Here is a 57671-nt window from a genome sequence, read left to right as displayed (position 1 = left end):
CTGGGCCCTGCCCCAACAATTAGAATGCGTCCTCTTTGCATTACCATCCTACCGTACACAGGGCTTGTTGTTGCGAGCTTATGCAAAAGACGCTGTTGGAGCGTTGAACCAGTAAGGCGAACTTTAATCACTCTTGGAGGAGCTTGTTTGCCCTTCTTGACCTGGCTTCAAAATTGTCGTTTAGCTGCCTTCCAAGCTCTAAAGGATGGTATTTGATGACAACACCTTGCCCTTGCAAATCAGGAAAAGACTTTGAAATCTGCTGCCAGCCTTTTCTGGAAGGCAAGGCCCTGCCCGAAACAGCAGAGCAGCTTATGCGCTCACGTTACAGCGCTTATGCCACAAAAAGCATTGACTACCTGAAAGACACATTGTGGCCCCGCTACCAAAAAACCTTCAGTTCAATTGAGGTCGCAGAATATGCTGCCCAAACTCAATGGATAGGGCTTGAGATTCTGGGCACCGATAAGGGGCAACTAGGTGATGCAAAGGGTAGCGTCCTCTTCTGCGCCAAATACCTTGCCCATGGCCAAGTCGGCGAACAAAGAGAACTGAGCCTCTTCAAAAAACGTAAGGGCCGCTGGTATTACGTTGAACCGATGGAAGAAGGCACCCGCCTCTAAACCTCACAGCCTGATCCAAAATCAACTGAGCATAAAATAGTCTCGCTGCGAAAGCAGCAGTCAGCTTCTCTGCGCGTCCATCGATAATGACCATATCACGATGCAGATAAGGCTTTACCTCCCCCTACAAGCAAGTTCCGATCGTCACCCAGGTCAGCAAACTTCTCCGTGAAAGTCTAAAAGCAGAGATCTCAGACTTATCATTCACCGACTGCACACAAGCCCTTTTCAGCTCATCATACCAATGACTGAACCTAAACTGAGGCTTACCAAGATATTTTGCATCAGCTAGCAGCATAAGATGCCAACACAAGAAAACATCGTTTCCATATATTCCTGCGATACTCCCGGTATGTCAGCACGAGTTTCCCACATCTTTAAGTTGCTTCATTAACAATCACATTCCGTAGGGAAAAGGCGCCTTCGCGTAACGGGTTAGCGGAACGCCGACAAGGTTCAGACAAGCCTCGTTACATCCAAACTTATTAAAATTAGAAAAAAAACTATTTCAAACTATTGGTACATATGTGTATGTCACACAAATATGAGTATCGACCAGGAAACATCTAAATGAACGTAGTTCACGCTAACAGAGCGGAGTTTATGAAGTGGAGATCACTAATACAAAACACACCTAATACTGTTGGATCCGGCTGTGAAATTTATGAATCTACTAAGGAGCTACACTTAAACGATGGATCTTTAGTCCTAATTAGCAAGCCCAATCAAGATTGCACAACACTATTACAAAGTTTTTCTAAAAAAAACCTATCAGAAATCCAGTACTTACAGTTCCGCGCCTACAAACTCGTTGAACCTGGCTTTGCAGGACGGCAATATTGGGCTGTTAAAGTCATCGCAGGAAAGCACCCTAAGAACCCAGGGTTACGGTTGTTGGTCGTTGGCTGGGTCAAGGGCACAACCATGAAACGAGCCTTCAACGAAATCAAAAAAGTACTAAAGGGCGACGCCCAAATTTGCGAAGATCCACGTCTATAAGAACAGCAACCGACAAAGCTGTGACGCTCATATGAAGGCGCTGACATTGAAGGCGATCAGATTATGATCAACCTGCGTCAGCCTTTTCCTTTCAACTGTTTGGCTGGCAGTCCAGCGACAAAACTCATACTGAGCGAAATCCACTCTCTAAGCGCCGCCTGATCACACACCTCAGCAGCCACAAACACCAATCCTCCCATTCGGCGACCACCAAGCTCAACAATCTCAGCCCCCTCTCGACCGAGCGCTTCCACTTCATTGTCTTTTCCAACACGAAACATAAAGCGAGCCTCTTCACTCTTAATACGGTGCGCCCCAGCCAGCATATTCCCATCCAGAAAAAAGCACAGCCCACCCATCATCCGCTTCTCCGAAATCCCCATAATGCCTTCCAACTCCTCACGAAGCTGATCACTAAGTTCCTCATCATAAGCCACTTGAATACCCTTCCAGCGTGATTGTCTTAGCCATTTTACAGACTAAGACAGTCAGCACCTCACCAAGAGGAGCCGGTCCCTGCTCAGTTTGGGCGGATGCAGGGACCGGCGCAAGCTGCACGGCTGAAGGGAGGCGTCCCTCTAGCACTGCGAGGCGGTCGCGCAGCTCTGCAATTCGCGATGTTTTCGCGTTCATTCACTCTCGGTAAATTTCATTTTGTTCTCTATATGTTCTTATATTGATTCCGTCAAATCGCACATGAGTCAAGCATCAAAAACTGCGAGAGTATCAAAACAAGAATTTTAAAAACTTCAAGATCCAACTAAGCCTTTGTTTTAACTCAGGGACCAATCAACACGACAACACCACAGAACAGCATTCCGAAAATATTAATTTTCATACTAGTAATAATTGACCAGAAATAATTAAGGCGTATCGCGTGCAAGAACTCCTCCTCAAATGGTCAGCAGTGCTTTTGCCCTACAGCACCCATGCAAAACTGCTGCCGATTTTGGAAAAACTATTCAGCATTCTCTTCAGCAAAGGTGAGGCTGGAGGAGCGCGACGCTCTGCGCTAATTGTTTTTGCAGTACGCATCGGGAGCGCAGCACTCGCCTACATCATACAGGTCTTTCTGGCTCGTTGGATGGGCGCCTCAGAATATGGCATTTTCATTGTTGTCTGGACGGTCATCATCATACTGAGCGTTTTTTCGGGGCTTGGGTTTTCTGTTTCCCTTCTGCGTTTCATTCCAGAGTATCTGGAGAAGAAGCAATATGAGCTCCTCAATGGCCTGCTCTTCAGCGCCCGTTTCCTTGTATTGCTTAGCTCAACAACCATTGCAGTAATTGGCGTAGCCATTGCCTGGACTTTCTCTGATTTCATTGGCAATGCATACATCCTGCCGCTTTATCTCATAGCAATCTGCCTGCCCATGCACACTTACACCGGTATGTTGGAAGGCATTGCCCGTGCGCAAGACTGGCAGCTCAAGGCAATGCTGCCAGATTTTATAGGCCGCCCTCTTCTAGTGCTCGCATTCATGTTGATTGCGCTGATGCTGGGCTATCCGCCAACAGCCGTCACAGCTTGCATCGTCACCATTGCAGCCGTCTGGACGATCACCTTCTTTCAGACAATTATGATGGAAGTCTCGCTGAACAAAGTCCGCCACCCTGCTCCACGTAAACTGCAAATAAAGTCATGGCTGCTTGTATCGGTTCCCATGCTGGCAGTTGATGGCTTCTTCCAGCTCATCACCAGCTCTGATGTCATCTTAATCGGCCTTTGGCTCCCGCCAGATCAAGTCGGAATTTATTTCGCAGCATCACGCACCCTCGCTCTGATGCATTTTGTTTATTACGCGGTACGCGCCGCAAGCGCACCGCGCATGGCCCGTCTTTACCACTCAGGCGACCGAGATGGCCTCAAGGATTTTGTAGCCAGCGCTGCTAAAATGACCTTCTGGCCAACACTGCTCATGGCCGGCTTTGTCATGGCCGTTGGACCATTCCTCCTCTCGCTGTTTGGAGAGGACTTTGCTCAAGGCACACCAATCCTTTACATCCTTGTCGTTGGTGTGTTGGCACGCGCATCCGTTGGCCCGGTTGACGCATTACTGACCCTATCAGGGCACCAAAACACTTGCGCAAAGATCTATGCCAGTGTCTTTGTGGTGAACCTTATTCTCAACACAGCACTTATTCCAACACTGGGCCTGTATGGAGCCGCTCTGGCGACCACATTGGTCATATTTTTTGAAGCATGCATTCTTTATCGCGTTGCCTACAAACGCCTTGGGTTGCACACATTCATTTTGCCATTGAAGAGACGGGAAACTCCAGTCAATGAAGCAGGATAGCACCACGATAAAACTGCTGACACCCGGCAAAGATAAGGCAGCTGAGCACCTGTGGCAGCAACTCTCTCAGCATGCACTGGAGCTCAACCCATTCTTCTCCAGCAGTTTCGTAAGTGCATTCAACGCACACAAAGCAAATGGTTCAATCAAACTGTTACTGGCACTTGATCCTTCCGGTACAAAAGCGCTCGCGGTTATGCCCGTCGTATTGGTAAGACGTGGCCTCCTCTTCAAACTACCAAGCACATTAGCTGGTGATTATGGGCCACTCGGCACCCTGCTGATTTCTGAGGAAGCGACGCCAGCGGCACTCAGCAAACTGTTGGAAACTGCCTGCAACTTGAGCTGGACCAAAACACTAATCCTCCCTTTCCATGGAACCGGCGGCCCCGTCTATAAGTGTCTGGAAAACGTACTTTCAGCACACGGATGGAAGTATCAGGTTTCCTCGAAAGAAGATCGCGCCTTCCAGCTATCTGGCAGAGAAGGTCGCGCCGACTTTGACGCCCTCAAAAAACGGTCCTCATGGAAAGGCGCCTTTAAAAACCAGCGCAGGTTAGAGAAGGAAGGATCGCTTTCCTTCACCATGTTAGAAACCTCAGATGACATTCAAGCAGGACTCGAAGATTTCCTAAAGCTCGAGGCGGCTGGCTGGAAAGGCAAGCAAGGCACCGCGCTCCTTTCCAGAGCACCTGATGCTGCTTTCACACGTGAGCTGGTATCAAAGTCAGGCGAAGCAGATAACATTCGTGTTGGTCAGTTGCGATTCGACGATAAGCTGATTGCGACCAACATCCTACTGCGTGAGCAAGGCCGCATATTTGGCTGGAAAACAACCTTCGATGAGAGCTTCGCAAAGTTCTCACCGGGACAACTGCTCATCTATTTCAGCACTCAAAAACTTCTCGAAGATCCCGCGTTCTCAGGTGCCGACTCCCTCTCCACACCGGATAATCAGATGGCAAACAAAGCCTGGACCTCAAGGTTCCCATATGCCACGCTTTTTATTGGCACAGGCCCAATTGCACGCTTTGCAATGTGGGAGGCGCAAGCAGGAGCTCGTGCAAAATTGGCGTTAAAGGGCAAAATTAAGAAACTGCTTGGTCGAAAATAGTAGCCTAGCCTTCAACCAGCTCAGCCTCTTCCTGCGCTCTATTTCGTAAAATCCGGCGAATAACCTTTCCGCTGGTCGTCAAAGGCATTTCAGAAACAAACTCAATCTCCCGCGGATATTCATGAGCAGAAAGCCCCACCCGCACATATTGGCGAATGTCATCAACCAAGCCTTCACTTGGCTCGAAGCCATCTTTCAGAACAACATAAGCCTTCACAATCTCCGTCCGTATCGGATCTGGCTTACCGACCACAGCAGCCAGTCCAACCGCCTCATGTTTGATCAAGCAATCCTCAATCTCAGTCGGCCCAATGCGATAACCAGCTGAAGTAATGACATCATCATTGCGACCGACGAAGTTGACATATCCATCCATGTCAACAACACCTTGGTCACCTGTCAGCATCCAACCACCAAGGAACTTGCTCTGATCGGCCTCAGGTTTCCGCCAATACCCCAGAAACATAACAGGCGTACCACGCCGAACTGCAATCTCGCCTTGCTCTTCTGGTTCGCAAACAGATCCATCTGGTCGGATAACGGCAACATCATGTCCCGGCACAGCTTTACCAATTGCGCCCGCACGTGAAACTCCTATCCCCGCCCCAGAGCCCAGCACGAGATTGCACTCAGTCTGACCGTACATCTCGTTTGGCGCAACACCGAGCGCTTCATGACACCAAGCAAATGCTTCACGTCCCAATGCTTCTCCCGCTGAGCAAACAGAACGTAGCTGGAGTTTTTCAGAATACTTACGATGGTCAACACTTCGCATCATCTTGAGTGCAGTAGGTGGAATGAACGCGTTACGAACGCCATGTCGAGCCATCAAGTCAAATGCACCTTCCGGATCAAACTTGTCGATCCGGGCAGCTACCACTGGCACCCCGAACTTCAGCGAAGGCAGCAATGCATTCAGTAAACCTCCCGCCCAAGCCCAGTCAGCAGGTGTCCAAAATGCATCTCCAGCCTGCGGCAGCATCTCATGTGCCATTTGTATACCCGGCAAATGCCCAAGTAACACGCGGTGCGCCAGCAGCGCGCCTTTAGGCTGTCCTGTTGTGCCTGAGGTGTAAATCATCAAAGCTGGATCATCAGGGCTAGTCGCATAGCTCTCAAAGCTGTCAGAGCCTTGTTCAAGCAAGTTCCAGAAACCAACAGCTCTATCCCCAGCACCGTCGACACAAATGACATGCTCAAGAAGCGGGAGCTGCTCACGAAGTGCAGAAAGTTTCTCAAGTCCTGCCTGATTGGTAATCACCACTTTCGCACCAGCGTTCTCCAGCCGGTATCTTAGCGCATCTGGACCAAACAAAGCAGCCAATGGAACTGCGATAGCTCCGAGCCGATAAATCGCAAGATGAGAGATGGCAGTTTCAGGCGCTTGCGGCAGCAACAATGCCACACGGTCGCGCGGGGCTACACCCAAAGACTGCAGCGAGTTTGCAAGCTGGCAGGAATTTCCTTTGAGCTGACCATAGCTCCACGCTTCAACACCACCAGAAGACAGCACATGCAGCAAAGCCGTGCGCTTAGGCTCAACATCCGCCCAACGATCACAAGCATCATGCGCAATGTTATAGCGCGCAGGAATAGTCCAGCGAAACTCAGCTCGCAATTCCTCGTATGAAGTCAGTGGTGGCAGCACACCAGAAATCCCCTAAACCCAAATTCATTAGTGAAGAGAGTTTATCGCTGCAGCGCACAACGAGATACTGGCCTTTGGTCGCTCTTTTAGCCTCCAAAGGAAAGTGGGTTAACGCGGTCCGACTACGACAAGGCTCCAGAAAACCTTGTATTTTGACCGAGGCGCATAAGCCGTTGCAATACCAATGCGCGTTCCGTTTGCATCCAGCATCACTGCATTATGTTTTGGCGAGTCACGCCAGCCGGAAAAGGCTTCGGCCCATCGGCGATAACCAGCGCTGAGATTACCCACCGCATGAGCATCACCCTGCCCGGCCCTCTTCATCAAGACGGCGAGCTTAAGATCGCCCTTGCGCGCAGCGTTAACATCCTCCGCACGAGCCATTCCATCTGCCTGTGCCTGAGCAACACGCATCAAAGCTGGATCAACCGTAACCGGCGATAAATCTGATTGAGAACGATAGCTGGAGATCATTGAGGCCACAACACTCGCATCAATCTGCGCAGAGTGGCTCTCTAAGTTCTGATAGTAGCTTGGCGTTTCATCAGGGCTGACACAACCAGTGAGCATCAGTCCAACAGCAAGAACCAGAGCAATACTCCCACTACGAAACGTCTTCATACAAAATCACTTTTCGGCAAATTTCGAATCTCTCGGACACACTACCGACTAAATGAGGCAAACCAAGCTCAAACTAAAAGCACACGTATAAGTGAATTAAAAAAGGCCGGACAAAGCCGGCCTTTCAAACTTCTTGGTAAAAACGTTAGGACGCTTCTTTCAAAGCATGAGGCTTGGCTGTTTCAGCCGTCTCATTCTTCTCTTCAGCACCTTCAGTCTCAGCATCGGTTTGCTCTTCTGGAGGTGTCAGCACGCTACCCATCTCTTCTGGGCTCAACACGCCCATGAGATGTCCATCCTCACAAACAACTGGAACTGGATAATCTGCTTCCAATGTTGTTGGAAGAGCTTCTTCCAAAGTGCTTTCCAGCTCTACTGCGTTGCTGTCATCAGCAAAAGCATAAAGGGATGGACTATCACCTGGCTTAGCAACTTCCTCTGCAAGACCTTCTTGCGTAACGATGCCGCGGAATTCTTTGTCCTCAACCACATAACCAAAGTCTTCGTCATGACGACGCATATCGGCCAGCGCCTTTTCCATGTTGTCATGGGTAATACGCACAGCAGGTGGCTGCATAACGGTATCAACGGTCAACACGCGAGCACGGTTCACGTCACGCACAAACGCCCGCACATAATCATCAGCTGGTTCAAGTAGGATTTCTGGCGGCGTACCAACTTGTGACAGCACACCGTCCTTAAGAATCGCGATCTTGTCACCAATACGCAAAGCTTCATCCAGATCATGCGTGATAAACACAATGGTCTTATGCAGCTTCTCCTGCAGCTCCACCAACTGATCCTGCATCTGAGAGCGGATCAACGGATCAAGTGCAGAAAACGCTTCATCCATCAGCAGAATATCAGCATCTGTTGCAAGCGCACGGGCAAGACCAACACGCTGCTGCATGCCACCGGAAAGTTGGCTCGGGTACTGGTGTTCAAAACCACCAAGCCCAACCGTTTCAATCCACTCACGAGCAGTAGTCTCGCGGTCTGCTTTTGTAATGCCCTGCACTTCAAGACCGTAAGCAACGTTCTGAAGTACTGTCCGATGCGGCATCAGGCCAAAGCGTTGAAACACCATCGACATACGATGACGGCGGAAGTCTTCCAGCTCTTTATCAGAAAGAGCCATAACATCCTCGCCATCAACCAGAATGTGCCCGTCTGTTGGGTCAATCAAGCGGTTAAAGTGACGAATAAGCGTAGACTTACCAGAACCGGAAAGGCCCATGATCACAAAAATCTCGCCCTTCTCGATGCTAAGGGAGACATCATGCAGGCCAAGAGTATGGTCAGTTTCAGCAAGCAGCTGATCTTTGCCCACACCGTTTTTGACCTTGGCAAGCTCCTTGCCAGGCGCCTTGCCAAAAATCTTGGTAATGTTTTGTACTTCGATCAATGCCATGTGTTAGCGCCTCACCCTGTTATCTTGCGATGCGCCTGCATCCGTTGTCCGGCTGATTGTGTGATACGGTCAAACACAACGGCAAGAACAACAATCGCTAAGCCGCCGAGCAAACCTTGTCCTGCATCATTACGTTGCAACCCAAGCAGAACGGTTTCGCCCACGCCGCGTGCACCAATCATGGACGCAATCACCACCATAGCCAACGCCATCATCATAGTCTGGTTAATACCCTGCATGATGGAAGGCAGCGCAAGTGGGATTTGAACGCCCTTAAGGATCTGCCAGCGCGTCGCACCAAAGGCCCGGCTCGCCTCAACAACCTCTTCATCCACATAACGGATGCCAAGATCCGTCAGTCGAATAAGCGGAGGAGCAGCATAAATCACAGTCGCCAGAATAGCTGGCACCTTACCCAGACCAAACAGCATGGCCGCAGGAATAAGATAAACAAAGCTTGGAATAGTCTGCATCAAATCCAATACCGGATTGAGCAAAGCTCTGAAACGGTTTGAACGAGCAGAAATAACGCCAAGCGGCACGCCGATCACCACGGAGATCAGCACGGCAACGAGCAAGATCGCCACTGTTTGCATAGACTTTTCCCAAAGCCCCAATGTGCCGATGAACCACATGGCCCCCATCATAACCAGGCTAAGCCCCCACCGGCGGCTCGCAGCAAAGGTAATCAGGCCGATGCAGATCAAAATAACGATAGGGTCGGCACCTCGGAGAAGTCGCTCTAACCGCACCAGCAAAAATAGGATGGAGTTGGAAAAGGCCTCAAATCCATCGCCGTAATTCACGACGAGAAAATCAACCAGATCGTTTGTGGAAGTCCGGATAGGTTTCCCAAAGTTGGGAAACACGTCGAAAGCCATGTGATCCTCTTATTCTTCATAGCAAGGATCACGGAAACAAGTTCCGTGATCACTTTTCATTCGCTAATTTTCAAAAACAGTCAGCTGTCTTTGATATTACAGAGCAGATTTCACACGCTCAGCGACATCAGCTGGAACCCAACCGGTCCAGAGTTCTTCGTTGTTTTTCAGGAACTCAGCAGCAGCATCATCTGTGGTTCCGCCAGTGTCCTGCATGTAAGCAAGAGCTTTGGAAACGTCATTACTGGTGGTTTCATAAGCAGTCAGGAACTCAACCAGTTTAGGCGCAGAAGTATGGAACTCTGTGTTGACGAAGACGTGCGTCGCAGACAGAGGATACGCAACCGCCTCGGTCACTTTGGATGGATCTGTCTCTGCAGACAGCTTATCCCAAGCTTCTTTGCTGTAGGCAGGCTCTTCCAGCTGAATCAGATCATCAGCAACCTTACCCATGACCCAGGTTGGACCCCAGTAATAAAACACGATTGGCTTCTTACGACGAACGTTTGATTCAATCGCAGCTGCAAGCGCTGCACCTGTACCAGGACGGAAGTTCACAAAGCTATCAAGCAAGCCATAAGCGTTGAGCTTTTTGGAGTTGATGACCTCACAGCCCCAACCAGCGATACAGTTGTAGAAGCGACCTTTTTCTGGCTCTTCTGGGTCAGAAAACACGTCTTTGTACTTTGGCAGGTCAGATACAGACTTCAGACCTTTTGCGGGCGCGTCATCGCCTTCAACCAGATATTTTGGAATAAACCAAGCCTGTGTCGCATCAGGGAAGTTCACGCCAAGATCAACAAACTGGTTCTTCGCTTTGCCTTCAGCAAGAGCTTCAGTCACGTTGTCTGGCCAGATTTCCATGGTCACATCGATATCGCCACGCGCCATACCGTTCAGAAGCGGAATAGTGGAGCCTGGGATGACATCCGTTTCACAGCCGTACCCTTTTTCAGCAATGAACTGAGCTACAGAGTTGTGAAAAGCATTGGAGTCCCAATCCAAACCAGCAAACACGATAGGACGGTCAACTTCACAAACAGGATCTGCAGCTTCTGCTGTAGACACAGCAAAAGGGAATGCAACTACGCATGCAGCGAGAGCAGATTTAAAATTCAACACGGATGCCTCCAAACAACCAAAACATACTTTTTGTTCGGTCAGAGAGAAAAGCCGCCAAGGACAGCTTGTCGTTCTGGCCGTAATGCTAAGTCAAAAACTCAGCAATTGCAGGACACACTAGGTTGAGCACATCAACTGCACCGTTAAAAATAGATAAATTCAATTTTCTGTCAACTTAGACATCTGCTCAAGATATTTTCCGAAAATAAATATAAAAAGATATACTATGTGAATACACTGAATATGAAGTTATAAAGCTTTCACAACTCCCTAGTACCACCATTTAAAACGCAAAATAAGAGAAAAAAAATTTACTGAAGCAAAACTACTATTTTAAACTTTCTTTTACAGGTAATCCCCACGGAAAATTCAGGTAATTTCACAGTAAATTGAAATAAAAAATAACGTCAAATGATGTCGAATAATCACGTAGATTACAAAAAGAAAAGCGCAGAGAAAATCTGCGCTCATTTAATAATATTGAATCATCGTTCAATAAAAAAATATAAGTGAGAAACTTAAGGAAACCGGGAAGTTGACAGCATAAAAGCGCCAACTTCCTTTCGTGATCCTACTTAGCTTTCAGTGGCTTCAATAACATCCTCAAGTGAGCGTAAACCAGTCTTTGGTGCACACACCAAAACCGCCATGTTTCCTGGGGCATGCTGGTTCTTCCACATCTTCATATGAGCCTGCGGAATCTGGTCCCATGAGAACACTTCACTCATACAAGGGTCGATACGGCGATCAATCACGAACTTGTTCGCCTCACTCGCCTGCTTCAAATGCGCGAAATGCGAACCCTGAATACGCTTCTGGCGCATCCATACGTAGCGAGCATCCATGGTCAGATTGAAGCCGGAGGTACCCGCACAAAACACAACCATACCACCGCGTTTGGCAACCAGTGTTGATACCGGAAACGTTGCTTCACCTGGGTGCTCAAACACCATATCAACGTCATTACCCTTACCGGTAATGTTCCAGATCGCCTTACCAAACTTACGCGCTTCCTTGGTCCACGTATCATACTCAGGCGAGTTCACCTTCGGCAGCTGACCCCAACAATCAAAGTCTTTTCGATTGATAACGGCCTTTGCTCCAAGCGACATCACGTATTCGCGTTTGCTCTCATCTGAAATAACGCCAATCGCATTCGCTCCGGCAGCAGCAATCAGCTGAACCCCAAACACACCGAGACCGCCAGAAGCCCCCCAAACCAGAACATTCTGACCTGGCTTCAAATCATGCGGTGCATGACCAAACAGCATACGGAATGCAGTCGCCAGAGTAAGAGTGTAGCAAGCGCTCTCTTCCCAAGTCAGGTGTTTAGGACGCGCCATCAGCTGCTGAGATTGAACACGAGCGAACTGCGCAAATGACCCATCAGGTGTCTCATAACCCCAAATCCGTTGGGAGTTAGAGAACATCGGATCACCGCCGTTACACTCCTCATCATCCCCGTCATCCTGGTTACAGTGAACGACAACTTCGTCGCCTACCTTCCAGCGAGTAACTTTGGAACCAACCGCCCAAACGATACCGGAGGCATCAGAACCAGCGATATGATAGGGCTGCTTATGAACCTTAAAAACGGAAATCGGCTCGCCAAGGGCAGCCCAAACGCCGTTGTAGTTCACGCCTGCTGCCATAACCAGAATGAGCACTTCATGGCTGTCCAACTCCCACGTTGGCACCACTTCCTTGACCATCGCTGTATCAGGGGAACCATGGCGCTCTTGGCGAATGGTCCACGCCCACATGTTCTTTGGAACATGTCCCAGCGGTGGAATTTCACCAATCTCATAGAGGTCCTTGAACTCAGAGCCTCCCTCTGACCCAGCTTCGACAACCCGTGCAACGGAACTCATGATATTCTCCTCCAAGTTTGCGTTGCGCCCTTCCCTCATGAGAGTGAAAGCAAGTTCTCTGCTAACGCTTCCAATCCACTATTTGCTGCAACGCAAAACAATACAACCTGTCAATATCGGCTATCTGAGAATTATCATTACAAATAACTCATGAAATATATACAACTATTGCTTAACTTGCGAAGAATACTTCTTCTAATGTTGCATTGCACCAACCATTAAAACCTATGCAAAGGTGTAGGCAGAATTGAGATCTTGTCCCTTATAAAATGCTGGGAGGATCAGGGAGGCAATAGACTATGAGTACCGGTTCACCTAAAGGCGCAACTAAAGACCGTCCGTGGATGTTCCGCACATATGCAGGACACTCCAACGCTGCAGACAGCAACCGGCTCTACCGCACGAACCTCGCAAAGGGTCAGACGGGCCTTTCTGTTGCGTTCGATCTCCCAACTCAGACAGGATACGACCCGGACCATCCGCTCTCGCGCGGTGAGGTTGGCAAGGTTGGAGTACCCATCTCTCATCTGGGAGACATGCACACCCTCTTCAACGAGATCCCACTGGAGCGCATGAACACCTCCATGACGATCAACGCAACAGCCCCATGGCTGCTCGCGCTCTATGCGGCGGCGGCTGATGAGCAAGGCGCGGACCGCTCTCTGTTGGCTGGCACCACCCAGAATGATCTGATCAAGGAATACCTATCCCGCGGCACCTATGTCTTCCCGCCCACCCCGTCCATGCGTCTCACAACCGATGTGATTTCATGGACTTACACGAACATGCCCAAATGGAACCCGATGAACGTGTGTTCCTACCATCTGCAAGAAGCAGGAGCGACACCAGTACAGGAACTCTCCTTCGCGCTCGCCACTGCTATCGCAATTCTGGACAATGTTCGCGCTTCTGGTGTCATCTCTGAAAGCGATTTCCCTAAACTCGTGGGCCGGATTTCCTTCTTCGTAAATGCAGGCATGCGCTTCATCACCGAGATGTGTAAAATGCGAGCATTTACAGAGCTTTGGGATGAGATTTGCCGCGATCGTTATGGCGTTGAAGAAGAGCGTTACCGTCGCTTCCGGTACGGCGTTCAGGTCAACTCACTCGGCTTGACAGAACCGCAACCAGAAAACAACGTGTACCGGATTCTCGTTGAGATGCTGGCTGTTGTCCTCTCTAAAAACGCGCGCGCTCGTGCCGTTCAGCTACCAGCATGGAACGAAGCTCTTGGCCTCCCGCGACCATTCGACCAACAGTGGTCCCTGCGCATGCAGCAAATCATGGCCTATGAGACGGACCTGTTGGAATATGCAGATATCTTCGATGGCTCCAAAGAGATTGAAACCAAGGTCGAAGCGCTCAAAGAACAAGCAAGAGAAGAACTTGCCCGCATCGCAGAAATGGGCGGTGCGGTTGCAGCCGTTGAGTCCAGCTATATGAAGCAGAAGCTCGTGGAGTCCAACTCCAAGCGTCTGGCAGGCATTGAATCTGGCGATCAGATCGTCGTCGGCGTCAACAAATGGACTGAGACTGAACCATCTCCATTGGCATCAGATGAAGACGGCGGCATCCTCACGGTTCCAGAGCATGTTGAAGAAGAAGCCATCCAGCGCATTCAGACCTGGCGAGCTGAACGTGACGAGAACGCTGTTAAATCCGCTCTACTGGAGCTCCGCGCAGCAGCTTCTTCTGACAACAACATTATGGAAGCATCTATCAAAGCAGCTCAGGCAGGTGCGACGACTGGAGAATGGGGCGCTACCCTGCGTGAAGTCTTCGGCGAATATCGTGCCCCAACTGGCGTCGGCAAAGCGGCGCCGGATGACAACAAGAGCCTTGCAGAGGTGCAGAAAAAAGTCTCCGAGCTTTCAGAGAAGCTGGGCCGACGGCTTAAATTCCTCGTTGGCAAACCGGGGCTGGATGGCCACTCCAATGGCGCAGAGCAGATCGCAGTACGTGCCCGTGATTGCGGCATGGAAGTTGTTTACGAGGGCATTCGCCTAACGCCTGCCCAAATCGTCAACGCCGCTCTTGAAGAAGGCGTCCACGTCGTAGGCCTATCGATCCTGTCTGGCTCACATTTGGCACTGGTCCATGATGTGCTCGACAAAATGAAAGAAAACAGCTTGGAGGATATTCCGATCATCATTGGCGGCATTATACCGTCAGAGGATGCCGAAGAACTGAAAAACGCAGGTGTTGCAGCCGTTTACACACCAAAGGACTTCCACCTGACAGAAATCATGTCAGACATTGTCCGCATCGTAGATGAGCAGGTCAACGAGACTGTCTAACGCCTATAAAATTAGGCAGGTTGGGCAAGTTGAACAGGCTTCTGCCCAACCAATCGTATGCCCGGAGCATCCCGGAATCGTTCAATCATCGCATCGATGAAGATCTCGGTTTTACGTGTCACCGCATCGCGCGAAGGGTAGACAAGGTAGACCGGCTTCTCTTCGCACTGATAGTCAGGAAGTAGCCGTTGTAATTGCCCGTTTGCCTCAAAATCTCGCATCATAAACAACGGCATGCGCGTAAATCCAACTGAGTTCAACAAGGCTTGCACCATCACCTGGGGGTGCCCAGCGACAAACTCAGACTTCAAAGCAACTACATGCTTTTGCCCATGTCGGAACATATCCAGCGAACTGACCAACTTCTCGTATCTGTATTGAATGTAGTTGAGGTCAGACAGCGCCTCGGGACTTTGCGGCATACCATGCTTTGCAAGATAGTCTGGGCTGGCTGCCAAACAGGTTTCAACAATCGCAATTTTTCTGGAAATCCCAGAGGTATCTCCGGTGATGCCTGTACGGATCGCTAAATCGATACCGGTTTGCACAACATCAATCAGATCATCATCCATTTTAATTGAGACTGAAAGGTCTGGGTATTGCTTTCGAAGGTCGAAGATAAGCGGTGTGATTATATCAGCGCCCATAGCCTGAGAAACAGAAACAACCAATGAACCACTCTCTGCTGCTGCTTGGTCCTGTACTTCCTCAAACATCAGAGCGCTCTGACGCAGCATCTTTTGAGCATGCTCATAAACGATCTTTCCGGCAACTGTCGGCTTAACGCCTTTGTTAGTTCGGAAAACAAGCTCTTGCCCGACCTGCGCTTCAAGCAGGTTCAGCTGCTGGCTCATAGCGGGCTGACTGATATGGCGTTGACGCGCACCACCACTCAACGACCCGTTGTCAATGACACGAACAAAACTCTCCAGTAAATTCAGAAGATCCATAACTGCTCCATAAGCACTGCTTATATCCAAGATAAGGCTTGGACCTCTGCACTTCCAGTATCAACCCCACAATATTGCTCTCATGCTTGTAAATGAGGAGCCTTTCATGACACTTTCACGCCGATCTTTTATATCCGCAGCCGCGTCCATTGCGGGCGCAGGTGCAGTTGCCCCGGCAATATCATCTCTTGCGCTCGCAGCAGCGCCCAAAATCGGAACACAGGTTCCCGGCATCTATCGCTTCTCGGTAGGAGACATTGAAGTTACAGCAATTCTGGACGGACACTTGGGTTTAGATCCGTCATTGGTCATTGGGTTTGACCAGAAGGTAGCTGAGGAAACTCTAAAGCAAAATTTCCTCAGCCCCAACACGGCGGACATGTCTATCTCTGTAAACGGATATCTCATTAATACGGGCGACAAGTTGGTAGTGGTCGATACTGGCACCGCCGATCTAATGGGCCCGACACTTGGTCGTTTCCATCAAAACCTGAAAGCAGCTGGCTATAACGCCTCTGATGTAGATGCCGTAGTGCTCACGCATCTACACATCGATCACGTAGGGGGGCTGATCTCTAAATCGGGAGAAAAGCTCTTCCCGAACGCTGAGTTCATCGTTCATGAGGTCGAATACAACTTCTGGCATGATGAAGGCACACGCTCAAAGTTCCCCAAAGACCTCCAGCATTTCATTGATCTCGCTCAGAACGTTTCAAAGCCTTATGAAAACCAAAAAACGCTCATCAGCAAAGATGGCGAGTTCATCAAGGGACTGGACGCTGTCTTCCTTCCCGGTCACACACCCGGACATATGGGCATCCGCATTCACTCCAATAATGAAGAAGTGCTGATCTGGGGTGACACAGTCCACTCCATTGGGCTCCAGTTTGCAAACCCGGATTGGACAATCGCATTCGATACCGATCAGGAAGTAGCTCGACAAACACGGCGCAGAATACTGGATCAGGTTTCAGCAGATAGAACACCAGTCGTCGGCATCCACCATGACTTCCCCGGCCTAGGGCATGTTCGTAAGGATGGAAGCGCCTTCGAATACCATGAAGTCAGCTGGCAGCATAAGATATAGAGAAACAAGAGCTCACGAGGCACCTCGTGAGCTCTCTTCTATCGAGCAGGCGACAACGGTGTGGCTGGTATTGATGGCGGCGCTATCGGTTGAGCTGGTGTTAACGGGATAGCTGGCCGTATCGGTGGAGCAATTGGCCGTGACGGTTGCAACGGATAAGCAGGAATTTCATGCCGTGGGCGTGGATATGGACGCCAACGCGGATAACGCGGGTAAACTGGATAGCGTCGATAGACAAAGGGCAGACCCACATACGGTGCTACATAAGGAAGTGTACGAGAGTAGTGCGGCCCTGCAACTCCATATCGAATATATCTGGCAGAAACCCACCCCGGAGCGCCTCGGAATGTCAGGTCACACCATGAACCGTTCTTGGTGCAGTAATTGATGAAAACCACACCGCCCGCCGGTATTGTCGTGATGACAGGATATCTGGTGCCAGGCCCTGTCCTCATGTTTACACCGTTGGTGGTGTATCCGGCATGCCCGCGCTGTGCAAAAGCAGCATTGGAATAAATAAGAACAGCCAGAAGAACGAGACCGGCAATCACCCAAGCCAAAATCTTCATAACGCTCCCTTCCAGCCTCTTTAAGGTACTATCGGCCATAAGAAGGGCCTCCATAGGATGGCCCACTAAATCCCGGCGAACCAGGTGATCCTGGACTTGGAGGCAAGCCTGTAATCGGTGGAGCTGCGGGCAGAGGTCCTGAAGGACCCGGAAGTGGTGGAGGCAAAGAGCCTGGACGCGCAGATCCTGCAGGATAAGCTCCCGGAGGCGGATTGAACTGCGAATGATCCGCATCCCGATCCGTTGGTAAGTAGGGCTGTGCTTGCCCCGGCCTCAAACTGTCTCCCGGCTCAACTGGTCGATCTAAAGGCTTGATGGGTGGGATAATATTGCTGCGCTCATTGAACTGAACCTGCTGAAATCCGGGATAATCAACGGACCCTGAACGCGTAGACAAGCTGTTTGCACTCACAGATTGAACCACGACACCTGCTGCGAGACAACAGCCTACAAGCATTGCGTATTTCATTTGACCCTAGTCCTAATTGCAGGCTGGCCAAAACCAACAGCCAGCATAATTAGGAGAAGAGTGCCACCAAGGGGCTAACAACGTGCGCTGACAAAACATCGGGTTTTAGAAGCAATTTATGTCTCGCTTTGAAGAATATAACGTGAACAAATTCGCAGTTCACATCAGTTTTTCTAGCCAGAACCCCGCCTAAGCCTTAGGTTTGAGGTATGATTCTCCAAAGCAGGTAAACACGCCCCCATGACGAACCGCCTCAAGATTGTAACGTGGAACATTAACTCAGTCCGCCTCCGCCTTCCTATTGTCGAGAAAATGTTACTGGATCACGCCCCTGACGTTTTGTGCCTGCAGGAAACAAAGTGCCCGGATGGAAGCTTCCCAACGGCAGCAATCAATAAGCTGGGCTATCGTCATGTAGAGGTACACGGTCAAAAGGGCTACCACGGTGTTGCTCTTCTCTCACGCGTGCCGCTGGAAAATGTTGAGCGCAAAGAATTCTGCGAGATGGGCGATACCCGCCATATCGCAGCAGATGTTGCCTTTAATGGCGGTAAAGTCCGCATCCATAACTTCTACGTCCCAGCAGGCGGCGATGTGCCGGACCCTGAGGTCAACGACAAGTTCGCTCACAAGCTCAAGTTCCTCGATGAAATGGAAAGCTGGTTCAAGGGTTTCGACGGCCAGTCAGTCGTTGTTGGAGACCTGAATATCGCACCTTACGAAAACGATGTCTGGTCTCACAAGCAACTCATCAAAGTCGTCTCTCACACACCGCTGGAATGCCAGCGCCTCGAAGATGTTCGCGAAGCTGGTAACTACGTAGATACCATGCGCAAACACATGCCGATGGATGAGAAGATTTACACCTGGTGGAGCTACCGCGCCAAAGACTGGTCCGCATCCAACAAAGGTCGCCGTCTCGACCATGTCTGGATGACCCCGGAAACAGCGCAGCACACCAAAGACGTCCAGATTATACGGGACGCACGCGGTTGGGGAAAACCATCTGACCATGCACCGGTCATGGCTGTGCTGGAAGCCTGATCCCACGGAATCAGACTTGCCATTTAACGATGAAAAGCGGGAGCATCTCCCGCTTTTTCCATATCAACCTATTAAGGAATGAGCAGCACTTTCCCTTTGGCTCTGCGGCTCGAGATTTCCTCTAAGCCCAATGCAATGTCTTCCAACGGATACTCTGCATGGATATGCGGTTTCAACTTCCCATCAGCAACCCATTGGAACAGCTGCTCACAATCTTTGTGATGCTCTTCAGGCTCACGAACCACTGCCTCTCCCCAAAACACGCCGAGAACATCACAGCCTTTCAGCAAGGTAAGGTTCGCGGGGATCTTTTGGATCGTTCCAGAGGCAAATCCAACAACCAGATAACGTCCACGCCATCCCGTTGCACGCAAGGCATCATCAGCATGATCCCCGCCTATGACGTCGTAGACCACCTCAAGCCCTTTACCATCCGTCAGATCCTTCAGCTTCTGTTTCAGACCACCTTCAGAATAGTTGACCAGAACATCAGCGCCGCAAGCTTTTGCGTGAGCAAGCTTATCTTCCGAAGACGCGCAAGCAATCACCCGGGCTCCCATCAGCTTTGCAACCTCAACAGCAGCCTGCCCTGCTCCACCAGAGGCACCCAACACAGCAACCGTCTCCCCCGCCTGTAACCGCGCCCGGCTACGAAGGCCGTGAATAGCCGTCCCGTAAGCAATCAAAAGTCCGGCTGCATGCTTGAGCGAAACTTCATCCGGCACCTGCACCAGTTCATGTTCAGGGGCAACATATAGCTCTCTTGCAGCTCCCCATTTCGCGTAGGAGGCTACCCGATCCCCAACCTTGAACCGCGAAACACCATCACCGACGGCTTCAACAATGCCCGCCATTTCACCCGAGGGCGAAAACGGGAGTTCCGGCTTAAACTGATACTTCCCTTGAATGATCAATGTATCGAAGTAATTGAGTGCTGCCGCTTTCACACGAACCAACACCTCTCCAGCTCCAACATTCGGGTCGTCCAGTTCTCGAACGACCAGATCATCCGGCCCCCCAAGTTTTTCGCAGATAACAGCTTTCATAAAATGTGACCCTCTCTCTGACCTCCAAAATTACACGGGCATTCACAAAATCTCAAAGCCGTCTTTGGTGCCATTTTGCGATTAAAACACCCAAACATGCCGCTACACTTGCGGGAACACCACAGTTGGAGGTATGAAGCGCACAACATCAACAACGAGAAAAACTGGGCATGCGCGGTTATTTTGCTATTGGCTCTGAAGGGCTTTCCAAATCCATGAATGTTGGCACGCTGATGCGTACTGGTCATGCATTCGGAGCAAGTTACTTTTTTACAGTCGACGCGCACATCAAAGGCCTTGGCAAAGCGATGAAGGCTGATACCTCCAAGAGCCCGGATCACTTGCCCTACTTCGCCTGGAACTCGGTTGATGAGATGCAATTCCCGCGTGGCTGTAAAATAGTGGGTGTTGAGCTCACCGACGATGCGATCGAGCTTCCAAGCTTCGGGCATCCGTTGCAAGCAGCTTATATACTCGGACCAGAACGTGGCTCTCTGTCACAAGAGATGCAGGATCGCTGCGATTACATCGTCAAAATCCCAACCAAGTTTTGCTTGAATGTTGGTGTGGCTGCCGCTCTGGTCTTGTATGACCGCTATATGGCACACGGAAAGTACGCTGAGCGCTCTCTCACTGCAGGCGCCCCGAAAGATCCATTACTGGAACATATTCACGGCGCTCCAATTTTCCGAAGTGGCCGAAAGGTTCCCGGCTTCGACAGCAACTCATGAGTGATTCGAAATACGGTTGCCATTTCTGATACATACTCTGAAACGGCAACCTTTATTTCTCACCATAGCAAATGCCTTGTATAAATTTTTAAGGTGTTTCCCTTTCCCACACCCAGTCTCTTTCACATTACAAATTCGTAATTCTTTGAGGCTCCACACTTCGCATTTTCTCTCAATCTGTGCACACTATGTGGAAAGGTGCCCATATTTTTTACTGGGTAAAATGCCGCCAATTAGTTTGAAAACATGCCGGAAAATCTGAGCTTTTAAAGGCGATTAGCCCTTATTTACTAGCGCGTTAAATACAACCGAAAATCAACTTGCATATCTACTGTCTTCGATCACTTAAAACAGAAATTCATTAGTGGCTTTACGCTTGATATTATGGCTGTGCGTGCCACACTCCCGCCAGATTTCTGATGGCAGCATTCATAGAGCGGTTCAAAGGCAAATAATTTTTTGCCTCTGTAAAAACAGGGTATCAACCCTTTTGTAACCATCTTTAAAGTAACCCTAACATTAAGTTTTATGGGTTTTCGCACAGAATCTCAGATTTTGTCGTACGCAACGCGGTTTGGAGAAGATGCAAGCACGTATCCTGATAACTGCCTTTATGGCTCTTGGTATCTCGGGCGCGACTGCAAATGCGCAGTCTCCTGCCCTCTTGAAAGAAAACAAGGATTGGGCAACTTACACCTTTAACACCCAGAGCGGTGGTAAGGTGTGTTATGCCATTTCCGCACCAACACAGTCACTGCCGACTGATAGAAACCATGGAGAGGTCTTCTTCTTCGTTTCTACCCGTCCAAGTGAAGGCGTTGCTAATGAACCAAGCTTTATAGTGGGTTATCCATTTAAAGAAGGCTCCTTGGTCACGACCAATGTTGATGGTCAGCAGTTCACCATGTTCACCAAAGGTGACGGCGCATGGGTTCAGAACGCTGCGGAAGAAAAGCGTTTGGTTGACGCAATGAAAGCAGGCAGTTCCATGTCTATTTCTGGTCAGTCCGCACGTGGCACCCAAACTTCCTACAAATTCTCTTTGAGCGGCATCACTGCTGCTGTCAGAGACGCATCCAGCGCCTGCCAATAAGGTTCTGATGCCCGAAATTGTTTGAATTTACAGAGTTCTCTTGCCTGCACCAGCTTGCCGCCACGCAATTTGAGATCTGGGATGTTCAAACTAAGCGATTTCGGCTATAAGCGTGCCGAATACGTAGGCGGTTGCTGCTAGCGACCGCCTCTCGCATTTTTAGCAGCGAGCAACGGGTATACATAACCTGTTATTTTTCCTGCTGAATCGTATTGCCGAAAAGTGAGGCACATTTTTCGGGTTTGAATACGCAAAGAACATAAGCTTAAAGCCAAGCATCTAAGAAAAACTGGTGAATGACCATGGCGGTATCGTTAGACATCGCGCACAAATCCGCTGATCCAGCGGCAACCAGCGCAGCAAACCCTTCTCCTGCAACCATTCCTGTGCAGGAAGAAAAGCCATCTCTGATCGGCTTAAACCGTGAAGAGCTAGGCAATGCCCTTGCTGCAGTTGGAGTCCCTGAGCGCCAGATCCGCATGCGCGTCAACCAGCTGTGGCACTGGCTCTATGTCCGGGGCATTTCCGATTTCGGCAAAATGAGCAATGTCTCAAAAGACCTGCGCACTAAGCTGGAGTTTGCCTTTACCATTGCCCGTCCAGAGATCGTCACTGAACAGGTCTCCGTTGATGGCACCCGTAAATGGCTGTTCCGCTTTCCATCACGTGGCGCTGGCAAGCCGGTTGAAGTAGAAACTGTCTACATTCCAGAAGAAGATCGCGGCACGCTCTGCATCTCTTCCCAGGTCGGCTGTACCCTCACCTGCACGTTCTGCCACACCGGCACACAGAAGATGGTTCGCAACCTGACAGCTGAAGAGGTCCTTGCGCAGCTCATGCTCGCGAAAGATCGCCTCAACGACTTCCCGGATGCAGATGCACCGGAAGGTGGCTTGGATGCATCCACATCCAACCGTCGCCGTATCACCAACATCGTGATGATGGGCATGGGCGAGCCGCTTTATAATTTTGAGAACGTCAAGAAAGCACTTCTGATCGCCTCTGATGGAGACGGCCTATCCCTCTCCAAGCGCCGCATCACACTGTCCACGTCTGGCGTAACACCAGAGATCGCACGAACAGGTGATGAAATCGGCTGCATGCTGGCAATCTCACTGCATGCTGTGAATGACGAGTTGCGCAACACGCTGGTTCCGATCAACAAGAAGTACAATCTGGAAACACTGCTGCAAGCATGTCGTGATTATCCGGGCCTGTCCAACGCAAAGCGCATCACTTTCGAATACGTGATGCTGAAGGGCGTCAACGACAGCTTGGAAGATGCAAAGAAACTGGTTCAGTTGCTCAAAGGCATCCCGGCAAAAATCAACCTGTTGCCATTCAACCCATGGCCGGGCTCTCCATATGAGTGCTCCGATTGGGAGCAGATCGAAGAGTTCGCAGATGTTGTGAACCGCGCAGGTTATGCTTCTCCAATCCGCACACCACGCGGACGAGATATCTTTGCAGCCTGTGGTCAGCTGAAGTCAGCATCCGAGCGTCTCCGCAAATCTGAGCGTGAAGCGCTGGAGAAAGCACAGGCTCAAGGCGAAGCCTGAGCAAAATAAAGCATGAATGCAAAAAGAAGGCCGGCGTTTGTCTGAAACGCCGGCCTTCTTTGTCTCATTCACGTCATATGCACGGAGTCCGGCTATCGTCCCATTCAGGACAGATGAAGCAACTGGACATCAATGCAATGACCGAGAAAGCACATCCCTCTCAACAGCACGCCACAACAACTGGCATGAAAGGCAAGGGGTTTTACAACAAAAACTCCACACCACAACAAGCCACAATTGCCTATGTGTATCCATGGCTGCATGAAGCCATGGCCAGCCTACCAATGCCAAACGATAGTTCTCTCCTACGTTTTGTAGACTACGGATGTTCTGAGGGTGCAAACTCAATGCAGATCATGGCGCAGCTCACTGCAGCTGCCAGACAACGTGGGAGCAACTCGATCCAGACAATCCATAGTGACCTGCCCAGCAACGATTATTCCACCTTGCTTGATGCCATCGGCAACCGTGCCCAGCCGCCCTACACCGACCCAACTGTTTTCGGCAGTATTGTAGGTGGTTCCATGTTCAACCAGCTTTTGCCTCCCAGCTCCACCCATCTGGCCACATCCTTCAACGCCACAGTGTTCCTCTCAGAGCGCCCATTGGAACGTCTACCCGACTACGTTCTGCCAAACGGCCCGAGCCTCGCTACCGAAAAAGGCTCAGTTTCAGCACAGGATAGAGAAATACTCGAGAGACAGGCTGCCTATGATCTGGAAACATTTTTGAAGGCACGGGCAAATGAGCTTGAGCCAGGCGGCAAACTCCTACTGCAAACTGTCGGCAGAAATGAAGATGTCTCAACCGCAGACGGGATCGTGAACTTGTTCAATCTGTCTTTGCTTGATCACGTCGCCAACCACTCAATCTCTCAAGATGCCTACGAGCGCTACTATCATCCTGTCTATATACGCAACTTGGAGCAGCTCACAGCCCCAGTAAAACCCGAGAGTGGCTCGCTATCTCACCTGTTCACCATAGACAAAGCAGAATGCTATGAAACACCTGTCTCATTTGTTGAGCAGTACAAGCAAGACAACGACGCCTCAGCCTACGCCCAGCAAATGGTGAACTTCTACCGAGCCTTCACTGAAGCTCCACTACAGGCCGCTCTCTCAGGCACGCCAAACCTCAGCGAGCTCCTCGACAGCATCTATGCCCGAGGCGAAGAGCGCATCCGCGAGGCTCCACACCTCTACGACTTCCACTTCATCAGCGTAGCCATGCTGCTGACCAGAACACAGAACAGCTGAAACCCCAATCGTTTGTGCGAACACGCGTGTTTTTGTGATCATCACAAACTCTCGCCACAGTCATGATTGAAGCTTCTTAGACCTTCATAGTCTATTGGTTTCAATCATGTTTATTGCCCATTTGCCCGCCGGCTATCTACTCGGAAAAGCGGCAACTAAATACCTCGGTCAAAAATCTAAACAGCTCATCATTTGGACTTCAATTGGCAGCGTCTTACCTGACGCTGACATGCTTTATATCTATCTCATAGACAATCAAAGCACCCATCACCGACACTATCTTACTCACTGGCCAATAACATGGATGATGCTTATTGCCCTGTCTGCCATCCTTTTGCATCGGAACTTCCGTGTTGGGGTCATTCCGCTTGGCCTTGGTATGGGCGGCCTTTTACATATGCTCCTTGATAGTGTTGCTGCTCCCGTATTCTGGCTTGCACCATTTTCCAAACTTCAAGTTGAACTGGTCAAAATTCCAGCTATCTATGACAACTATATTTGGAGCTTCATATTGCACTGGACATTTGCATTTGAAATCCTCATCTGCTCAGTAGCTCTTGGTGTATTCTGGGCGAGCCGTTTTCCTAGACACCAGAGACAGATGCAAAGGACTGCACAATGATCGACGGAACCAAGCTCTTCATCCAGCTGCTCCGGATTGCTCTTGGTTTCTCACTCGCAATCATTGCGGCGGGCTTGTTTTTATCCTGGGGCTTTTTCAGAACTTTGAGTGTTCACGGTGGACCAGAGACTGACATCATTCAGTTGCTGGTGATCACATGGAGTACCATCATCTCTGCAAGCGCGATTGGCGCGCTCTCTCTCATCCCGAGCGGCTTCGCAATTGGCTTTGCAGAACTCATGAAATGGCGCGGCGTTATCTACCACGTATCCGCAGGTGGTATTATCGCGCTGGTACTTTGGGGCATTGGCGGTGCTCTTCCAACCGACTTGTTTTATGCATCCAGCGAGACGGGCAGTATCATCGCCTATTCAACATCAGGAACCACAGTCCCAACACCAGCCTCCGAAGGCTTCCGCCCCGGCTCATCCATTGCCGCATCAGCCGGATTTATCGCAGGTTTTATCTACTGGATTGTTGCTGGTCGAGAGTCAGGCGGATGGTGGATCAACAAACCCTCTTCTCCGCAAGCCTCTCGTTAAGGCAGTCATTTCACCTCTCAAATGACGAGACCTCCAAATTCCAACCGCCTCTAACAACTAAGTAATTTAACAGACGAAAAGATACCGATATAAACCTTGCAGATTGCAATTCAAAAGATATAAGAGCTACTTCTTCGATCAAAAATTTGCACCCGCACATCTGTGCAATTGAAAGGTGAATTATGAACAAAGCAAATTACTTTATGCAGTTGAAAGCACTGAGAGATAACATCCCAGCTGAAAAACAGGCTGATTTTGACGTGATGTTTGCAGGTAGAGAAAAGAACCCTGTTGTAGCACTCGTGCTTGGCCTGTTCCTCGGCAGCTTTGGCATCGACCGCTTCTACACCGGTCAGATCGGCCTCGGAATCCTCAAGCTCATCACATTCGGTGCACTCGGCATCTGGACGTTGATCGATTGGTTCCTGATTATGGGCGCTGCGCGCAACAAAAACATTCAGATCGCAAATGAAACTGCGCTCTACATAAAGTAAGAGATCAAAAGCCGAGGCAAACCACCTCGGCTTTTCTTTTACAGCGTATCTCCGAAAAGTGGAAACCGGTTTTCGGAGATACGCAAAAACAAAGGCTAAAGCAGTTCATGTGATTCAGCTTAAATGCGAACTGCTTTAGCAATTACGCTTTGTCCTTCAGCAACCGCAGAGCGTTGGTTACCACAATCAACGTGGCTCCCACATCACCCAGTATCGCGGCCCAAAGGCTGGCAAAGCCCATTGCGGTCAGCACCACCAGAATACCTTTCACGATAAATGCAAATGCGATGTTCTGGTGAATGATCTGGAGCGTCCGCTTGGAATGGTGAATGAGCCACGGCAAGCGGGAAAGGTCATCTTTCATCAACGCGATATCAGCGGTCTCAATAGCAGCATCAGAACCAATCGCGCCCATCGCAATGCCAAAGCTGGCTCGTGCCATGGCAGGCGCATCATTCACACCATCGCCGATCATCGCAACTGTCTCATATTCATGAGAGAGCTGCTCAACGGCTGCGACCTTATCTTCCGGCAGCAACTCGGCACGCACCTCATCAATACCGACAGAGGATGCAACACGTTCAGCCGTCGCCTTATTATCACCAGTCAGCATAACCAGCTTCACAACGCCTGCTTTATGCAGCTGAGACACAAGCTCTTCTGCCGTATCGCGAACGGTATCAGCCAGGGCAATCAACCCGCAGACATGCGCATCAGTTCCAACTGCAACAACAGTCTTCCCTTCAGCTTCTAATTCACGCGCCTTCGCATCGGCTTCACCAATATCGAAGTCCTTTTCATTCAGGAAGCGACGAGATCCCAGCCAGTAGCTCTTACCGTTTCGCTGGCCTGAAAGACCGCGCCCCGGCAACAGCTCAACATTCTCAGCAGCCTGATACTCAACACCATCTTCCTTAGCACGTGTCAGGATCGCTTCTGCAAGTGGGTGAGAACTTCGAGCTTCCAAGGAAGCAGCACGTGTAAGAAGCTCTTCAACGCTATGACCAGACAACGGATAAACATCAGTCACAGTCGGCAGACCATTTGTAATAGTGCCAGTCTTGTCAAAGGCCAAAGCTTTTAACCGCGCAGGCAATTCAAGGAAAACACCGCCCTTAATCAGCACGCCATTGCGAGCTGCCGAGGTCAAGCCAGCCACGATGGAGACGGGCGTAGAGATAACCAGCGCACATGGGCAGGCAATAACCAGCAGCACAAGTGCACGGTAGAACCAATCCATCCATGCTGCACCAAACAGCAGAGGCGGAATCGTAGCGAGCAAAATCGCAAGAACCATCACCGCAGGCGTGTAAACGCGGGCAAACTTTTCAACCCATTGTTCTGCTGCAGCACGCCGGGCCTGCGCCTCACTCACCATGCGAATAATACGGGCAAGCATGGTGTCATCAGCACCCTTGGTTGCTTCTACTTCAAAGCTGCCTTCCCCGTTGATAGTACCAGCATAAACATCATCACCCGCCTCTTTCATCACGGGCACACTTTCACCCGTGATAGGAGCTTGATCGACACTGCCAACACCTTTGCGCACGACGCCATCAAGCGGAATACGATCCCCACCCCGAACAACAAAAGTCGCGCCAGGCTTCACACTGTTGGCAGGAACGTCTTCTTCACTTCCGTTAGGCTTAAGCAGGCGAACAACGGTTGGGACAATATCCATAAGCGCTGCAACAGCTTTACGCGCACGCCCAACACTCCAGCTTTCCAGATAAAGCGAGAGAGAAAACAGGAAGGCGACCGTCGCACCTTCAAACCACTCTCCAATGCCGATAGCACCTGCGACAGCAACCAGCATCAGCAGGTTCATATCAGGCCGCAACGTCTTGAGCGCATACCATCCCTTAGGCGCCACCAACCGCAATCCTGCGACGATGGCGAGCATGTACAGAACTTCTACCGGCCCGGACGGCACGGACTGGAAGACACTAAACACATCCGTAGAGTTGGTGCTGGAGAAAAACAAAACCGCCTGAACAACAAGCGCAATTGCCCAGAACAAGCCACTGGCAACTGTAAATGTACCAAGACGCCGATGCTGCTTTGCACGGGCATCCGCTGCTTCTTGTTCAATGAACAGAGCAGCCTTCATGCCTGTCGTATCAACCGCCTTGATGATCTTCTCATCAGCGACGTCACGCGCAACAGGAGAGACGATCATCTTGCCGTTCAAAACATCAAACGCAAGGTATTCAGGATCACCAACAACAGGCCCAACAACACGGCGAAGAATTCCCATCTCTTCCGCGCAGCACAGCCCCTCAACCCGGAAAGAACGTGCGCCCTTCCAGTTGGTTACATCGGGAATAGCCGCTTCACTTTGGCTGGAACACCCGCAACCTGTATGGGCATGTATATGCGTATGCTCATGCTCTCTAGCAGAACTGCAGCAATCATCTTCAGAGCTATCATAATCAGAGGAGCAGCAAGAGGTCTCGTTCTCTTGAACAGCACTGTCACCAGAACAGCAGGAACCCTCAGTATCCTGAGGCTGCACCGCTTTGTTAGAACAGCAGCTTTTCGTGGTTTGATCTTCGATCTCTTCCGGAGAGAGTTTCTGGCCTCGATCTTCCGCGTTGGACATGATCCACTCCATGCAATTTCTTCATTGCAAGAGAAGATAAGACCTCTAGTCGCTATAGCTTCAAGAGCAAAATGCTAATTCTATGAATTTTCTTTTCGGAGGTCCCTGCTGTTTTGACAGAGAACGCTAGTATCAGGTTCAGATTTCACGACTTTCTGGATTTTACCTGAACGCTTTTGAGCATACGCTCTAGCATTGGGAGCAACTGTTCCTTCTCAGTTTCGGTCAAATCTGACAGCAAAATCCCATTCACATGCTTGTACATATCAATCAGATGAGACAGTCCCTGCCCTTTCTCCGTGAGATGGATTTTCACCGACCGCTTGTCATCCTCAACAGCACTACGGCTGACCAGCCCCTTGCTCTCCATGCGGTCCAGCAAGCGAGAAAGCGCAGCTGTCTTCTTGCTTGAATACTCCGAAAGCTCCGAGACGTTCAGTCCATCTTGCCGCCACAACGCAGAAAGCACGACCCACTGCGCCAGAGAAATATCGTGCGGACGTAAGTAGTCCTCAGCCAAGTTGCAAGCTGCTTCAGACAAGGTGTTCAGCAGTCGCCCCATAGAGGGCAGATAAGAGGGGGTCTCGGTCATCGAATTCCTGAATATTTTGATCTCATTATATTATTGACATCTAATTTACATGTAAACTAAAATAACTACATTCCTATCGCCAAAGGTAAGCCCAATGTCATCACCACAAAAATATAGCCGCCCGACAATCATCCTTCATTGGTTGTTCGCCGTCACCATCATTGCTGTGTTCATTTTGGGAAAAGTTCTCGAAGGAAGCGCAATCTCGCCTGAAAAGCTCAATATCTTCATGGCACATGCAGGGCTAGGCGCTCTGACAGGCCTGTTCCTGGTCTATCGCATCGTCCTGTTGATCAAGCATGCACGTCCAAAACCTGATCCCAATTGGGGCATCGTCATGATCAGCTTATCCAAGCTGGTCCACTTGCTCCTCTACCTCGCGCCCCTGGCTTTGGTCATCTCCGGCATGAGCATGTCATTGTTTGCAGGCCTCATGGAACTCGCAATGGCAGGAGACTGGCAAGCCTGGCCAGAAAACATCACCATCCCGCCAGCCGCAATCCATGGCTATGCAGCCCCGATCTTGCTTGCATCATTTGCGCTGCACGTCATCGCAGCGCTGTATCATCAACTGGTACTGAAAGATAATCTTGTCGCCAGAATGAAAACGGCCTGATCAAAGACAAGGCATCTACAGCTTGTAGATGCCTTCTTTCTCTCCGCAGGTTTCCAACGCTTCTGCGGCGGTTCGCCCATCCAATAGCGGCGCCTCCGGCCAGATCTCAGCAAGCGGAATAAGCACAAAGGCACGCTCGCCCATGCGCGGATGAGGCACTTGAAGTCCCTCTTCCTCAACGCTTGCATGATCATAGATCAGAAGATCAATATCAATCGTCCGTGGCCCCCAGCGCACATCACGCACACGGCCCAACTGCTTCTCAACATCAAGACCGGCATTCAACAGCGCACGCGGAGAAAGAACCGTCTCCACGGTAATGCAACAATTGCGGTAGTCATCTTGCGGTACAGGCCCCCAAGGCGGGGTCCGGTAATCAGATGATTTCTGCAAAACTGAGATTCCGTCGACGGCATTCAATGCGGCCACTGCACCGTCGATATTCGCTTTTGTATCGCCAAGATTTGAGCCCAAACCTAGAGCTGCAACAATTTTTTCTTGTGTCATTATTGGCTGCTGCCTAGTTCCTTCATCGCCTGGAAGATCCGTACTGCATCCACGTGCGGTTTCACATCATGAACTCGCAGGATCTGTGCTCCGTTTTGCAGAGCCAGCGTATGTACTGCAAGCGACCCAGCCATACGCTCTGGCGCTTCATTATTCAACACATATCCAACCATCCGCTTGCGAGAAGCTCCCGCTAGGACAGGACGGCCGAATTTCCGAAGTTCTGAGAGCCGGCTCAGGATCTGATAGTTCTGCTGAAGAGTTTTGCCAAACCCAAAACCAGGATCAAGAATCTGGTATTCTTCGGGAATGCCTGCATCAGAAGCCAGCTTGAGGGACTTTTCAAAAAAGCGATCAATATCGCTCATGATATCCAGCTTCTCATTCACCTCACTGCGGTTATGCATCATAACCACCGGCACACCAGCATCTGCCACAGCACCGGCCATCTCAGGGTCTTTCTGCAGGCCCCAAACGTCATTCACGATATGCGCACCGGCCTTGCAAGCCTCAGCAGCAACTCTCACCTTATAGGTATCAATGGAAATCAGCACCGGCAGTTCTTTGATCAGCTCAAGAACCGGCAGAACACGCTCCAGCTCATCCTGTTCCTGAACAACCGTCGCTCCGGGCCGCGTGCTCTCGCCGCCAACATCAATGATGTCAGCACCTTCAGCGATCATTTCATTTGCATGCGCCAACGCCACTGCTGGTGCATCAAACTGTCCGCCATCAGAAAAGCTGTCTGGAGTTACATTCAATATGCCCATGACGAGCGGACGCTGAGAGCTTTCCAGCAATCTATGATCAAACTCTGCCATAAGGGTTCCCTCCCAATTTCTGGCCCCTCATAGCCTCCCATCGCCTTTGTTTCCAGCAAAAATCAAAAGACCTTTTCTACCTGCTACAAGATATGGCCGATATTTACTGCATGGTGATCAAATCAGCGCGCTTTTAAGGACTGACAGACTGTTCTTCCACGTCTCGTTTTTTTACCGGCAACACAAACAGGAACAGCGCGAGAAAGGCCATGCCTGGCATCACAACGCCCAGAGCGGTCACAGGGTCAGGCACAACAATCGCGGTAACCAGACTTCCCAGAAAACCACCCGCCATCTGCATAAAGCCCATCAAAGCAGAAGCAGCCCCTGCAATCTTGGGAAACGGCTCCATTCCTCGCATAGAGAGAGCTGGCAGAGCCATTGAAGCGCCAAAAGCAAACACACCAATCGGGATCATGATGCTCAAAAAGCTCAGATATTCAAGCTGCGTGACAGTAAACAACGCCAATCCACCCAAGCCGCACAAAACCAGCGCCGGCCCAAGAAGCGCCTCTGTGCTGAACCGCCGTAAGAGCAAACGGGTAGCTACTCCACCAGCAAAGAACGACCCTGATTGAAGCACCATCCCCATACCGAATTGCAAAGGCGTCAACCCAAGTCGCTCAATCAAAACAAACGGCAAGACCGTCGAGAGCGTATAGATCACGCCAATAGTAAACCCGAGGATCAGCGAGGGCTGCATGAACTCAAAAGACCTCAGCAGCGTCCAATAGGAAGCCGCCATCTGCCTCGGACGAATAAGCTTCACATCTCGGTGGGAATTGGTTTCCGGCAAAACGGTGAGCGTTAACAGCAGGATAAACCCGGCATAGATCACCATCAAAATAAAGATCGCCTGCCAACCAAACGCGCTGAGCGTTAAAGCGCCAATTGTCGGAGAGATAGCAGGCCCGATCCCCAGCATCACGGCCAGCAAGTTCATAATCCGCGCACCAGCCTCACCAGAAAACTGATCTCGCACAATCGCACGCGCCACCGCAATTCCGCTGGACGCACCAATCCCTTGTATCAGCCGGCCAAGCAGCAGCATTTCAATGTTGGGCGCCAACCACGCCAAAAGGCTGCCGAGCAAATACAAGCTAAAGAACCCGAGAATGATAGGACGGCGCCCAAACGCATCAGAAAGAGGCCCGCACAACAGCTGCGCCAGCGTGAAGCCTGCAAAATAAACGGTAAGTGTAAGCTTGGCGACAGCAGCCGTCGTCCCAAACACCTCCGCCAAAGTCGGCAAAGCAGGCGTATAAAGCGCCATAGAAAGCGGGCCAATCGTCACCAGCAATGCGCCGATGACAGCCGTACGACCAGCCGAGAGCTTAAGCTCTGTTTGTGTACCCGTTGCCTTATTCATTCCCGAACCCCAAGGCAAGGCACTGAGCTATCCCGTATGCGCTTCACCAGTTTTCTTGATAATCATCAGATGCGCGGCAACTCTAGGAAAATTGCGTAGAGCGCACAACGAAAAACACGCGCCCTCCTTTCGGAGTGCGCGTGTCAAAAACCTATAAGCGAGCACATTATGCGTTACGCTAAAACACGAAACTTCGCTGCTTCCTGGGTTGGAGAGCTGCCAAAGAACCGCTTGAACTCACGGCTGAACTGCGACGGACTTGCATAACCAACCCGATAAGCAGCCTGACTGGCGCTCATATTCTGGCTCAGCATCATAGACCGCGCCTTATGCAAGCGGATCGACTTAACGTACTGCAGCGGAGAAAGACCGGTGGCACCTTTAAAGCCAGCATGGAAAGCAGAAATGCTCATACATGCCATCTTCGCCATTTGGTCTACGCTGAGATTTGTTGAGAAATCCTCGTGCAACACTTGAAGAACTCGCGCAATCCCTTGAGACTTCTCACTATTCTGGAACAGCACCCTCAGGCTTGCACCGTACTCGGACTTGAGCACGTGGTACAAAAACTCGCGATAGTACCCATCAGCGAGAATTTTAGTTTGTTCTTCGCTATTTAGCGTCTGCATCAGGCGACAGACAGAAAACAATGCCTCTTCAGACAGATGCGCTGGACGACCAAGCGTTTCGCCATACTCAAACTCGAGAGGCTCCTGCTCGATAAGCAGCATCAGTTCTGCCAAGACATTGATATCGATCGCCAAATTGACCGCGTAGAGAGGCTTCTCAGGAGACGCTTCTACAATCTCAATCTCAAGCGGGATCGGAGAAACGAGCGCGGCATAGCTCTGCTGGGAATAGAGGAAACTCTGACTACCCAAATGGCCTCTGACCAGACCCTGAAAAACGATACGAATGCTTGGTGAATACATAACAGCGCGAGGCTTTGTCGCCATTGTCATGCGAATCACTTCGACACACTCATGTCTGGTTGCACTCACACCTTCGCTTTGAGCGAGTGGGGCAAACCATTCTTCTAACCACTGTTGGGTTGCAAATTGCATTGGTTTTCCAACAACTTTTGGGATTACGCGCACAGGGGGTATTCTATTGTCTTTTAATCACCCACCACGAATAAGTTGGTGTAAATATTGGGGATTGCAATACCCAATATTGCGATATTGAATGGTATTAGATTGCCATATTCCTTTTTGTAGTCAAGCGACTGTCTTCGGATGGTGCTTACCCATAATTTATTAGTTAGCCTAAGGTCTAAATTAAAGGAGCATTGCTTGCTTTTAGCTGAACTGTCTCACCTTGAACAACAGAAACAGGAGCTGCAAGCAAGCTTTCGCGAACGTGGCTACGCATTTCACCACCAAATCGACACGCCAGGCCGCATCTGGAGAAATTTATTTGCTGAGGCAGAAGAAATCTTTGTCGCTCTCACCTCGGGTATGTCTATAGGCATCAACGGCCAGTTTATCAATCTGGAGCCCTTCGAAGAGTTCTACATCCCTGCCGGAAAAAACTACGATATCGTCGGTCGCTGCCCCGATGAGTGCCAATGGATGCACGCCTACGACCTTGCAGAAGTCGACGTACGCTCCAGACTGGTAAGAAAATCCGGTTTACTATCTGTCGATGATTACAACTTCATAAATGAAGAGTAAGTGATCTGGCACACTTTTGCACCGAAAGCCTCATATTCTAATATCCGAACGATGACTTATCAGCTAAACAGATGCTGAATTGCGTTCTTTTTCCGGCAAAGTCTATTCAAAAAACCAGGCTCACCAGTAAAAAAGTGAGCTCGACTAAATACTTAGCAGTTTTTTAGCGAGATGGTTTGAATTGACACAAAAATAGGATAGAAGAGCGCATCTTTCATTAGAGAAAAACCAGATTGAAGGAATGGCGTGGATCGGGCACCTCATGATCCTCCCACACGCCGCGACTTCCTATGGCCAGACGGAGCCACCATGAAACTTCGCAATATTGCGATCATCGCCCACGTTGACCACGGCAAGACGACCCTTATTGACGTCTTGTTGAAGCAGTCCGGCGTCTTCCGCGAAAACCAGCGCACCGAAGAACGCATGATGGACTCCAATGACATCGAGCGTGAACGCGGCATCACCATCCTTGCCAAGAACACCTCTTTGGTCTGGAACAACACACGCATCAACATCGTTGACACACCAGGTCACGCTGACTTCGGCGGTGAAGTAGAGCGCATTCTGCATATGGTAGATGGCGTTGTACTGCTCGTAGACGCAGCTGAAGGCCCGATGCCGCAGACCAAGTTCGTACTTGGTAAAGCGCTGAAGCTCGGCCTGAAGCCAATCGTTGCGATCAACAAAATCGACAAACCAGAACAACGCGCTGATGAAGTGCTGGACGAAGTGTTCGACCTGTTCGCAGCTCTTGACGCAAACGAAGAGCAGCTCGACTTCCCAGTTGTATATGGTTCCGCCAAGCAAGAATGGATGTCTCTTGAGCCAGCTGGCCCACAAGAATCCATGGCACCACTCTTCGACATGATCCTTGACCATGTAAAAGAGCCAGAATCCGAAGAAGGCGAATTCCGCCTCCTCGCAACAACAATCGAATCTGATCCGTTCCTTGGCCGCATTCTGACAGGCCGCATCGCATCTGGCGTTGCGACCCCGAACATGGCTATCAAAGCGCTGACCCGTGACGGCAATGTGGTCGAAACTGGCCGTATCTCCAAGGTTCTCGCATTCCGTGGTCTTGAGCGTTCAGCAATTGAAGAAGGCGAAGCAGGCGACATCGTCTCCATCGCTGGTCTGACCAAAGCAACCGTGGCAGACACAATCGTTGCACCTCAGGTGACTGAGCCAATTCAGGCACAGCCAATCGATCCGCCAACACTGTCCATGATGTTCCGCGTCAACGACGGTCCTCTGGCTGGTCAGGAAGGCTCCAAAGTTCAGTCCCGCGTTATCCGCGAGCGTCTGATGAAGGAAGCTGAAGGTAACGTTGCGCTTAAGATCGAAGAAACTGCAGAAGCAGATTCCTTCATCGTTTCCGGTCGTGGTGAATTGCTTCTCGCAATCCTGATCGAAAACATGCGCCGTGAAGGCTTCGAACTGTGCGTTGGTCGTCCTCGCGTTGTTTATCAGGAAGACGAAGCTGGTAAGCGTCTTGAGCCAATCGAAGAAGTTATCATCGACGTTGATGATGAATTCCAGGGTGCTGTTGTTAAAAAGATCACCGAACGCAAAGGTGAACTTCTTGAAATGCGCCCATCCGGTGGCGGTCGCTCCCGTTTGGTATTCCACGCTCCAACCCGTGGCCTTATCGGTTACCAGGCTGAGCTGATGTCAGATACCCGCGGTTCCGCGATCTTCAACCGTGTGTTCCACGAATATGCACCTTACAAAGGCGCAATTATGGGTCGTAACACCGGCGTTCTGCTGTCCAACGGTCAGGGCGATGCTGTTCCTTACGCATTGTTCAACCTGGAAGACCGTGGCCCAATGATGATTGATCCGGGCACAAAAGTGTACCAGGGCATGATCATTGGTGAACACACACGCGGTAACGACCTTGAAGTGAACGTTCTGAAGGGCAAGCAGCTCACCAACATCCGTTCTTCCGGTAAGGACGATGCTGTTAAGCTGACCACCCCAATCAAGCTGAGCCTTGAAGGCGCACTGTCTTACATCGCTGAAGATGAGCTGGTGGAAGTAACCCCAGAATCCATCCGTCTGCGTAAAGCACTGCTGTGCCCGCATGACCGTAAGCGCGCTGAACGTGCATCAAACAAAGCGTCTTAAAACCGCTTACATTGATGTGTTAGTTAAGGGAGGGCCTCGGCTCTCCCTTTTTATTTGGGCGATAAGACCTCTCCAAAGGCCTTCAAAAACACCGCCAGTCCCTGCTCAAACTCTTCATCCCCCGGTGCGTCACCAACAATCAACTCTGCCACTTGCGGCAAAAGCTGCGGAATTGAAAGCGTCCCAAGCAACGCCAGAAACAGGTAGTGTGGCTCCAATGTTGACGGCAACCGTCCCTCTTTTTGCAAGTCAGCCAACACAACAACCTGTTGCGTATAATAAGCTTTCCTCTGGTCGGCATGCACAGGACGATCACCTTCAAAATCCAACGCCTCCCTCATGAGCAACTTGAAGAAATCGGCATCACCTTTGTTGGCTTGAGACCACCCCATCAGCATCTCTGAAAGATCACCTGAAATACTGGAACGCGTCTGCTCCCGTTCTTGAAACTGCGCAGTTAAAACAGCTTCAAACAACAGCTCTTTGGACCCAAAGTGCTTATAAACTAGTGCTTTATTATAGCCTGCCCGATCTGCTACATGCTCCATCCGCACGCCATCGACACCACGGTCGATAAACTCCAGCAAAGCAGCCTTCAGGATATCTGAGCGGCTATTACCCCGCTTGGACGTACGCACTGGATTGGTCTGTTTCATACTCATTCCTCAATGGCATCCAGGGCTTTTCGCATCATTCGGGCAATTCCTAAAAGCTGAAGGCTACCAAACAGCGCAACAACTGCTGAGACACCCCACGCAATCATCCAACCATCACCACTCATCACAGTTGGCGCAAACATACCCAGCAAAACAGTTCCGGTGACCCAGCCGTAATCACCAAGACTGAACAAGGTAACCCATGCTATCGAAGGCTTGCCCTGTTTTCCTTGCCACAACAATGCGCCTGCAAACACAAGCAAACCCAGCCCAACAAGGAGCCAGAGATTGAGGCCCTGCCAGTTTAACGCCGCAGAGACACGGTGAGGCATCCACACCATGACAACACCGCATATGGCAGAGAATATCGCATTGCCCAAAAGAGCCGCGCGCAAAAGACCTGCTGAACCAGTGCCCGATAGATTTCCAGATTCCGTAATCATGGTTCCCTCCAACCATAAGTAACGATATCGTTATTTATGGTTGGTTTCGACCTCAGGTCAACAGCACTCGCCTCAACTCCGCGTGAACAAGAAAAACCCCGACGCACGTGTGCACCGCGGTTTTGTATCGATTACATAGAGTTACGGTTACTCAGCAGGCTCTTGCACCTTCTGCTCCTCCAGTGTCTCAAGTTCAGCTGTCTTCACCGCTTGCTTCCGTTTCCAATTCGCTTTGGCCTTCTTGGTGGTCATCCGTGAGTTGTCAGGCGTCCATCCCGGCGTACGAAACATATAGCCGAGGACGTCTCTCAGGGATCTTGCGGTCTTCAAATCCCTGACCATCGCCATCCATTCATGAAACGCCACAATCAGCAGGTTGTTGGTCTCAAGGTTCTTGCCAATCCCGTAGCGCGGCGGGTCCTCTGCAACTTCCGGACTGAAAGTCCCGAACATCCGATCCCAGATAATCAGCGTCCCCGCATAGTTGGAATCCAGATACCGCGGGTTCGTCGCATGATGGACGCGATGATGGCTCGGTGTGTTAAAGATCCACTCAAACGGCCCCATACGATCAACCAGTTCAGTGTGAATCCAAAACTGGTAGAGCAAGTTCCAGGCTGCAACGAAGAAGATCATCTCCGGTTGAAATCCGAGAAGCGCTATAGGCAAGCCAAAGATAAACGTCAGCGTGATTGTCCCCGTCCACGTCTGACGCAGTGCCGTTGAAAGATTATACCGCTGAGAAGAGTGGTGATTGACATGGCTCGCCCAAAACCACCGATACTCGTGGCCAAAGCGGTGCTTCCAATAGTAGGCCAGATCATACAGCAGGAAACAAATCAGGATGGTCCACCAGTTGATAGGGATAGTCTCGATAAGACGATAGCCATAAATCCAACTGTGCGCTGCATAAGACATAGATGTGCCTAACGCGATCCCAGCGATGAGACTCCCAATCCCCATTGCCAGACTGAAAAACGTATCTTTGACTTCATAACCATCAACGCCGCGCAGCTTTAAAGCCACACCTTCTACAATCATGAGAATGATAAAAAACGGTACCGCATACGATATAGGGTCAAAAAACTCCATTGAGATGGCCCTCCCAAACCGAACTCAAAACCCGAAGTGTACCCCACACCCACGGGCAAGTTACCTTAACGGTAACACACTCCTGTATATGTCATCAAACCCCGGCATAAGAACACCTTTCAACCAGTGAAACAGAGACCTCAGCAGCAAAGTGACGCCCAAAAACTTATCCCCCTCACCAGCACTTGCCCTAGGCTAAGTCCTGTGCCCACGCATTCGGGCCGGGGTGGACCGTCCATCCCGCGGCGTGGGCGGGGTTGGGCTACCGGCATGAAGTAACGTATTGTGTCGGGAGGTCCGGTGAAGCGCCATACCCTTTTGAGGCCACAGTGGTATAGGGAGTTTGGGGTCGTTCCGGAGGGCGTCCGGTGGTGGCAGGAAACTGCCAATGGTACAGAAACGTGTCGGTGACACGAGAACGTGCCTGTCGCGTCTGTCCGAGAGGGAGCCCGCGTGTTCATGAGAAAAAGCCCGGGCAAGGCGAACAGCCAATGCCGAAGAAACATACCTAACAAGTAGCGCAGGCAGAGCCTGTTCGCCTTGCTCCACCCGTCTAAACGGGAAGTTTCAGCTTCAACATTGCATGGAAAACCATGCGGTGCCAAATCTACTTGGTGTCGCTTGCTGGCTCTTCAGGGTAGCTCTGGAAACTATCTGCATTTTGCTTAATCGGTACAATCACACCACAAGCAATCCGCCCTCCGGCATCCCCAGTCGGCTGACTGTGATAATCGTCTGGATCAGCATGAACAATCAGCGCCCTGCCCGGACCACCAATCAGGCTGTCCTTGTCATCGGGAGCCAGGTCTAAGATTTCAGAGAAATACTCAACGACAATCTTTCCATTCTCGGGAACATGAAGATTTGGAAGATCGCCCGCATGCGGACCATCAGGAACTTCAATCCCATGCTCATGCCCTTCAGGCGCGAAATGACCGCCCGCAGCCGAAAAGGTTGGCTCACATAGACCCGTTTCATGAACATGGAACCCATGTACACCAGCAGGCAAGCCATCAAATGCTGCTGTAATATGGAGGGTCTGGCTCAAGGTCTCAGTCAACACCACACGCCCAACCTGCTTGCCATCAACATCTTTCATAATGGCAACAGCGGTCGGCCCAGCGGGCACCTGATCTTCTTTAGAAGCCATCGCAGCAAAACTCGCAACAGCAAATCCGGCTGCAACAACTGCAGCCAATCCACTCAGCTTCATCATCCAATAAACTCCTGAAAGCGCTTTATTCACTCCCAGAATATTCAGCGGAGAGGCCACCTCAAAATCACTCTTGAAACCTCGGTAAACCAACACCGCTTGCCCAACTGATAAGTTGACCAGTCTTGGTTACACCTTCAAAAGAAAACCCGGATCAGAACTGATCTGACCCGGGCTAAACTCTTTCAAAACCAGCGAGATCTTACTCTGCTGGCTCGCCTTTTTCGTTCTCACGACCAAAGTTCGGCGCCGCTGATTCCTGACCGGCTTCAACAAGCTGATGGCGAATATCTTTGGTCCGCGCAAACAGCTTGAACAAGGCATCACCATCACTCCACCGGATCGCCCGCTGCAAGGCAGACAGATCCTCAGAAAAGCGAGACAGCATTTCAAGAATGGCTTCTTTGTTGTTCAGGCACACATCGCGCCACATGGTCGGATCAGAAGACGCCAGACGCGTGAAATCACGGAAACCGGAAGCAGAGTATTTGATCACTTCTGACTTGGTCACAGTCTCCAAATCATCTGCCGTACCAACAATGTTGTAGGCGATGATATGCGGAAGGTGAGACACAACAGCCAGCACAAGATCGTGATGCTCAGCATCCATGGTGTCCACATGAGAGCCACACGCTTCCCAGAAGGCAGTCAGACGCTCTGTAGCACCCGCATCACTGTCGCTATCTGGCGTAAGAATGCACCAGCGGTTCTCAAAGAGAGAGGCAAAGCCTGCATCAGGGCCGGAATACTCAGTACCAGCAACCGGATGGCCTGCAATAAAATGCACGCCGTCCGGCATATGCGGTTTCATCGCAGAAATAACGGAGGCCTTCACAGAACCCACGTCAGTTACAATCGCACCCTCAGCTAAATGAGGGCCAATAGTTTTCGCCACGGCTCCACATGCACCAACTGGCACACAAACGATTATAAGGTCTGCCCCTTTTACGGCTTCTGCTGCGTCCAGATAATATCGGTCCCCAAGCTTCAACTCTTCCGCACGCTTCAGAGTAACTTCTGAGCGTGTGGATACAACAATTTCACCCGCCAGCTTTTCGCGGCGCATGACATGCGAAAGAGAGGAGCCGATCAGACCGATACCAATCAGTGCGACCCGGCCAAACAAGGGTTCAGACATGGAGACCTTCTATTAGAACTACTTCAGAAATTCAGTGAGAGCAGCCACAACATCTCTGTTGGCTTCCTCACTACCGATTGACATGCGTAAGGCATTGTCAAATCCATAGGCTTTCACCTGCCTCAGCACACACCCGCGTTCCAGCAGGAAGGCATCCGCATCGACAGCCCGCTTACCCTGTTCCTCAGGGAAATGGATCAGAATGAAATTGCCGACACTTGGCGTAACGTCAAGACCTAGTTTGGTCAGTTCGTTAACTACCCACGGTAACCATTCATTATTGTGGCTAACTGCTTGCTCAATAAACGCCTGATCACGCACAGCAGCAGCGCCAGCTGCAATCGCAGCAGCATTCATGTTAAACGGCCCACGAATACGGCCCAATGCATCAATGATATGCTCAGGACCATACGCCCAGCCAACACGCAGCGCTGGCAAACCGTAAGCCTTTGAGAACGTCCGTGTCATGACAACGTTTTCGGAGTTCACAACAAGCTCAATACCGGACTGATAATCATTCCGCCGCACATACTCAGCATAGGCCGCATCGAGAACCAGAATACAGGTCTTCGGCAACCCGGCGTGCAAACGCTTAACTTCGTCAAACGGAATATAAGTGCCAGTCGGATTATTCGGATTGGCCACAAAAACCATTTTGGTTTTCTCGGTCACACGTTCCAGGATGGCATCCACGTCCGTCTTAAGATCTTTCTCTGGAGCGATAACAGGCGTCGCACCAGCTGCGTGGATCGCAATCTTATAAACAAGGAAGCCGTGCGTGGTATAAATAGCCTCATCACCTTCACCCAGATACGCATAGGCCAGCAGGCTCAGCACTTCATCAGAGCCACAGCCGCAAATGACATGATCAGGGTTCAGGCCGTATACTTCACCAATTGCTGTGCGAAGTTCACCAGCACTTCCATCAGGGTAAAACTGAAGCTCAGAAATGGTGCGGTAAGCTTCAAGCGCTTTCGGGCTCGCACCTAAAGGAGATTCATTGGAAGAGAGCTTATGTAGTTTATGGCCACCATTTGCCTTCGCCTTACCGGGTACATACGGATCAATTGCCAACACACCAGCACGAGGGACAGGGCGTACTACCTGCTCTTCCATCAACTCATTCCTTTATTCAAAAAACACGCAGTTTAACCTACTGCGTCTGCTTCACTATCAAATTCATCATCTAGGTCAAGCGGCGCGGGGTATCCACCGACATATCTAAGTTTATCCGGCGTCGCCTCAGCAGCTTCAAAGAAAGCCGCCAGCTCCTGCTCGGATATATTCCCCGGAACAGCTAATAACGCATCTACGCCTTCAAAACTGCGATAAAAACTCAACACTTCTATACCTTTGTGCATCAATGAGCCCGGTATAGTTCCCGTCCAGCGCACATCATAAACACAAATATCCGGCTTCTCTGTTTCAGCAGTCTGGGCCGCAACCACAACAGCAGGCAGATCAGCAGGCCTGTCCTGAACAACCAAAAACGGAAGCCGTGCAATAATCGAGGGTCCATTGGTGCCATCATCCCGGGCACCCATACCACGCCACCAAGGCGTTTCCGCACGCTCTTCCAAGCCGATCACACCAAGATCGACCTGTGAATAATCAACCGCCGCAAGCACAGCAGACGGGTCTATCTCGCGCTGCTGTTCAATCGCGTAACCGAAATAAAAGCGTGTCAGCTCACTCATTGCGAGTCGATCTGCACTACCATCAAGATGTACACGATAAGTTGTCTGGGCATTTGTTAGCGAAGAGATTATCTCACGCCAAATATGTTCCAATGACATAATAGGCAGAACACCGCGATGGTTCTCAACCAACCGCCGCATAATATCTGCTTCACGAGAGGGCCGAAAAACAGCATGCATAGAACCTTGTTCAGCTTTTGCCGCAACAATATGCTCAATCAGGTCAGCACGCTCCATAAGCAAGGCATGCAGTTTATCATCAACTTCATCTAGTTTATCGCGGACTTGAGACAAGCTCATTTTTAAATCCGAAACTGATGAAGACCCAGACATTGCACTAACCCACTCGAATTATTGAACAGAACCTATGTAAATTCATAGGAAACAACGACGGTGAAAGCAAAAGAAAACGTTGACACACTGCCAATTGGCACCTAGCAAAAACTCTCTTGCAATCCCTAGAGGAACACCCAATTCGCCTTCACAACACCGCGGAAGAAAACATGACTGAGACTGCCAGCGCAAAACCGGAGAAGACTCCGAATATCTCGCCCTCAACACAAGCCAGTGTTGCAGCGGAACAGATGGATATGCCTGCCAGCAAGCTCATGCGATTTGGTCCAGACAATCCTCTTCGGCTTGATGAAGGCACAGAACTCGCCCCTTGGCAGATTGCTTATGAGACCTATGGCGAACTGAACGAAGACAAAACCAACGCCATTCTTGTGTGCCACGCCCTTACTGGCGATCAGTATGTTGCCTCTGAAAACCCCGTAACCGGCAAACCCGGCTGGTGGTCAATGATGGTCGGTCCTGGGCAACCAGTGGACACCGACAAGTATTTCGTCATCTGCGCAAATGTGCTCGGTGGCTGCCTCGGCACCACCGGTCCTGCATGTACCAATCCGGAAACCAATGAGGTTTACGGGTTAGACCTGCCTGTCGTCACAATCGGCGATATGGTGCGTTCCCAGGCAAAACTGGTTGAAGCGCTCGGCATCGAAACGCTTTTCGCAGTCGTCGGCGGCTCCATGGGCGGCATGCAAGTGCTGCAATGGGCATCTGCCTATCCAGAAAAAGTATTTGCAGCAGTCCCAATCGCAGCTGGTCCGCGCCACTCCAGCCAGAACATTGCCTTCCATGAGGTAGGCCGTCAGGCTGTCATGGCTGATCCTGACTGGTGCCACGGACAATATGCCAAAGAAGGCAAGCGCCCTATGAAGGGCCTGTCGGTTGCCCGCATGGCAGCGCACATCACCTACATGTCTGATGAAAGCCTGCACAGCAAATTTGGCCGCAACCTGCAAGATCGATCAGCCATCACTTTCGGCTTCGATGCAGATTTCCAAATCGAGAGCTATCTGCGCCATCAAGGCATGACCTTTGTCGATCGTTTTGACGCGAACTCATATCTCTATGTGACCCGCGCGATGGATTACTTCGACCTAGCAGCAGCGCATGGCGGCAAACTGGCCAACGCATTTTTGCATAGCACAACCCGTTTCTGCGTCATGTCGTTTACAACGGACTGGCTTTTCCCAACCTCGGAAAGCAAAGACATTGTACGAGCCCTCAACGCGGCTGGCGCAAACGTCTCCTTTGTTGAGATCGAGAGCTCACGCGGACACGATGCATTCCTTCTTGATGAACCCGAACTGTTCAAAACAATGCGTGGCTTCCTGACAGGAGCAGCAAAAGCCAGAGGTATTCCCGCACCGGGAAATGGTGATTGACCGTAACACTGAGCAGTAAGTTTCATCAGAAAGCAGATTCATTATGAAAAAACATGATTTGAGTAATGTACGCGGCGATCACCGAATTCTCTGCGATTTTGTAGCATCGGGCTCGCGCGTTCTGGACATCGGTTGCGGCACTGGTGAATTGCTGGAACTGCTGATCGACACTCGCGGCGTTGATGGCCGTGGCTTCGACACCTCTCAAAAAGGCGTGAATGAAGCCGTTGCCCGCGGGCTCTCAGTTGTTCAGGGAGATGCAGACAATGACCTTGCAGCCTACCCGGACGACGCTTTTGATTACGCAATTCTAAGCCATACGCTTCAGGCGACCATGGACCCGAAACAGGTTCTCGAGCAGTTACTGCGCATCGGCAAGAAAGTCGTGGTGTCCTTCCCGAATTTCGGCCACTGGCGCAACCGTATGCAGTTGCTGTTCAACGGCAGAATGCCAGTCACCGACTATTTGCCTTACGAGTGGTACGACACACCAAACATCCACTTCTGCACGATCCGAGACTTTGTTGCTCTCTCAGAAGAGGTCCATGCTAAAGTTATTAAGGCAGAGGCTCTGGATGCAAGAGGTCAGCGCATTGGGTTCAACGCACCGTGGTGGGTATGGAACCTGATCGGCGATCAGGCCGTCTTCCTTCTGGAGCGGAAGTAATCAGAACTCAGCTTTCGCCCTCGTTGGCGAAAGTTCCTTCTTGCTGGCGACTATGCCCGTTCATAGCCTGCGCACCAGCAGTCTTGCCGTTAGGCAGAAAGACTGGTCGCAACACACGTGTCACGTGGCTCGCTTTCATCGGAATACCACGGTACACCTGCTTCTCAGCTTCAGTGACCAGCAACCCCGCAAACGCTGACCAGGCCACAGCCCCTAAACGCTCAAAACTCCGTGCATTCTTCAAAACCATTCTCGAGTTCGTCGGCGGCACAAACAGCGCTTCTTCCCGCGACACAACCGAAAGATGATGATTGCTCAGGAAGTTATCGAGCTGCGGTCTTGAATAAGGACGACCATACCCAAACGGTGAAACCTCTGACCGTGCCCACGCACCACGTCGATTGGGAACAATCACAATCACCCGCCCACCCGGAGACAAGACACGATAGACTTCATCCAACAACGCCCCCGGCTGTCCTGCCATCTCCAGCGAATGCACGAGTAAGATGCGGTCAATACAGGAATCTGGAAACGGCAGCTGACCATCTTCCATCAGGAAGGCTTTGTTCGGCACTTCAACTTCACGCGGCCACTTCACCACGCCTTGCGCAGCAGGCATTCCGGCAAACACACGATTGGTCTTTTTCAGGTAAGGCCTCAGATAAGGAGCGGCATAACCAATACCCAGCAAACTCTGACCATGCATTTCTGGCCAAAGCATTTTCACGCGGCTCCCAACCAACACCCGAAGCATCCGTCCAAGTGGCAGGTCGTAGAACTCTTTTAAGTGAGTAACATCAAGATACAACTGGTTCTCCGCGCGTTGCCTTCTCTTATCATGGGGTGCAAGAGCCTTGGGCGCAACGCTTCTTCCTGACGATTTGCAAGCTTAAATCAACCACACCCAGAGTTTTATGAGTTTGCAGTTGAATTTGACAGCTTGTCCTCTCATGATCTCACAAAGATATACTGTATGCTTGGGAGCTGGTTGATGATTGAAGTTGAAGTTCGGCAGTTTGTTTGTCTGAAAGATAATTTCGGCGTTCTCGTTCACCACCCCGACAGCGGTTGTACAGTCGCAATTGATGTTCCAGAATCAGCCCCCTACTTACAGGTTCTGGAAGAAACCGGTTGGAACCTGACCGACATTCTCATCACACACCATCACTGGGACCATATCGGCGGAATGGCTGAACTCGTTGAGAAGACAGGTGCAAAGGTAACCGGGCCAGAACGCTCCCGCCAACACATCACGGGCATGAACCGCTTTGTAGAGGATGGAGATGACATTCTCGTCGGCCCAATTGCAGTGAAAGCCATAGGTACACCAGGCCATACACTTGACCATATCTCCTGGTGGTTCCAGGAGGCAGGCATTGCTCATACAGGCGACACACTCTTCGCCCTAGGTTGCGGCCGTGTTTTCGAAGGCGATCCCGAAATGATGTGGGCCTCTCTGAGCCACCTGGCTAACACGTTACCACCCGAAACAAGGATCTATTGCGGCCACGAGTACACTCTAGCCAACGCCAAATTCGCTCTCACGATCGACCCAAACAATCAGGCATTGCAGGAACGTACAAAACGCATAGAAGCGCTCCGTGAAGTCGGTCGGCCAACCCTGCCAACCTCCATGGCAGCCGAGCTTTCAACCAATCCGTTTTTGAGAGTCCGAGATCCTCTCATCCAAAAAAACCTCAACATGGTCAACGCTGAACCTGTTGATATATTCACAGAAATACGCCGCCGCAAGGACAACTTCTGATGCCGCTTGACCAAATCACCTCCTCAGCAACCGCTGAAGAAATTATCGCTGAACTGCAGATGAAAGAGCATCCGGAAGGCGGCTATTACACGGAAACCTTCCGGGATACAGAAGGCCCTCGAGGCCGTGGCTATTCAACAGCGATCTATTATCTCCTCAAGAAACACCAGAAATCTCACTGGCACCGGATCGACGCGATTGAGACATGGCACTACTACGGCGGCGCCCCACTCTGCCTCTCCATCAGTTCCGAAGAAGGCAGCCAAAATGACATCTTCCTCGGCATGGATGTATTAAACGGCCAACGTCCTCAAGGTATCGTACCTCGACATGCATGGCAGTCCGCACTAAGCCTTGGCGAGTGGACATTAGTCGGTTGCACAGTTGCTCCAGGATTCCTCTTCGATGGCTTCGAGCTAGCACCATCAAACTGGAATCCTTGAGCCAAAGTCATCGAATCGCGCAATAAAGGCCTCGATAATCTTGACCAAACCTCAAAGAAATCTGCCCGCAATTTTAGACAAAAGACGCATAAGACCTGCCCGGAAATCCTCGTAGATACAGAGACTTGTTGGTTAATTGCAGGACTCTGGAAAGTTTTTCTGCGCATAAACTCTATGGTTTTTCCGCAGATACAGTTGAGAGATCATGCAGTTTAATAACTCGTTGCTCGCACCCAATGCGTGCAAATTTTATAGCATCAAAGCACAAAGTAGCAGTTATTATCTTCGCGTTATCAAAACCTTACCTACCTGACAGGTGAACCCGGCAACAGCTTCCACTCACCCAATTATCAGGAACACCTGTAAGTAACTCAACTATCCCGATTAATAACTCAGCACTCAATCCTCAATCACCACTTGCGTTGCTGGCTCTCCTCGGTAGATTGCCCAGCATAGGCGCTTTATGCGCCCGAACACACATTTGGAAGCTAATCTATGGCCCAAGGCGACATCAAAAAGGTTGTGCTTGCCTATTCTGGCGGGCTCGACACCTCGATTATTCTCAAGTGGTTGCAGGCGGAATACGGCTGCGAAGTTGTAACTTTTACTGCTGACTTAGGTCAGGGTGAAGAGTTGGAGCCAGCACGACGAAAAGCTGAACTGCTTGGTATTCGAGAAATCTACGTTGATGATCTCCGTGAGGAATTCATTCGGGACTTCGTGTTCCCAATGTTCCGGGCCAACGCAGTTTACGAAGGCGTTTATCTCCTCGGCACCTCTATTGCTCGTCCGCTAATTTCCAAGCGTCTCATCGAGATCGCTGAAGAAACCGGCGCTGACGCAGTTGCGCACGGCGCAACCGGTAAAGGCAACGACCAGGTACGCTTCGAGCTGGCTTGCTACGCATTGAACCCAGACATCAAGGTGATCGCACCTTGGCGTGACTGGACGCTGAAGTCCCGTACTGATCTGATCGAGTTCGCAGAACAGCATCAGATCCCGGTACCGAAGGACAAGCGCGGCGAAGCACCGTTCTCTGTTGACGCAAACATGCTGCATTCCTCTTCCGAAGGTAAAGTTCTGGAAGATCCGAATGAGGAAGCACCAGAGTATGTCTTCCAGCGCACCGTTGACCCGCTCAGCGCGCCGGACGAAGTCACCGAGATCGAAATCGGCTTCGAAAAAGGCGATGCGTGCTCCATCAATGGCGTACATATGTCTCCGGCAACCCTGTTTGCCAAGCTGAACGATTACGGCCGCGACAACGGCATTGGCCGTCTTGATCTGGTAGAAAACCGCTTCGTTGGCATGAAGTCCCGTGGCATCTACGAAACACCAGGCGGAACAATCCTCCTGTCAGCACACCGTGCGATGGAATCCATCACACTGGACCGTGACGCAGCTCACCTCAAAGATGAGTTGATGCCGCGCTACGCAAAACTGATCTACAACGGCTTCTGGTTCTCACCTGAGCGCGAAATGCTTCAGGCGATGATCGATAAGTCGCAGGAGCTTGTGACCGGCACCGTTAAGCTGAAGCTCTACAAAGGCAACGTCATCGTTGTTGGTCGTGCGTCTCCTTACTCTCTCTACTCAGAAGAGCTGGTAACCTTTGAAGACGACCACGGCGCTTACGACCAGAAAGACGCTGCAGGCTTCATCCGCCTCAACGCTCTGCGTTTGCGTACACTGGCAAAGCGGAACCAGATGACCAAAGCAAAAGAGTTGACAGACGCCTGAAAGGGTAAAAGCTCCTAATCTTTAAGTTAGTTATTAAGCCCGCAGTGGAAACGCTGCGGGATTTATTTTGAGAAATACATAGCAACAAAAATACAGCTACTTTCCGTTACTTACCTAAAAGCGATCAATCAAAAGAGGCTTACTGTTCATTAATTCTTTCATGGCTCAATCATGTCAGTATTCAAAGACGAGGATACTACACAGCGATGAAGAATAGCAAAAAAGAACAAGAAACCAATCCCGTTGAAGATTTCCTCCGACATTTCATGATCTATGATCATGTACTCGACCTCAAAGAGACCGGAGAGTTCAACGGAGCTGCCGATCACTTGCTAAACCTTCTTGGGCAAGGGTGCTCTGAGAACTTAGAGGAAACTATCGATCTGCCAAGAGCAAAAGCGAACTCAGAAAATCTGGACAGTATGCCAGCTGAGTATGTTTCCGCTCTGTTTGACCAGAAAGCGAAGATTTTCGATATCAAACTTCTGGAGATCCTCCAATACAGCCTACCAACCAAGATCCACGAAAAGATCAACACTCTCAATCTTGGCCCCTTTAAACGTCTCTTAGATTTAGGTTGTGGCACTGGCTTAGCTGCCGAACTTTTTGAAGATCGGATCCCTTATAAAACTGGCGTCGACATTTTCGAGCAAATGCTCAATCTGGCGAGAGACAAGAGGATCTACGACGATCTTCAACAATGTGAAATCAACGATTTTCTCGATCAGGATCATCCTCAGAAATGGGATTTGATACTCGCATCAGAGCTCTTTCCGTACTTTGGTTCATTAGAAGATCTCTTCGCAGGTGTCGCCCGCAACATCGAAAAGAATGGCGTGTTCCTGTTCTCCGCTGAAGCTGTAATGGAACCTACCTCCGATACTCCACCCTACATTATGAGCGACAGCTGCCGCTTCACGCACACAGAAAACTACCTCCGCAATCTCTTGAAGCAATTTGACTTTGCAGTCATCGACTTTACGCAGACCACACTCCGGCAGGAGTGCGAAAATCCGGTGCTCGGGCATCTTGTAGTCGCTCGCTATATGCCAGCGTGAGCGCTACAACCCGGCCATCAACGTTATAAGCACAACCACCAGCATTAAAATGCTCGGGTAGAAAGTCAGTGCAAAGCCGGTTCCACGCCATGGCGCACCCTTCTCATAGCTGGCAAAAAACAGGATACGCCCAAGCGCAAACAGCAGTGCTGCTAACAAAGGCACAGACATCGTGCTACCGGGCATAACCGCAGCCCAGACAATATAGATGAACCCTGCCAGCACCCCCTGCTCAAGTGTATTTTGCAAAATACTCTGCAGCATCTTGGCTTCCTCACTGCCGTGGGTTAGCCCTCCTCCATCAATATCATCAGCATGATAAAACCTACGCATTGCCAGACGACCTATAGAAATCATCAGCAATAAGGCAGGTGATAACAATGAAACCGCTGCCACCCAAAGTCGCTCAGAGGCATTCCAGTCCGCGGCAAATCCAAATGGATTGAGAAGCGCACCAAACAAAAGCACAATCGCGGTCACCAAAGCACCAACAATCATCCGCTGAAACACACCCCGCTGTTTTTCTGCAAAGTCCAATACAACCTCCACTCAGAGAACATAATAGGAACAAACCCACAACTATCTGCTGCTAGTTGCTTGCGGCAAGGCGTTTGCTCTCCTAGCCTACGCACATCAGGCGAAGCAGGAGAAGCTGATGACTATGGAAGCGCAGTTAGTTTTAAAAGTTGATAACGCCGCTGCGCGCCGCTTGTTTCTGCAGAAACACGCCCTTCTTGAAGCACCAACAGGCTCCTCGAAAGGAGAGAGCCTCCTCAATCTCATTCACCGCATTGGCTTTGTGCAGGTTGATAGCATCAACACAGTAGAGCGTGCGCACCACATGATCTTGTGGTCACGCCGCCAAAGTTACCGCCCCAAACATCTCAAGAAACTGCTGGAGAATGACAGAAGCCTCTTTGAGCACTGGACGCATGATGCCTCAATCATTCCAACCGAGTTCTTCCCTTATTGGCACTACCGCTTCCAAAAAAGCGCAGAGAGCTTGCAATCCCGCTGGAAGGTCTGGCGCGGTGCGGAGTATCAGGAAAAACTCAACCTCATTCTACGGCACATCGAAGAAAACGGCCCCGCTGGCACCTCAGATGTCGGCAAAGATGAGAAGCGCAGCAAAGGCGGATGGTGGGAGTGGAACCCATCCAAAACAGCACTTGAATATCTCTGGCGGACCGGACAAATCTCCGTCTCCCGGCGTGAAAACTTTCAAAAACTCTATGACCTGACAGAACGCGTCATCCCTGAGGATCACCGCTCCGCTAAACCCAGCCATGCAGAAACCATAGAGTGGGCTTGCAACTCCGCAATCGACCGCCTCGGCTTCGCTACGCCCAGCGAAATTGCAGCCTATTGGGACAAACTAGACCTTGCCGATGTCAAAGCATGGTGTGAGCAAGCCCAGAAGCGTCAGGAACTGATCCTTGTTGAGATTCAACCTGCCAGCGACACGAAGCCCAAATTATGTCTCGCACGCCCAACAATTGAAGATGAACTGAGATCCCTCGAAGCCCCTTCCCAGCGGATCCGCATCCTCAGCCCATTCGACCCGGCATTAAGAGACCGCAAGCGCGCTGAGTTCCTTTTTGGCTTCAATTACCGCATCGAAATCTTCGTCCCTGAACCAAAACGGCAATACGGCTATTATGTCTTCCCCGTAATGGAGGGGGACAAGTTGATTGGCCGCATCGATATGAAGCGTGACAAAGCCTCCAATGCTTTGGCCGTAAAACGCTTTTGGCCCGAGGCTGGCATTCGCATGGGCAAAGGCCGCCAACAACGATTGGAAGCTGAACTGGAGCGATGCACCCAGTTTGCTGGCTGTGAAGATCTTCAGTTCCTCTCAGCTTGGCAAGGATAGCCCACTGGATGGCGGGACTATCAGAAACGTAAGTAACCTCCAATACTGCTGGTAAACGTCGCATTCTCGTCAGCACCAAGAGAGCAAATGGGCCAGCTTTTGCAAACTTTGTTGCGTATTCTGCTCTGCCTTGTGGCGCTGAATACCTCTGCCAGCCAGGCCCAACCTCTCTTCAATTTAGACGACCACTTCACCTTCAATCCGCAAGGCAAGTACCAACCCCGCCTCATTGGCCTGTTTGAGACAGATCGCAATAACACATCTGGAGCCGCCGAAGTCATCACGCCAGTCTTTCAGGACAGTCATGGCATGTTCTTCGCTGATGTCCGCTCCGGCAACTCCTCTGATGCTGTATATCTCATAAGTGCTGGCGGTGGCCTCCGTCACTTTGTGCGGCCAAACTTGATTGGCAGCACCTACATCTTCATGAACTACAAGGAAGATTACGAACGCGGCCCTGCAACTGCTGTCACACGGGCATCGAGTTTCTGGCAAATAACTATGAGACTCGCTTCAACGCACAATTCCCGACAAGCAAAGTCCGTATTCTGGAACCAGAACCGGGTAGCACAGACCAACGCGAAAGCACTCCTCTCCTCAACCTTTCAGGAGAGATTGGCTACGACCTCCCCGGAACTGAGGATCTGGGGTTCGGCCTCCGCATCTATGCAGGAGGCTTTTATAGAACCGCCAACAACATTGAAGAGATAAGCGGAGCACAGGGACGGTTTGAAATATCCCGTGCAGGCTGGTTTGGCGTACCTGGATTGAAGACCACATTTGTTGGACAGATCCGCTATCACAGCGACATCAACTATCCCATTGGTGCTTTTCAACTTCGCATAGGCCTTCCCATCGTCAAATATTGGAAGGGCATCACCGTCGATAACTATAACGAGCTCTCTCACATAGAACGTCGCATGACGGAACGTGTGCGACGCCCCCTCACTATTCACGATCGCACGCGTCGTATTCCCTAGAACTCCACTTAAAATGAAAGCCCTAGGCATTAAACCACTCGAAGCGTTACCCCTCCCGGTTTCAGGGCATCACAGACCCCCAGCATTAATGTTAATCTTTTCCGATAGGATACCGCTTCCAGCTCTTCCGGGGATAACCACATGAGGACTATTCCACTCACGCTCATTCCGTTCTTGCTCTACAACGCTGTGGCATTTCGGTGGTTTGAAGATCTAGAGCCGGTGCTTGATCAAGGCTACAACGTCACCCCTTGGGCTGCCATTGTATTCCAGATCCCGCTGCCATCAGGACTACTTGTTCCTCTGGATGTCGCCACCCTTCTGCTTGCAGGCACTTTGGTCCTGCTCTTCGTCGAGATCATCAAAGCCACCAGAACCAGCACACTCTCACTGGTAGATCACAGTTTGTCTCTGTTGATCCTCGTGGCTTACCTAATTGAGTTCCTCTCGGTACAAGAAGCCGCCACCCCGCTCTTCCTGCTGCTCATGACCATCACGTTTCTGGATGTCATCGCAGGTTTCATCATCACCTTGTCCGGAGCACGGCGAGACGTGGTTGTGGCAACCAGCAATAGCTAACAACAAGTCTGCAGCATTGGGCTTTAATGCATAGAGGGCACCCGGTTGGATGCCCTCACGCCAGTTGTAATGTGCAACACGCTTAAAGCGCGGCCAGTGCCTTAGCAACATCTTCCAGCAGGTCATCTGCATCTTCCAGACCAACAGAAAGACGAAGCGTCTTGTCTGTAATGCCCAGCTCCAAACGCGCATCTTCCGCAACACTCTGGTGCGTAGTCGTCGCCGGATGGGTAATCAGGCTCTTCGCATCACCAAGGTTGTTGGAAAGGCTAACAATCTCCAGCGCATTGGAGAACTTGAAGGCCGCTTCCTTACCACCCGCCAAATCAAACGCCAGCATGGTAGACCCACCCTGCATCTGCTTGGCCACGATATCCGCCTGTGGGTGATCAGCGCGGCCCGGGTAAATCAGGCGAGACACTGCAGAATGATCCGCTAGGAACTCTGCCAGCTTGCCAGCATTCGCAGTCTGACGCTCAACACGCAACGACAAAGTCTCCAGACCTTTCAGCAGAACCCAAGCGTTGAACGGGCTCATCGCAGGTCCGGTATGCTTGAACGGGTCATGGAACTCTTCCACAATCCACTTTTCATCGGAAAGCACGATACCGCCCAGACATCGGCCCTGCCCGTCAATATGCTTGGTCGCAGAGTAGATCACCACATCAGCACCCAAGGCCAGCGGGCTCTGCCAGATAGCAGTCGCAAACACGTTGTCTACAATAAGCCGTCCACCAGCTTCGTGAATAATATCCGCAACAGCTGGAATATCGATCACTTCAAGCGTCGGGTTGGTTGGGCTTTCAAGGAACGCCGCTGTGGTGTTCGGACGAACTGCAGCTTTCCATTGCTCAATGTCAGTGCCATCAATCAGCGTGGACTCCACACCATAACGTGGCAGCAGCTTTTCGATGATGTATCGGCAGGAACCGAACAGCGCCTTTGGTGCAATCACATGATCGCCAGCTTTAACGCAGGCCATAATCGCAGAGTTAACAGCCGCCATACCAGAAGCCGTGCCGCGTGCGGCCTCAGCACCTTCCAGTTCGCACATTCGTCGCTCAAACATTCCTACAGTCGGGTTTGCGTACCGGGAATAAATATAGCCCGGATTCTCGCCCAAAAAGCGTGCTTCTGCCGCTTCTGAGCTGTCGTAAACATACCCTTGTGTAAGGAAGATAGCTTCGGATGTTTCACCAAAGCTGGAGCGCGTTGTGCCTCCATGAACAAGCCGAGTTGCTGGCTTCCAGTTCTTTGCGTCTGTCATCGCTCATTCCTGCCCGAAGAGATATTGCTCTACCCCTTCATTAAAAAACCCCGGCGCGGGCCGAGGTCTATACAAGAACCCGACCCTTTAGCTACTTGTTTTACGTGGTTGCAAGCCGGTCGACCAAATCACCACGGAATAGGCAGCATTTTTACCTCGAAAATACACTAGGGTCAATCAATCAGCTTAGGTTGCAGACTTGGCGAGAGATCAAACTTACGTTAATCAGTGTCAGAACGATTTGAGTACCAGTGGGGCGGAACCAACAATGACAGGCATTCTTCCGGCAAAAGCGATTGAAGCTATGTTTGCCAGCGGTGCAATTCAAGCAGACAGAGTGCCCGACGAGGACCAGATTCAACCTGCCAGTCTTGACCTGCGCCTCGGCGTCAAAGCATGGCGTGTCCGAGCCTCCTTTCTGCCCGGCCCCGACGCGAAAGTGGAAGACAAGCTGGAAAAGCTCATCCTGCACGAGATCGACCTCTCCAAGGGCGCCGTGCTGGAAACCAACTGTGTTTACATTGTCCGCCTTCAGGAAGCGCTGGACCTCCCGGCTGAGCAATCCGCAACAGCCAATCCCAAAAGCTCCACGGGCCGCATCGATGTGTTCACCCGCGTCATCACAGACCAAGGCCGCGCATTTGACCGTGTTGAAGCCGGCTACAAAGGCCCGCTCTACGCTGAGATCTCTCCAAAGACCTTCCCGGTGCTGGTCCGCGAAGGCTCTCGCCTGTCCCAAATCCGCTTCCGCGATGGTGAAACCCTCATCAATGATGAAGACCTGACCAAAGTGCACAACCAGCACACACTGGTGTCTGGCGGCAAGGACGAAGACGCAATCAACAACGGCGTACAGGTGTCCATCGACCTGAAAGGCTCTGGCAAAGACAGCCTCATCGGCTACCGCGCCAAGCGCCATACAGGTGTGATCGACGTCGATCGCAAAGACGCACAGGACCCGGAAGACTTCTGGGAGCCGCTGTACAATCGCGGCGATGCAACGCTCATCCTCGACCCGAACGAGTTCTACATTCTGGTCTCGCAGGAAGCCGTCCACGTCCCGCCACAATACGCCGCTGAGATGGTGCCATTCGACCCACTCGTCGGCGAATTCCGCGTCCACTACGCAGGCTTCTTCGACCCCGGCTTCGGCCACTCCACCGTTGGTGGCACAGGGTCCAGAGCCGTTCTAGAAGTCCGCTCTCACGACGTTCCCTTCATCGTAGAACACGGCCAAACGGTTGGCCGCCTTGTCTACGAGCACATGGAGGAAGTGCCAGAAACCCTTTACGGCGAAGGCATTGGCTCCAACTATCAGGGTCAGGCTCTGAAGCTCTCCAAGCACTTCAAAAGCAAAGAACCGGTAGGAGCATAAGCTGATGCCCCTCTTCACCGTTGAGCAGGAATACAACGCGATACTGGAAGAAAAGAAGTCACGCTTTCTTGCCTTTCTGGTACCTCATTTAGACTTTGCTCAGCGGCTGGCAGACCTTCGCGACGAGCACAAAAAAGCCAACCACCACGTCACCGCTTTCCGCAGAATGCTCCCCGAGGGACGCATTGATGAAGGCGGCAAAGACGATGGTGAACCGTCTGGCACCTCCGGCATGCCCACACTTAAAACACTCATTGGGGCAGACCTTGTGGATGTGGGCGTCATCATCGTCCGTTACTTCGGCGGCACAAAACTGGGCACCGGCGGTCTGGCACGGGCCTACTCCGGCGCCGCAAATCTCGCCATTCGGGAAGCTGAGCTTGTGCCATGGCTGCGTATCAAAACCCGCAGTGTCTCCGCCAGCTTCTCCAGCAGTGCCGAACTGGAACGCCAGGTCATTCTGCTACAGCTGGAAATCATCGAACGCACCTTCACAGAGGACGGCGTAACCCTGCTCGTCAGCGGTCCTGAAGATCAGATCGACAAGCTTTAACCTTCAGTACTTACTAGCTTTTTCATGCCTCTCAGCATTCCCACCACACCTAACTAATTAAAATCCCAATAAAAACTTAAGCTTTGGCACGCGCCTTGCGATGTGAATCCCAGAAAACGGCAGGTGTCTCATTTTGAGACGGTCGGGGGAGTGAAGTCATGCGTGTCACCCGCACTGGAAAAACGATTAACACTGGAACAGACGCTGATCGTCGCTATCGCGATATCGGCTCTCGCCGTCACGCCAAAATCACAGAGCAAAATGCAGAGACTGTTTCAAGACGGAACACCTACGGGAAACCAGGCAAGGAACTGCAAGTCTCTGAGGATGTCGCCACCACGCAAACTCAGCACGAAAAAGACGCCCAGTTCTATGAACTGCCAAAGCGCATCAACGTCTTCCGCTGCAACTCCGCTTTCCTCGCTCACCTCATCGGCATCAAAGAAAACGCCGCCCACCTGCGCGACCGCCGCCGCGTAGAACCCGAGGAAGGCGCCATCAGCTACACCACCACCGAAAAAGCCCCCCGCCTCATCGGCGAAGGCCGCATCATCGAATACAACGCTTGAGCTGAGTTCTGCCACAAACACCAACACCACCACATGGCATCCCATGCAGTGTTGAAGCTAGAGTTCCCGATAATCGGGATGAGCAAGGCGGCAGGCAATACCTGCGCTACTTATTGAAACTAATTCTTCGGCATTGGCTACACGCCTTGCCCGGGCTTTCTTTGGATGAACA

General features: G+C 50.9%; 58 protein-coding genes and 1 riboswitch (1 of these 59 cut by a window edge). Of the genes, 29 read left to right on the top strand and 29 right to left on the bottom strand.

Going from position 1 to position 57671, the window contains the following annotated elements:
- Positions 1–41: the beginning of an FAD-dependent oxidoreductase gene (locus PsWM33_RS21450; protein WP_063301638.1), read on the bottom strand. Its footprint begins 1072 nt before the window's first position; only the first 41 of its 1113 coding nucleotides appear in the window; its start codon is at positions 39–41; the stop codon falls past the left edge of the window.
- Positions 42–143: 102 nt separating this feature from the next.
- Here PsWM33_RS21450 and PsWM33_RS21445 point away from each other — a divergent pair, with 102 nt between their 5' ends.
- Together PsWM33_RS21445 and PsWM33_RS21440 are read left to right on the top strand one after the other, a co-directional pair.
- Positions 144–623 (top strand): YchJ family protein, encoded by a 480-nt coding sequence (locus PsWM33_RS21445; RefSeq protein ID WP_208994689.1) that lies wholly within the window; start codon positions 144–146, stop codon positions 621–623.
- Positions 624–1193: 570 nt separating this feature from the next.
- Positions 1194–1622, top strand: coding sequence for a hypothetical protein (locus tag PsWM33_RS21440; protein ID WP_063301583.1), 429 nt, complete (start codon positions 1194–1196; stop codon positions 1620–1622).
- Between the two features lie 77 nt (positions 1623–1699).
- Here the strand turns inward: PsWM33_RS21440 and PsWM33_RS21435 are convergent, their stop codons facing one another.
- Together PsWM33_RS21435 and PsWM33_RS21430 are read right to left on the bottom strand one after the other, a co-directional pair.
- On the bottom strand, positions 1700–2059 hold the full coding sequence (locus PsWM33_RS21435; protein WP_063301582.1) for a TfoX/Sxy family protein: 360 nt from the start codon (positions 2057–2059) through the stop codon (positions 1700–1702).
- Positions 2049–2255: a hypothetical protein gene (locus PsWM33_RS21430; protein ID WP_063301581.1), complete on the bottom strand. Its 207-nt coding sequence runs from the start codon at positions 2253–2255 to the stop codon at positions 2049–2051. Before PsWM33_RS21430 ends, PsWM33_RS21435 begins: the two co-directional genes overlap by 11 nt.
- Positions 2256–2499: 244 nt before the next feature.
- Between PsWM33_RS21430 and PsWM33_RS21425 the strand changes: the two genes are divergently transcribed.
- Complete coding sequence (locus PsWM33_RS21425) at positions 2500–3921, top strand: lipopolysaccharide biosynthesis protein (RefSeq protein WP_063301580.1); 1422 nt, start codon at positions 2500–2502, stop codon at positions 3919–3921.
- On the top strand, positions 3908–5035 hold the full coding sequence (locus PsWM33_RS21420; RefSeq protein WP_063301579.1) for a GNAT family N-acetyltransferase: 1128 nt from the start codon (positions 3908–3910) through the stop codon (positions 5033–5035). The genes PsWM33_RS21425 and PsWM33_RS21420 overlap by 14 nt, the downstream gene beginning before the upstream one ends.
- Before the next feature lie 4 nt (positions 5036–5039).
- Here the strand turns inward: PsWM33_RS21420 and PsWM33_RS21415 are convergent, their stop codons facing one another.
- The 6 genes from PsWM33_RS21415 to ccrA form a co-directional block, all read right to left on the bottom strand.
- On the bottom strand, positions 5040–6683 hold the full coding sequence (locus tag PsWM33_RS21415) for an AMP-binding protein (protein ID WP_063301578.1): 1644 nt from the start codon (positions 6681–6683) through the stop codon (positions 5040–5042).
- A 108-nt stretch (positions 6684–6791) separates the two neighbouring features.
- Positions 6792–7304 carry a CAP domain-containing protein gene (locus PsWM33_RS21410; protein ID WP_063301577.1) on the bottom strand — a complete coding sequence of 171 codons (513 nt, stop codon included), beginning with the start codon at positions 7302–7304 and terminating at the stop codon, positions 6792–6794.
- A gap of 145 nt (positions 7305–7449) precedes the next feature.
- Complete coding sequence (locus PsWM33_RS21405) at positions 7450–8715, bottom strand: quaternary amine ABC transporter ATP-binding protein (protein WP_063294495.1); 1266 nt, start codon at positions 8713–8715, stop codon at positions 7450–7452.
- Positions 8716–8726: 11 nt separating this feature from the next.
- Positions 8727–9584 carry an ABC transporter permease gene (locus tag PsWM33_RS21400; protein WP_063301637.1) on the bottom strand — a complete coding sequence of 286 codons (858 nt, stop codon included), beginning with the start codon at positions 9582–9584 and terminating at the stop codon, positions 8727–8729.
- Positions 9585–9692: 108 nt separating this feature from the next.
- Positions 9693–10718 (bottom strand): ABC transporter substrate-binding protein, encoded by a 1026-nt coding sequence (locus PsWM33_RS21395; protein ID WP_063286104.1) that lies wholly within the window; start codon positions 10716–10718, stop codon positions 9693–9695.
- 575 nt (positions 10719–11293) lie between these two features.
- On the bottom strand, positions 11294–12589 hold the full coding sequence (ccrA, locus tag PsWM33_RS21390) for a crotonyl-CoA carboxylase/reductase (RefSeq protein WP_063301636.1): 1296 nt from the start codon (positions 12587–12589) through the stop codon (positions 11294–11296).
- Positions 12590–12888: 299 nt separating this feature from the next.
- Here ccrA and PsWM33_RS21385 point away from each other — a divergent pair, with 299 nt between their 5' ends.
- On the top strand, positions 12889–14886 hold the full coding sequence (locus tag PsWM33_RS21385; protein ID WP_063301576.1) for a methylmalonyl-CoA mutase family protein: 1998 nt from the start codon (positions 12889–12891) through the stop codon (positions 14884–14886).
- Between the two features lie 11 nt (positions 14887–14897).
- Here the strand turns inward: PsWM33_RS21385 and PsWM33_RS21380 are convergent, their stop codons facing one another.
- Complete coding sequence (locus tag PsWM33_RS21380; RefSeq protein WP_057463552.1) at positions 14898–15836, bottom strand: LysR family transcriptional regulator; 939 nt, start codon at positions 15834–15836, stop codon at positions 14898–14900.
- A gap of 106 nt (positions 15837–15942) precedes the next feature.
- Here PsWM33_RS21380 and PsWM33_RS21375 point away from each other — a divergent pair, with 106 nt between their 5' ends.
- Positions 15943–16923, top strand: a complete 981-nt coding sequence (locus tag PsWM33_RS21375; RefSeq protein WP_063294499.1) for an MBL fold metallo-hydrolase — start codon at positions 15943–15945, stop codon at positions 16921–16923.
- A gap of 38 nt (positions 16924–16961) precedes the next feature.
- Here PsWM33_RS21375 and PsWM33_RS26955 read toward each other — a convergent pair whose 3' ends face one another.
- The gene (locus PsWM33_RS26955) at positions 16962–17492 is read right to left on the bottom strand and encodes an SH3 domain-containing protein (protein ID WP_208989396.1); all 531 of its coding nucleotides are present in this window, start codon (positions 17490–17492) and stop codon (positions 16962–16964) included.
- A gap of 28 nt (positions 17493–17520) precedes the next feature.
- Positions 17521–17961 (bottom strand): hypothetical protein, encoded by a 441-nt coding sequence (locus PsWM33_RS27190; protein WP_153039988.1) that lies wholly within the window; start codon positions 17959–17961, stop codon positions 17521–17523.
- A gap of 240 nt (positions 17962–18201) precedes the next feature.
- On the opposite strand from PsWM33_RS27190, the gene xth reads away from it, so the two are divergent.
- Positions 18202–19005, top strand: a complete 804-nt coding sequence (gene xth / locus PsWM33_RS21365; protein WP_193778446.1) for an exodeoxyribonuclease III — start codon at positions 18202–18204, stop codon at positions 19003–19005.
- 71 nt (positions 19006–19076) lie between these two features.
- On the opposite strand, the gene PsWM33_RS21360 is transcribed toward xth, so the two are convergent.
- Positions 19077–20051 (bottom strand): NADPH:quinone oxidoreductase family protein, encoded by a 975-nt coding sequence (locus PsWM33_RS21360; RefSeq protein ID WP_063301575.1) that lies wholly within the window; start codon positions 20049–20051, stop codon positions 19077–19079.
- 170 nt (positions 20052–20221) lie between these two features.
- Here PsWM33_RS21360 and PsWM33_RS21355 point away from each other — a divergent pair, with 170 nt between their 5' ends.
- The 7 genes from PsWM33_RS21355 to PsWM33_RS21325 all read left to right on the top strand — a co-directional run bounded on the left by PsWM33_RS21355 (position 20222) and on the right by PsWM33_RS21325 (position 26348).
- Positions 20222–20782, top strand: coding sequence for an RNA methyltransferase (locus tag PsWM33_RS21355; protein WP_063301574.1), 561 nt, complete (start codon positions 20222–20224; stop codon positions 20780–20782).
- 613 nt (positions 20783–21395) lie between these two features.
- Positions 21396–21875 (top strand): invasion associated locus B family protein, encoded by a 480-nt coding sequence (locus PsWM33_RS21350; protein WP_063286442.1) that lies wholly within the window; start codon positions 21396–21398, stop codon positions 21873–21875.
- Between the two features lie 302 nt (positions 21876–22177).
- Positions 22178–23434 (top strand): 23S rRNA (adenine(2503)-C(2))-methyltransferase RlmN, encoded by a 1257-nt coding sequence (rlmN, locus tag PsWM33_RS21345; RefSeq protein ID WP_063301634.1) that lies wholly within the window; start codon positions 22178–22180, stop codon positions 23432–23434.
- A gap of 137 nt (positions 23435–23571) precedes the next feature.
- Positions 23572–24690 carry a hypothetical protein gene (locus tag PsWM33_RS21340; protein ID WP_063301633.1) on the top strand — a complete coding sequence of 373 codons (1119 nt, stop codon included), beginning with the start codon at positions 23572–23574 and terminating at the stop codon, positions 24688–24690.
- A gap of 106 nt (positions 24691–24796) precedes the next feature.
- Complete coding sequence (locus PsWM33_RS21335) at positions 24797–25312, top strand: metal-dependent hydrolase (RefSeq protein WP_063301573.1); 516 nt, start codon at positions 24797–24799, stop codon at positions 25310–25312.
- A complete protein-coding gene (locus PsWM33_RS21330) occupies positions 25309–25854 on the top strand; it encodes a hypothetical protein (protein WP_063301572.1) in 546 nt (181 codons plus the stop codon). Before PsWM33_RS21335 ends, PsWM33_RS21330 begins: the two co-directional genes overlap by 4 nt.
- A 182-nt stretch (positions 25855–26036) precedes the next feature.
- Positions 26037–26348, top strand: a complete 312-nt coding sequence (locus tag PsWM33_RS21325) for a TM2 domain-containing protein (protein WP_063301571.1) — start codon at positions 26037–26039, stop codon at positions 26346–26348.
- Between the two features lie 142 nt (positions 26349–26490).
- Here the strand turns inward: PsWM33_RS21325 and PsWM33_RS21320 are convergent, their stop codons facing one another.
- Both PsWM33_RS21320 and PsWM33_RS21315 read right to left on the bottom strand, forming a co-directional pair.
- Positions 26491–28950, bottom strand: coding sequence for a heavy metal translocating P-type ATPase (locus PsWM33_RS21320; protein ID WP_208994688.1), 2460 nt, complete (start codon positions 28948–28950; stop codon positions 26491–26493).
- A gap of 145 nt (positions 28951–29095) precedes the next feature.
- The gene (locus PsWM33_RS21315; protein WP_063291126.1) at positions 29096–29542 is read right to left on the bottom strand and encodes a MarR family winged helix-turn-helix transcriptional regulator; all 447 of its coding nucleotides are present in this window, start codon (positions 29540–29542) and stop codon (positions 29096–29098) included.
- A gap of 94 nt (positions 29543–29636) precedes the next feature.
- Here PsWM33_RS21315 and PsWM33_RS21310 point away from each other — a divergent pair, with 94 nt between their 5' ends.
- Positions 29637–30158, top strand: a complete 522-nt coding sequence (locus tag PsWM33_RS21310) for a cytochrome b (RefSeq protein ID WP_063286115.1) — start codon at positions 29637–29639, stop codon at positions 30156–30158.
- 15 nt (positions 30159–30173) lie between these two features.
- On the opposite strand, the gene folK is transcribed toward PsWM33_RS21310, so the two are convergent.
- The 4 genes from folK to PsWM33_RS21290 form a co-directional block, all read right to left on the bottom strand.
- A complete protein-coding gene (gene folK, locus PsWM33_RS21305; RefSeq protein WP_057460749.1) occupies positions 30174–30665 on the bottom strand; it encodes a 2-amino-4-hydroxy-6-hydroxymethyldihydropteridine diphosphokinase in 492 nt (163 codons plus the stop codon).
- The gene (gene folP, locus PsWM33_RS21300) at positions 30665–31486 is read right to left on the bottom strand and encodes a dihydropteroate synthase (RefSeq protein ID WP_063301569.1); all 822 of its coding nucleotides are present in this window, start codon (positions 31484–31486) and stop codon (positions 30665–30667) included. The genes folK and folP overlap by 1 nt, the downstream gene beginning before the upstream one ends.
- A gap of 133 nt (positions 31487–31619) precedes the next feature.
- A complete protein-coding gene (locus tag PsWM33_RS21295; protein ID WP_063301568.1) occupies positions 31620–32855 on the bottom strand; it encodes a multidrug effflux MFS transporter in 1236 nt (411 codons plus the stop codon).
- A gap of 173 nt (positions 32856–33028) precedes the next feature.
- Entirely contained in the window at positions 33029–33919 is an 891-nt protein-coding gene (locus PsWM33_RS21290) for an AraC family transcriptional regulator (protein WP_208994687.1), read from the bottom strand.
- 228 nt (positions 33920–34147) lie between these two features.
- Between PsWM33_RS21290 and PsWM33_RS21285 the strand changes: the two genes are divergently transcribed.
- Together PsWM33_RS21285 and typA are read left to right on the top strand one after the other, a co-directional pair.
- On the top strand, positions 34148–34528 hold the full coding sequence (locus tag PsWM33_RS21285; RefSeq protein ID WP_152986549.1) for a hypothetical protein: 381 nt from the start codon (positions 34148–34150) through the stop codon (positions 34526–34528).
- 309 nt (positions 34529–34837) lie between these two features.
- On the top strand, positions 34838–36658 hold the full coding sequence (gene typA / locus PsWM33_RS21280; protein WP_063301631.1) for a translational GTPase TypA: 1821 nt from the start codon (positions 34838–34840) through the stop codon (positions 36656–36658).
- Positions 36659–36708: 50 nt separating this feature from the next.
- On the opposite strand, the gene PsWM33_RS21275 is transcribed toward typA, so the two are convergent.
- The 7 genes from PsWM33_RS21275 to PsWM33_RS21245 form a co-directional block, all read right to left on the bottom strand.
- A complete protein-coding gene (locus PsWM33_RS21275) occupies positions 36709–37314 on the bottom strand; it encodes a TetR/AcrR family transcriptional regulator (RefSeq protein WP_063301567.1) in 606 nt (201 codons plus the stop codon).
- Between the two features lie 2 nt (positions 37315–37316).
- The gene (locus tag PsWM33_RS21270; RefSeq protein ID WP_063301566.1) at positions 37317–37757 is read right to left on the bottom strand and encodes a hypothetical protein; all 441 of its coding nucleotides are present in this window, start codon (positions 37755–37757) and stop codon (positions 37317–37319) included.
- 147 nt (positions 37758–37904) lie between these two features.
- Positions 37905–38849, bottom strand: coding sequence for a sterol desaturase family protein (locus PsWM33_RS21265; protein ID WP_063301565.1), 945 nt, complete (start codon positions 38847–38849; stop codon positions 37905–37907).
- 607 nt (positions 38850–39456) lie between these two features.
- Positions 39457–40065: a superoxide dismutase family protein gene (locus PsWM33_RS21260; protein ID WP_208859964.1), complete on the bottom strand. Its 609-nt coding sequence runs from the start codon at positions 40063–40065 to the stop codon at positions 39457–39459.
- 199 nt (positions 40066–40264) lie between these two features.
- Entirely contained in the window at positions 40265–41200 is a 936-nt protein-coding gene (locus tag PsWM33_RS21255; RefSeq protein WP_063301564.1) for a prephenate/arogenate dehydrogenase family protein, read from the bottom strand.
- Between the two features lie 18 nt (positions 41201–41218).
- Complete coding sequence (gene hisC / locus PsWM33_RS21250; protein WP_063301563.1) at positions 41219–42316, bottom strand: histidinol-phosphate transaminase; 1098 nt, start codon at positions 42314–42316, stop codon at positions 41219–41221.
- A 32-nt stretch (positions 42317–42348) separates the two neighbouring features.
- Positions 42349–43197: a chorismate mutase gene (locus PsWM33_RS21245; protein ID WP_063301562.1), complete on the bottom strand. Its 849-nt coding sequence runs from the start codon at positions 43195–43197 to the stop codon at positions 42349–42351.
- A gap of 284 nt (positions 43198–43481) precedes the next feature.
- On the opposite strand from PsWM33_RS21245, the gene metX reads away from it, so the two are divergent.
- Entirely contained in the window at positions 43482–44630 is a 1149-nt protein-coding gene (gene metX / locus PsWM33_RS21240; RefSeq protein ID WP_063301629.1) for a homoserine O-acetyltransferase MetX, read from the top strand.
- 43 nt (positions 44631–44673) lie between these two features.
- Positions 44674–45297, top strand: a complete 624-nt coding sequence (gene metW, locus PsWM33_RS21235) for a methionine biosynthesis protein MetW (protein ID WP_063301561.1) — start codon at positions 44674–44676, stop codon at positions 45295–45297.
- A 7-nt stretch (positions 45298–45304) separates the two neighbouring features.
- Here the strand turns inward: metW and PsWM33_RS21230 are convergent, their stop codons facing one another.
- Positions 45305–46105: a class I SAM-dependent methyltransferase gene (locus PsWM33_RS21230; RefSeq protein ID WP_063301560.1), complete on the bottom strand. Its 801-nt coding sequence runs from the start codon at positions 46103–46105 to the stop codon at positions 45305–45307.
- Positions 46106–46291: 186 nt separating this feature from the next.
- On the opposite strand from PsWM33_RS21230, the gene gloB reads away from it, so the two are divergent.
- The 4 genes from gloB (at position 46292) to PsWM33_RS21210 (ending at position 50303) form a co-directional block, all read left to right on the top strand.
- Positions 46292–47062: a hydroxyacylglutathione hydrolase gene (gene gloB, locus PsWM33_RS21225; protein ID WP_193778447.1), complete on the top strand. Its 771-nt coding sequence runs from the start codon at positions 46292–46294 to the stop codon at positions 47060–47062.
- Positions 47062–47505, top strand: a complete 444-nt coding sequence (locus PsWM33_RS21220) for a cupin domain-containing protein (RefSeq protein WP_063301559.1) — start codon at positions 47062–47064, stop codon at positions 47503–47505. The genes gloB and PsWM33_RS21220 overlap by 1 nt, the downstream gene beginning before the upstream one ends.
- Positions 47506–48000: 495 nt before the next feature.
- On the top strand, positions 48001–49245 hold the full coding sequence (locus PsWM33_RS21215; protein ID WP_063301558.1) for an argininosuccinate synthase: 1245 nt from the start codon (positions 48001–48003) through the stop codon (positions 49243–49245).
- A 206-nt stretch (positions 49246–49451) separates the two neighbouring features.
- The gene (locus PsWM33_RS21210; protein ID WP_063301557.1) at positions 49452–50303 is read left to right on the top strand and encodes a class I SAM-dependent DNA methyltransferase; all 852 of its coding nucleotides are present in this window, start codon (positions 49452–49454) and stop codon (positions 50301–50303) included.
- A gap of 3 nt (positions 50304–50306) precedes the next feature.
- Here PsWM33_RS21210 and PsWM33_RS21205 read toward each other — a convergent pair whose 3' ends face one another.
- Entirely contained in the window at positions 50307–50840 is a 534-nt protein-coding gene (locus PsWM33_RS21205) for an MAPEG family protein (RefSeq protein WP_063301556.1), read from the bottom strand.
- A gap of 124 nt (positions 50841–50964) precedes the next feature.
- On the opposite strand from PsWM33_RS21205, the gene PsWM33_RS21200 reads away from it, so the two are divergent.
- From PsWM33_RS21200 to PsWM33_RS21190, 3 genes are all read left to right on the top strand, one after another.
- Positions 50965–52176, top strand: a complete 1212-nt coding sequence (locus PsWM33_RS21200) for a winged helix-turn-helix domain-containing protein (RefSeq protein ID WP_063301555.1) — start codon at positions 50965–50967, stop codon at positions 52174–52176.
- Positions 52177–52263: 87 nt separating this feature from the next.
- The gene (locus PsWM33_RS21195) at positions 52264–52887 is read left to right on the top strand and encodes a hypothetical protein (protein WP_208994686.1); all 624 of its coding nucleotides are present in this window, start codon (positions 52264–52266) and stop codon (positions 52885–52887) included.
- A gap of 410 nt (positions 52888–53297) precedes the next feature.
- The gene (locus tag PsWM33_RS21190; protein ID WP_057460765.1) at positions 53298–53735 is read left to right on the top strand and encodes a hypothetical protein; all 438 of its coding nucleotides are present in this window, start codon (positions 53298–53300) and stop codon (positions 53733–53735) included.
- A gap of 82 nt (positions 53736–53817) precedes the next feature.
- Here PsWM33_RS21190 and PsWM33_RS21185 read toward each other — a convergent pair whose 3' ends face one another.
- Positions 53818–55002, bottom strand: coding sequence for an O-succinylhomoserine sulfhydrylase (locus tag PsWM33_RS21185; protein WP_057460766.1), 1185 nt, complete (start codon positions 55000–55002; stop codon positions 53818–53820).
- A 67-nt stretch (positions 55003–55069) separates the two neighbouring features.
- A riboswitch (SAM riboswitch) is annotated at positions 55070–55147 on the bottom strand.
- Positions 55148–55270: 123 nt separating this feature from the next.
- Between PsWM33_RS21185 and PsWM33_RS21180 the strand changes: the two genes are divergently transcribed.
- The 3 genes from PsWM33_RS21180 to PsWM33_RS21170 all read left to right on the top strand — a co-directional run bounded on the left by PsWM33_RS21180 (position 55271) and on the right by PsWM33_RS21170 (position 57499).
- Positions 55271–56377, top strand: a complete 1107-nt coding sequence (locus tag PsWM33_RS21180; RefSeq protein WP_057460767.1) for a 2'-deoxycytidine 5'-triphosphate deaminase — start codon at positions 55271–55273, stop codon at positions 56375–56377.
- Between the two features lie 4 nt (positions 56378–56381).
- On the top strand, positions 56382–56930 hold the full coding sequence (locus tag PsWM33_RS21175) for a YigZ family protein (protein WP_063301554.1): 549 nt from the start codon (positions 56382–56384) through the stop codon (positions 56928–56930).
- A 158-nt stretch (positions 56931–57088) separates the two neighbouring features.
- Positions 57089–57499, top strand: a complete 411-nt coding sequence (locus PsWM33_RS21170) for a hypothetical protein (RefSeq protein WP_063301553.1) — start codon at positions 57089–57091, stop codon at positions 57497–57499.
- The last annotated feature ends 172 nt before the right edge of the window (positions 57500–57671 follow it).

Origin of the sequence: Pseudovibrio sp. WM33, assembly GCF_001623165.1 — a bacterium.
In the GTDB taxonomy this organism is placed as follows: domain Bacteria; phylum Pseudomonadota; class Alphaproteobacteria; order Rhizobiales; family Stappiaceae; genus Pseudovibrio.
The sequence above is the reverse complement of the archived record's forward strand: the minus strand, read 5'-3'. Positions and strand labels throughout refer to the sequence as shown.

Bases quoted from the DNA above. Each gene is read 5' to 3' on its own strand.
- PsWM33_RS21440 (WP_063301583.1), top strand. From the start codon at position 1,194: ATGAACGTAGTTCACGCTAACAGAGCGGAGTTTATGAAGTGGAGATCA.
- PsWM33_RS21430 (WP_063301581.1), bottom strand. From the start codon at position 2,255: ATGAACGCGAAAACATCGCGAATTGCAGAGCTGCGCGACCGCCTCGCA.
- PsWM33_RS21420 (WP_063301579.1), top strand. From the start codon at position 3,908: ATGAAGCAGGATAGCACCACGATAAAACTGCTGACACCCGGCAAAGAT.
- PsWM33_RS21410 (WP_063301577.1), bottom strand. From the start codon at position 7,304: ATGAAGACGTTTCGTAGTGGGAGTATTGCTCTGGTTCTTGCTGTTGGA.
- PsWM33_RS21405 (WP_063294495.1), bottom strand. From the start codon at position 8,715: ATGGCATTGATCGAAGTACAAAACATTACCAAGATTTTTGGCAAGGCG.
- ccrA (WP_063301636.1), bottom strand. From the start codon at position 12,589: ATGAGTTCCGTTGCACGGGTTGTCGAAGCTGGGTCAGAGGGAGGCTCT.
- PsWM33_RS21385 (WP_063301576.1), top strand. From the start codon at position 12,889: ATGAGTACCGGTTCACCTAAAGGCGCAACTAAAGACCGTCCGTGGATG.
- PsWM33_RS21380 (WP_057463552.1), bottom strand. From the start codon at position 15,836: ATGGATCTTCTGAATTTACTGGAGAGTTTTGTTCGTGTCATTGACAAC.
- PsWM33_RS21375 (WP_063294499.1), top strand. From the start codon at position 15,943: ATGACACTTTCACGCCGATCTTTTATATCCGCAGCCGCGTCCATTGCG.
- PsWM33_RS26955 (WP_208989396.1), bottom strand. From the start codon at position 17,492: ATGAAGATTTTGGCTTGGGTGATTGCCGGTCTCGTTCTTCTGGCTGTT.
- PsWM33_RS27190 (WP_153039988.1), bottom strand. From the start codon at position 17,961: ATGAAATACGCAATGCTTGTAGGCTGTTGTCTCGCAGCAGGTGTCGTG.
- xth (WP_193778446.1), top strand. From the start codon at position 18,202: ATGACGAACCGCCTCAAGATTGTAACGTGGAACATTAACTCAGTCCGC.
- PsWM33_RS21360 (WP_063301575.1), bottom strand. From the start codon at position 20,051: ATGAAAGCTGTTATCTGCGAAAAACTTGGGGGGCCGGATGATCTGGTC.
- PsWM33_RS21355 (WP_063301574.1), top strand. From the start codon at position 20,222: ATGCGCGGTTATTTTGCTATTGGCTCTGAAGGGCTTTCCAAATCCATG.
- PsWM33_RS21350 (WP_063286442.1), top strand. From the start codon at position 21,396: ATGGCTCTTGGTATCTCGGGCGCGACTGCAAATGCGCAGTCTCCTGCC.
- rlmN (WP_063301634.1), top strand. From the start codon at position 22,178: ATGGCGGTATCGTTAGACATCGCGCACAAATCCGCTGATCCAGCGGCA.
- PsWM33_RS21340 (WP_063301633.1), top strand. From the start codon at position 23,572: ATGACCGAGAAAGCACATCCCTCTCAACAGCACGCCACAACAACTGGC.
- PsWM33_RS21335 (WP_063301573.1), top strand. From the start codon at position 24,797: ATGTTTATTGCCCATTTGCCCGCCGGCTATCTACTCGGAAAAGCGGCA.
- PsWM33_RS21330 (WP_063301572.1), top strand. From the start codon at position 25,309: ATGATCGACGGAACCAAGCTCTTCATCCAGCTGCTCCGGATTGCTCTT.
- PsWM33_RS21325 (WP_063301571.1), top strand. From the start codon at position 26,037: ATGAACAAAGCAAATTACTTTATGCAGTTGAAAGCACTGAGAGATAAC.
- PsWM33_RS21320 (WP_208994688.1), bottom strand. From the start codon at position 28,950: ATGTCCAACGCGGAAGATCGAGGCCAGAAACTCTCTCCGGAAGAGATC.
- PsWM33_RS21315 (WP_063291126.1), bottom strand. From the start codon at position 29,542: ATGACCGAGACCCCCTCTTATCTGCCCTCTATGGGGCGACTGCTGAAC.
- PsWM33_RS21310 (WP_063286115.1), top strand. From the start codon at position 29,637: ATGTCATCACCACAAAAATATAGCCGCCCGACAATCATCCTTCATTGG.
- folK (WP_057460749.1), bottom strand. From the start codon at position 30,665: ATGACACAAGAAAAAATTGTTGCAGCTCTAGGTTTGGGCTCAAATCTT.
- folP (WP_063301569.1), bottom strand. From the start codon at position 31,486: ATGGCAGAGTTTGATCATAGATTGCTGGAAAGCTCTCAGCGTCCGCTC.
- PsWM33_RS21295 (WP_063301568.1), bottom strand. From the start codon at position 32,855: ATGAATAAGGCAACGGGTACACAAACAGAGCTTAAGCTCTCGGCTGGT.
- PsWM33_RS21290 (WP_208994687.1), bottom strand. From the start codon at position 33,919: ATGCAATTTGCAACCCAACAGTGGTTAGAAGAATGGTTTGCCCCACTC.
- typA (WP_063301631.1), top strand. From the start codon at position 34,838: ATGAAACTTCGCAATATTGCGATCATCGCCCACGTTGACCACGGCAAG.
- PsWM33_RS21275 (WP_063301567.1), bottom strand. From the start codon at position 37,314: ATGAAACAGACCAATCCAGTGCGTACGTCCAAGCGGGGTAATAGCCGC.
- PsWM33_RS21270 (WP_063301566.1), bottom strand. From the start codon at position 37,757: ATGATTACGGAATCTGGAAATCTATCGGGCACTGGTTCAGCAGGTCTT.
- PsWM33_RS21265 (WP_063301565.1), bottom strand. From the start codon at position 38,849: ATGGAGTTTTTTGACCCTATATCGTATGCGGTACCGTTTTTTATCATT.
- PsWM33_RS21260 (WP_208859964.1), bottom strand. From the start codon at position 40,065: ATGATGAAGCTGAGTGGATTGGCTGCAGTTGTTGCAGCCGGATTTGCT.
- PsWM33_RS21255 (WP_063301564.1), bottom strand. From the start codon at position 41,200: ATGTCTGAACCCTTGTTTGGCCGGGTCGCACTGATTGGTATCGGTCTG.
- hisC (WP_063301563.1), bottom strand. From the start codon at position 42,316: ATGGAAGAGCAGGTAGTACGCCCTGTCCCTCGTGCTGGTGTGTTGGCA.
- PsWM33_RS21245 (WP_063301562.1), bottom strand. From the start codon at position 43,197: ATGAGCTTGTCTCAAGTCCGCGATAAACTAGATGAAGTTGATGATAAA.
- metX (WP_063301629.1), top strand. From the start codon at position 43,482: ATGGATATGCCTGCCAGCAAGCTCATGCGATTTGGTCCAGACAATCCT.
- metW (WP_063301561.1), top strand. From the start codon at position 44,674: ATGAAAAAACATGATTTGAGTAATGTACGCGGCGATCACCGAATTCTC.
- PsWM33_RS21220 (WP_063301559.1), top strand. From the start codon at position 47,062: ATGCCGCTTGACCAAATCACCTCCTCAGCAACCGCTGAAGAAATTATC.
- PsWM33_RS21215 (WP_063301558.1), top strand. From the start codon at position 48,001: ATGGCCCAAGGCGACATCAAAAAGGTTGTGCTTGCCTATTCTGGCGGG.
- PsWM33_RS21210 (WP_063301557.1), top strand. From the start codon at position 49,452: ATGAAGAATAGCAAAAAAGAACAAGAAACCAATCCCGTTGAAGATTTC.
- PsWM33_RS21200 (WP_063301555.1), top strand. From the start codon at position 50,965: ATGGAAGCGCAGTTAGTTTTAAAAGTTGATAACGCCGCTGCGCGCCGC.
- PsWM33_RS21195 (WP_208994686.1), top strand. From the start codon at position 52,264: ATGGGCCAGCTTTTGCAAACTTTGTTGCGTATTCTGCTCTGCCTTGTG.
- PsWM33_RS21190 (WP_057460765.1), top strand. From the start codon at position 53,298: ATGAGGACTATTCCACTCACGCTCATTCCGTTCTTGCTCTACAACGCT.
- PsWM33_RS21185 (WP_057460766.1), bottom strand. From the start codon at position 55,002: ATGACAGACGCAAAGAACTGGAAGCCAGCAACTCGGCTTGTTCATGGA.
- PsWM33_RS21180 (WP_057460767.1), top strand. From the start codon at position 55,271: ATGACAGGCATTCTTCCGGCAAAAGCGATTGAAGCTATGTTTGCCAGC.
- PsWM33_RS21175 (WP_063301554.1), top strand. From the start codon at position 56,382: ATGCCCCTCTTCACCGTTGAGCAGGAATACAACGCGATACTGGAAGAA.
- PsWM33_RS21170 (WP_063301553.1), top strand. From the start codon at position 57,089: ATGCGTGTCACCCGCACTGGAAAAACGATTAACACTGGAACAGACGCT.